Below are 55016 nucleotides of genomic sequence, written 5' to 3'. Positions count from 1 at the left end.
CACCCACCACCACGTTGCCCTGGGCCAGTGCATAGATCTCGCCGTCGGCGCCGCGAAGCGGGGTGACGATGAGCGTGCCACCCTTGAGCGACTTGGCGTTGCCCATGGAGGACACGTTCACATCGATCATCTGCCCGGGCTGGGCAAATGCGGGGAGCTGGGCGGTGACGATCACCGCCGCCACATTCTTGAGCTGCAGCTGGTTCGCCGAGCCCGGCGGCAGGCTGATGCCCATCTGCTGCAGGTAGTTCGACATCGCCTGCGTGGTGTAGGGCATCTGTGTCGTCTGGTCGCCCGTGCCATCCAGGCCCACGATCAGGCCATAGCCTGTCAGCTGGTTGGTGCGCACGCCTTGCACGGCCGCCACTTCCTTGATGCGCAGTGCCTGTGCGGGCCCGGCAAAGCCGACGGCCCCCAGGGCCAGCAGCAGCCACAGCGCGCGCACCATGCGCTGCAGGGGGAGGTGGGACAAGGCTTTCATGGCACCGATTGTGGGCGGCCCCGCCAGAAACTAAAACCCGAAAAGCAGCCGGTTCACCAGCTTATTGCGTGGGTTTCGGAGCGGGGGGAATGCGGTCGGCGGCCTGCAGCGCGCGGGTGGGTGCTCGGGCTGTTCTATTGCGAAAAACATGAAGGAAAATGGCCGTTTCCGCGCTACCAGTAAGATTATTTTGCTATTAATAATGTAGCAATTGGCTATGGGCGGCCAAAGTGTCTCCAGGGTGTGCCTTCGCCCCTGTCGTCGGAAACTGGCGCGTCCCAGGCGCGGGCCGCCCCGCCGCGCTGGCGGCGTCCCCCTCCCGTAGCGCGCAGCGCGTAGAGAGAGGGAGAAGGCGCGCAGCGCCTCAGGGGGTGAAACCCTAAAACGGCGTGATGGTGTTGAAAAATCGGTTCATCCAGCCCATGGCCTGGGCCTCGTTCTGGGCGCCCCGGCCTCGCGATTCGACCCGCACATTGGCCACTTGGGTGGAGTTGACGACACTGCCCGGCTGCATCACGCGCGGGTCGATGGTGCCCGAGAAGCGCAGCACGTCCACGTTCTGATTCACGCCGATCTGCTTCTCGCCGGTCACGACCAGGTGGCCATTGGGCAGCACGTCCACCACCGTGGTGGTGATCGAGCCAGTGAATGTGTTGGCGCTTTCAGTGCCGCCTTTGCCCGAGAAGGTGTTTTCGGAGCTGGCGCCGAGCTTGGTTTTGTCTGCCAGTGAAGAATTGACGAATGGCAGGTTGGTGATACCTGCCGATGCCTTGGAGCCACGGTCCACCGTCGAGGACGACTTCTGGCTGGCCGTGACGTTCTCGACAATCATCACCGTCACGTTGTCGCCCACCATGCGCGCGCGGCGGTCTTCGAACGCGGGGCGGTAGCTGGCGTTCTGAAACAGGCTGCCGGTGACTGGCGGCTGTGTGCGCGGCGTTGCGGCGGCAATGGGGGGGGGCGTGGTGGGCAGGATGTCCACCGGCGGTGGTGGCGACAGGGTGGCGCAGCCCGTGGCCAGCACGGCCAGGGCGGTGGAGGCGATCAGGTGCTTCATGGCGGTGTCCTTCCCATCACAGCTGCGACAGCTTGGCCAGCATCTGGTCCGAGGTCTGGATGGCCTTGGAGTTCATCTCGTAGGCGCGCTGGGTCTGGATCATGGTGACCAGCTCTTCCACCACGTTCACGTTCGAGGCTTCCAGAAAACCCTGCTTGAGGATGCCCAGGCCGTTGGTGCCGGGCGTGCCCTGCTGAGGCTGGCCCGAGGCGGCGGATTCCTTGAACAGGTTCTGGCCGACGGGCTCCAGGCCCGCCGGGTTGATGAATGAGGCCATCGCCAGATTGCCCAGAGGTTGTGGCTGCGTGTTGCCAGGCACGGTGGCCGACACCACGCCATCTGCGCTGATGCTCACACTGGTGGCGTTGGCGGGCACGGTGATGCCGTTGGCAACGGGCAGGCCGCTGGAGTTGACCAGGCGGCCCTGGGCATCGACCTGGAACGAGCCGTCGCGCGTGTAGCCGATGGTGCCGTCGGGCATGGTCACTTCCAGAAAACCATTGCCGTTGATGGCCACGTCCAGGTTGTTCTTGGACTCCTGCAGGCTGCCCTGCACGAAGTTGCGGCTGGTGGCCACGGTGCGCACGCCCAGGCCCAGGTGCAGGCCGGTGGGAAGCTGGTTCTGCTCGGTGGTGTTGGCGCCCACCTGACGCAGGTTCTGGTAGATCAGGTCTTCGAACACCGCGTTGTTGCGCTTGTAACCGGTGGTGGAGACGTTGGCCAGGTTGTGCGAGATGACGTCGAGCTGGGTCTGCTGGGCAGACATGCCGGTCTTGGCGATCCAGAGGGAGTTGATCATGGTGCTTCCTTTTGGCGTGGCAGCGTGGGGCGCGGCCTCAGCCGTTCATGCTCAGCAACTGGCTGGCGGTCTTGTCATTGGTCTCGGCGGTCTGCAGCAGGCGCATTTGCTGCTCGAACTGGCGTGCTGCGGCAATCATTCCCACCATGCTTTCCACGGGGTTCACGTTGGAACCCTCCAGCGCGCCCGACAGCATGCGGGCGTTGGCGTCGTTGGGCATGGGGTCGCCCGATGCGGTGCGAAACAGGCCGTCGTCGCCGCGCTTGAGCGGGTCTTCGGCCGTGGGGGTTGCGAGTTTCAGGCGGCCAATCGCCTGCGCGGGCTGGCCTGCAGTCTTGGCGGTGATGGTGCCGTCGGAGCCCAGCGAGACCTCGGCGCCGGGGGGCACGTCGATGGGGGCCCCGCCATCGGACAACACCGGCAGCCCGGTGGGCGTGAGCAGCTGGCCGCCCGCCGACACCTCGAAGCTGCCCGCGCGGGTGTAGGCCTCGATACCGTCCAGGCCCTGCACGGCAAACCAGGCGTTGCCGGCGGCCATGGCATCGAGGTTGCGGCCGGTGCGCTGCACGGGCCCGGGGGTGTTGACGTAGCCCGAAGTGGCCTCCAGCGCAAACACGCGGGTTTTGGCGCCGTCGCCCTGCAGCGGCACGGACCGGAAGGTGGACATCTCGGCCCGGAACCCGCCCGTGGACGCGTTGGCCAGGTTGTTGGACAGCACGGCCTGCCGGTGGGCGGCAGCGTTTGCGCCCGTCATCGCGGTGTAGATGATGCGGTCCATGGGGGCTCTCCGGGGTCCTGGGTGGGGTCAGTGCAAGGTCAGCGGATGATCAGCGCAGGTTCACCAGGGTGGACATCACCTGGTCTTGCGTCTTGATGGTCTGGGCGTTGGCCTGGTATGCGCGCTGGGCGGTCATCATGTTGACCAGCTCGGCGGTGAGGTCCACGTTTGAGTCTTCCAGCGCCCCCGAGCGCAGCGAGCCGAAGTTGCCGTCGGTGGCGGTGCCCGCCACGGGCTGGCCGGATTCGAACGTGGCCACCCAGTTGTTGCTGCCCACCGAGGCCAGGCCCTGCGTGTTGCGGAAGCTCGACAGCGCCAGCTGGCCTTCGGCGCGGGTCACCCCGTTGGAGTAACGGGTCATGATCATCCCGTTATTCTCGATATTGATGCCGGTGAGTTCGCCCGAGGTGTAGCCGTCCTGGCTCAAGTTGGAAACAGCGAACTTGGTGCCGAACTGAGTCACTTTGTCCAGGCTCACAGCCACCGTGTAGGTAGGAAGGTTGTTGGGGTTGGGGGGCGTCGGATTGACGGTGAGTGGCAGCGAGAAGCCCGTGGCTGGCGGTGCAGCCACCGGGCCGGTAATGGCGCCGTTGTTGTCAAACGTGATCTGGCCGATGGGTGTTGCTACCACGGGTGGCACTGCTGTCGGGTCATCCAGCCTGTCGTATACGTCCCAGGTGTTGGCTGTGGCGGTTTTCTGGAAGTACAGGCTCACCGGCTTGGCCACGCCTTGGCTGTCGAACACATTGATGGACGTGCCATAGGTTGCGCGTGGTGTTGGTGGAATGGGCGGTGTGGCAGTGGGATTGCCGGCCGCATTCGTGGCGCGTGCGTCCAGGTTGAACGCTGCAGTGATTTTCGTGGTCTGCTTGGCAGGGATGGGTTCGGCGGTGGGGAACACCATCGGGATGGGATCTGTGCCTGTGCGCAGGCCTGTCACCGGGTCCACCGGATAGCCCATCACTTTGGCGTTGTCGTTGGTGATCATGTTGCCTTCCTTGTCCAGCTTGAAGTTGCCGGAGCGGGTGTAGGCAGGCGTGCCATCGGGCAGCGTGAGCGTGAAGAAACCGTTGCCGTTGATGGCCACGTCCAGGCTGTTGCCCGTGATCGTGAGGTTGCCCTGGGTGAACTGCTGCGCTACCGCAGCCACTTCCACGCCGATACCGGCATTGGAGCCGCCAGCCGATCCAATGGCCGAGGCCACCATCTCTGCAAACTCGGCCCGCGAGGCCTTGAACCCCACGGTGTTGGAGTTGGCAATGTTGTGCCCGATGACGTCGAGGTTCTTGCTGGCGGCGTTCAAGCCCGACAGGCCTTGCTGAAAACTCATGGTGTTCTCCTGATGGGGGCGGGAAAAGGGTTCGGGCCGGGTTAGACCAGGGCCTTGATCTGGCTGTAGCTGATGGTTTTGCCATTGGCCAGCGTCAGCTTGAGCTGGCCGTCTTCGGCACCTGCGGCGGTGACCTTGGACAGGGCCAGCGGCGTGCTCGACAGCTTGGTCGAGCCGTTGACGGCTGTGACGCGGAACTGCAGCGCATCGGTGGTGCCGGTGTATTTGCTGGCGTCCCACTCGAAGGTGTGGCGGCCTGCGGCCTTGGCGCCCAGGTCGATGGTGTCCACCACCTGGCCGCCTGCGGTGGTGACCTCGATCTTCACGTTGGTGGCGGCCGATGGAATCTCGAAGCCGCCCTTGCCCGCCTTGTCGGCCACGGCCAGGCTGGAGCCTTCGGTCATCACGTTGCGCCCGATGAGTGCCGTGCCCTGCATGACCTGCAGCGAGTTGAACTGCTCGGCCATGCTCTGCATGGTCTGGTTGAGCTGCTGGATGCCGGTCACCGTGTTGATCTGCGCAATTTGCGAGGTCATCTGGGCGTTGTCCAGCGGGTTCATCGGGTCCTGGTTGTTGAGCTGCGCGACGAGCAGCTTGAGGAACCGGTCTTGCGCGGCGGCGGGGTCGGTGCCGGCATTGGCTTTGGTGCCGGTCGCGTCCGTGACCGTGGGGGCGCTGGTGGCGGAGTTGAGGATCATGGCGGAGTCCGTCCTGAAGTTATTGGCCCATTTGCAGGGTCTTGAGGAGCAGCGACTTGGCCGTGTTCATGACCTCGACGTTGTTCTGGTACGAACGCGAGGCCGAGATCATGTTGACCATCTCCTCGACCGCGTTCACGTTGGAGTGCGTTACGTAGCCCTGCTCGTCGGCCGACGGGTGAGCGGGGTCGTGCACACGGCGGCCGGGCACGTCGCTCTCGCTCATTCCGCTCACGCGCACACCGGCAGCGCTTTCCGCACCCATCTCGGCCGTCTGGAAGATCACTTGGCGGGCTTTATAGGCCTTGCCATCGGGGCCCGCCACAGCATCGACGTTGGCCAGATTGCTGGCCACCACGTTGAGCCGCTGCGACTGCGCGCTGATGGCGCTGCCGGAGACGTTGAAGATGGAGAACATGGACATGGTGTGGCTCGCTTTCTGTGCTGCGCTGCTGGCTTATTGCCCCTGGATGGCGCTGAGCATGGTCTTGGCGCCGCCGTTGATGAAGCGCAGCGTGGCCTCATACCGCACGGAGTTGTCCACAAAGTTCGCGCGTTCGCGGTTTAGGTCCACCGAGTTGTTGTCCAGGCTGGGTTGCGTCTGCACCGCGTAGCCCAGGGCACCTTGCCGGTCGATGCTGGCGGTGGTGGGCACGGTGGGCAAAGGCATGTGGCGCGGGTCGGTGGTGCCTGCCGTGCCATGCGACCCACTGGTGGCCAGGCGGGTGACACCCGAGCCCGTGCCCGAGGAGCCGATACCGGTGGCTTCCCGCAGCGCGTCGCCAAATTTGAAGTCGCGCGCTACGTAACCGGGGGTGTCGGCATTGGCAATGTTGCTGGCGATGGCGCGCTGACGTTCCGCACGCAGCACCAGGGCGTTGCTGTGAAAATTCAGCTGGTTGGTCATCTTGTCAAGCATGTTTGCCTCACACCGTCGGTTACAAAGTCGCCAGCCCCAGAGGCTTTTTTGGCGTTGCCTGATTATGGAAACCGCCGCTTTTTTCTAAAGCGCGAAGAGCGTGGAAATGGATGGGCAGTTCCGGGTTTTGGGCGGGCGCCGTCTGCCTATAGTTCCTGGTGTGAAATGGCCCCTGCCCCCGGTGGGCTGGCCGCCCGATACCCAGGAGGTTCCATGTCCACTTCCCCCCATTTCCCCGCGCTGCGCCCCGCAGGTACCGCTTGGCGGGCCCTGTGCCTGGTGGTGCTGGGCACGCTGGCTCTGGGCGCCGGTGGCGCTGCCAGCGCCCAGGCGGCGGGAGATCCCTCGGCGGACCTGGGCCCGCTGACGCAGCGCTGGCTGGACGACACCCTGGCGCGCAGCGCTCCCACCGGGCTGCCCTTGCGCATGGAAGTGAGCGTTGGCTCACTGGATTCGCGTCTGCGGCTGGCGCCCTGTGCGCGTGTTGAGCCTTATTTGCCTGTGGGCTCCCGCTTGTGGGGCCGCACCCGCCTCGGGTTGCGCTGTGTCGAGGGGCCCACCGCCTGGAATGTGTTCCTGCCGGTCACCATCAAGGCGTTTGGCCCGGCGTGGGTGTTGACCGGCAATGTGGCGCCCGGCGCTGTGCTGACCGCCAACGATGCCACCGAGGCCGAGGTGGACTGGGCCGCCGAAACCGCGCCGGTGATGGCGAACCCGGACCTCTGGGTGGGGCAGGTGGCCGCGCGCCAGCTGGTGGCGGGCCAAGCCTTGCGCCAGACCATGGTGCGGGCACCCATGCTGTTCCGTGCGGGGGCCCAGGTGAAGGTGGTGGCCCAAGGGCCCGGCTATGCGGTCACATCGGCAGGGCAGGCGCTGACAGCCGGAGCCGTGGGGCAAACTGTGCGCATTCGCATGGAGAATGGGCGCATCGTGAGTGGAATAGTGAACGAAGGCGGAACAGTGGACGTCACTCTTTGATGACGCCCCGGTGATAAATGGCTAAAGTCCGGGCCAAACGGGTCGAAAACATTGCTACTGTGCCCCACATCATGCGGGGTGGTGGAGAGAGCGATGAAGATAGGTCAAAAACCGGAACTCCCGGGCGCATTGCCGCAGACGGGGCTTGCCAAGCAAGCCAAGAGTCCTGCCAGCGCTGCTGAAGGAGCCACCAAAGACGCCCTGGCTGCAGCGTCAACCGCCGGTGTGCCCGTCACCGTCTCCATCGCTGCCCAAAGCCTGAGCCCTGCCTCCCGCGTGGCCGGTGATTTTGATGCTGGCAAGGTCAAGGCTGTCCGCGCCGCCATCGAAAAGGGTGAGTTTTCCGTCGATGCCGAAGCCATCGCCGACAAGATGCTGTCCAACGCCCAGGAGATCCTGACCCGTTCGCGGGGTTGAACCCGCTTTGCAGACTGGCGTGATCCATCGCACAATGCGCCATGTCGCTGGAAGAATCCCTCTCGGCTGTCGAGCAGCTGATCGATAAAGTCACCGCCGCCCTTCTCGCGGCAGACCCCCAATCCCTGGAACAACACAGTGTGGCCCTGCGTGACGCAGCGGCCCTGTTCGCGCGCGCGCTGGAGCAATCCACGGCGCACGGGGCGCTTTTGCCTGCAGCGGTGCAAAAGCGGGTGGAAACCATCAGCGGCATGCTGACGGTGCAGCGCGACAACCTCGCGCGCCTGTCGGCCGTGACAGACCGCCAGGCTGCGGGCCTTTTGCCTCCTTCCAATGCCGCATCGACCTACGGCGACGGGCTGTCAACGCGCGCGGCCAAGCCGGGCGTGGCGCGCATCTACCGTTCTGCAGGCTGATTGAAGGGGGATGGACCTTGGCCCGGCGCGCCCTGTGGGGCGGCGGGAAAACTAGCTCAATGCAGGGTCAATGCGCGCGCATCTTGGCGCGCAGGCGGGCGATGGACTGGCTGTGCAGCTGGCACACCCGTGACTCCGTCACGCCCAGCACGGCCGCAATCTCCTTGAGATTCATGTCGTGCTCGTAGTACATGCCCATGATGTGCTGCTCGCGTTCGGGCAGGCTCTTGATGGCGTTCACCAGCGAGGTCTTGAGGCGCTGGTCGCGCAGCAACTCGACAGGGTCGGCGTCGGCGTCGGCGACATGGCGGTCCAGAAACCCGTCCTCGTCGTCGTTGCCATGGGTCATGTCTTCCAGGTACACCAGCTGGGTGCCCCGGACCTTGCCCAGCAGGTTCTGGTAGTCGGGCAGGCTCATGCCCATTTCGCTGGCGATTTCCGATTCGAGCGGGCTGCGGCCCAGTTTCTGCTCCAGCCGGTGCACGGCGTGCTCGATGTCTTTCTGGCTCTTGCGCGAGCTGCGGCTCATCCAGTCGCCCTCGCGCAGCTCGTCGAGCATGGCGCCCCGGATGCGCTGGGTGGCAAAGGTCTCGAACTGCACGCCCTGGGCGACTTCGTAGCGCGAGAGCGCTTCGGCCAGGCCCATCATGCCGACCTGGATCAAGTCATCCAGCTCCACATTGGGCGGCAGCTTGGCGATCATGTGGTGCGCAATTCTCCTGACCAGCGGGACATGCTGGCGGATCATGGCATCGCGATCAAGCTGGCCTTTGGCTGTGTACATCAGTTCAATGGCTCCGGACAAAATGCGCGGGCATGCCTGTCAAGTTGCTGGGTGGCAGCGCAGTCAGCGATCCGTTCATGGTGCCCGCATTTTCCAGCAGTTGCAAGGCCAGGCGCTGAAGCTCCTGGGGGTTCTGGGTGGCGATGGTGGTGGTCCGTACGGGGCCGCCCAGGTGGCGCTCGGCGCAGGCCTGCAGCGTCATCAGCTGCGACTGGGCCTTGCGGCGCTCGGCGGCCGTGTTGCTGTGCAGCAAAGCGGCCACCATACAGGGCAGTCCGGTGTGCAGGGCAATCTGCTTGAGGTTCTTGTAGCTGGTCATCACGCCCGCTGAACCGCCGCCCATCACCACCAGCGGTACCGTGGCCGTGTGGGTCAGCAAGGGCCCCAGCGTGGAGGCGGGGGCGTGGATCACCATCAGGCCATAGGTCCTGAAGTAAGGCAGCAGGTCCTCCATGGGGGAGCGCGTGGTGTCGCCCGCCTTGCGGCTGAGGTGCTGCAAGCCCTTGGCTGCCGGGATCACGGCCAGCGAGGACGCGGTGGCCCCCAGGTTCAGTTGCGCGCCGTCGTTCCATGAGGCGTGCTGCAGCAGGTGCAGCAGGCCCGGGCTGTTGTCTGTCTCCTGCGCCGTGCCGTCCAGCACCACCACGGGGTAGCCCAGCCGCTGCAGGCTGGCGCAGATCTGCCAGAGCGTTTCCAGCCCGCTGCCGGCGTTGCCCTGGCTGACCACCGCCAGCATGCGCAGCTCGGCCTGCGGCGTGAAACTGTGCAGGCCGGCGGCCTGGTGAAAACCCAGATCAAGCATCGACCAGCCCCCCTTCGGTGATGGTGTCGGGGGAGTGCGAGAAGAAGAAATTCAGGTCGGTGGCCTTCGGGTCGAACGCCGACTTGGCCGGGGCGCGCATCGAGGTGCTGATGAGCTGGTGCGCGTTGGCACGTTCCCAGTCCTCAGGCACGCGCTGGCCATTGGTCACGCCGCGCAGCACCATCTGGTGGCGGATCAGCGCATCGATGGCAGGGCCGAGCTTCACGGCCTCGTCCACCTTGGACAGGATGGCCTGCTGCGAGCCGTCGGTCTTGAACGCGGTGAGCACGTCGTCCAGCGTGTCGCCATGGTAGCCTGCATTGAGCACCAAGAGGCGGTTCACGTGGGGCAGGTCCAGCACGTCCAGCATGTCGCGCTTGCGCGGGTCGCGGGGTGCCACGCCGGTGGTGTCGATCAGGACCATCTTCTTGCCGCTGAGCAGACCCAGCAGGTCCTGCAGCGCGGCGCGGTCGTGCGCCAGGTGGGCCACGATGCCCAGCATGCGGCCGTAGGTGCGCAGCTGTTCGTGCGCGCCCACGCGGTAGGTGTCCAGCGTGATCAGGCCCACGCTGCCGGGGCCGTGGATGCGGGCGCACATGGCGGCCAGCTTGGCCGTGGTGGTGGTCTTGCCGACGCCGGTGGAGCCCACCATGGCAAAGATGCCGCCTTGTTCATACAGCGGGGGCTCGGCCTGGTCGGTCTTGAGGTTGCGCTCCAGCACTTCCATCAACCAGCGCACCGACTCGGCGGCCGACAGCTCCTCGGGCATGCGTTCGAGCACGGCACGGGCCAGCGAGGGCGAGTAGCCTGCGCGGATCATCTTGAGCATCAGGTTGGACTGGATCGGGTTCTGGCGCGCCTGGCCCAGCCAGGCCAGCGTGTTGAAGCGGTCTTCGATCAACTCCTTCATGGAGTGCAGCTCGTTCATCAGGCTTTGCTGGTTGTTCGACTGGACCAGGTGGGCGCTGACCGCTTCCTGCCGGCGGCGGGGGGGCTCGGGCGGGATGTCCATGGGGATGGTGCGCAGCGGGTTGTGGCGCGCCACGGTCACGGCCGGGGCGGGCATGCGTTCGCGCTCGCGCTCAGGTTCCTGGTCGCGGCTGCGCTCCGACAGCGTCGGTGCTTCTGCCGCGCCATGCAGGGCTTCATGGCGGCGGCGCAGCATGCGCTCGCGCACATAGTCCTGGAACGACAGCGTGCTCATTGCCAGCTGTTCGGTGTCCTCCTCCACCGGGTTGCGGCCCAGGCCTGCTGCAGCCGCCTGGCTGGCCAGGCTGGAGCGGGCGGGCTGCGTGCTGTTGCGTGGGGCGCTGGGGGCCAGCAGCGGTGCGCTGGAGGTGTTGCCTGCACCACCGCCGTCAAGCGCCGAGAGCGTGTCTTCGGCCGTCGCCACCACTTCGACGCCGTTGGCCGTCGGGCGGTTGGACAGGATCAGTGTGCCGTCGCCAAAGGCCATGCGCGCCTTGGCCAGAGCCTCCCGGGAGGTGGGGGCGGTAAAGCGTTTGATGTTCATGCTGATGCACCTTTAAGGATCGGCCCAATACGGATGGTGTGGGTCTCTGGGATTTCACTGTGCGCAAGCACCTGCAGGCGGGGGGCGACGCGGCGCACCAGGCGGGAGATGGCGTTGCGGATCTGGTCGGGAACCAGCAGGCAGGCGGGCAGGCCCATTTCTTCCTGCTTGAGGGCCACTTCGGCCGCCTTTTGCGTGAGGATGTCGGCCACGCCGGGGTCAAGCGCAGGGCCTGCCGTGTTGCCCAGCGCCTGCACCAAAAGGCGCTCCAGGCCGGGTTCGATGGCAATGACGTTGAGTTCGCGGGTGGGGCCGTAGATCTGCTGCACGATGGCGGGCGACAGCGCAATGCGCACGCGGCGGGCCAGCTCGACCGGATCGGAGACCGCACCGGCATGTTCGGCCAGCGTCTCGATGATGGTGCGGATATCGCGGATGTGCACAGACTCTTCCAGCAGCAGCTGGAGGACCTTCTGGAACGTTGCGATGGAGACCATTTTCGGGACCACTTCTTCGATGAGCTTGGGAGCCAGTTTGGCCACGTGTTCCACCAGTTGCTGGGTCTCTGTGCGACTCAGAAGCTTGGCGGCTTGCACTTGCATCAAGTGTGACAAATGGGTGGCCATCACGGTTTCGGAATCAACGACCGTAAAACCGGCCATTTGTGCGGCTTCCTTCTGCCGGTCGTCGATCCAGTGTGCTGGCAGGCCAAACGCGGGGTCGGTGGTGGGGGTGCCGATCAGCGGCGTGGTGATGCCGCCGGGGTTGATGGCCAGGAACATGCCGGGGAAGGCCTCGCCTTCGCCCACCACCACGCCACGCAGCGTGATGCGGTAGCCGCTGGGCTTGAGTTCGAGGTTGTCGCGCACGTGCACGGCAGGGGGCAAGAAGCCCACCTCCTGGGCAAACTTGCGGCGCACGCCCTTGATGCGGGTGAGCAGGTCGCCCTGGCGGCTCTTGTCCACCAGGCTGATCAGGCGGTAGCCCAGCTCCAGGCCGAGAAGGTCCACGGGCTGCAGGTCGTCCCAGGTGGCTTCGCCATCGCCGACCGGGGCGGGTGGTGCCTCGACTTCGGGCGGTACTTTCTGGCGCTCGTGCAGCACCCAGGCGGCATAGCACAGCAGGCCCCCCATGATCAGGAACACCAGGTGGGGCATGCCGGGGATCACCCCCAGCAACAGCAGAATGCCGCCGGTCACGCCCAGCACGCGGGGCGACATGAACAGCTGCTGCACGATCTGGCGGCCCATGTCGTGGTCCTTGCCCACGCGCGAGATCACCATCGCTGCTGCCACCGAGATCAGCAGGCCGGGGATCTGCGCCACCAGCGCGTCACCAATGGCCAGAAGGATGTAAGTGTCGGCCGCCTGTTTGGCCGAGAGGTCGTGCTGCAAAACCCCGATGGCAAAGCCGCCGATGATGTTGATGAACAGAATCAGAATGCCCGCGATGGCGTCACCGCGCACGAACTTGGAGGCACCGTCCATCGATCCGAAAAAGTTGGCTTCTTCCGCCACCTCGGCGCGGCGGCGCTTGGCTTCTTTTTCATCGATCAGGCCGGCATTCAGGTCGGCGTCCACCGCCATCTGTTTGCCGGGCATGGCGTCCAGGGTGAAGCGGGCCGACACCTCGGCAATGCGCTCGGCACCCTTGGTGATCACCACAAAGTTGATCACCACCAGGATGGCGAACACGATCAGACCCACAGCAAAGTTGCCGCCGATCAGAAAGTGGCCGAAGGCCTCGATCACCGCACCGGCGGCGCCCGGGCCAGTGTGGCCTTCCATTAGAACCACACGGGTGGATGCCACGTTCAGCGACAGGCGCATCAGCGTTGTCAGCAGCAGCACCGAAGGGAACGCCGCGAAGTCCAGCGGGCGCAGCATGTAGGCCGCGACCATCATCACCATCAGCGCCACCGCGATGTTGAGCGTAAAGAAAGCGTCCAGCATCCAGGGCGGGATGGGCAGCACCATCAGCGCCAGGATGGCCACCACCAGCAACGGGGCCGACAGCCCCTGGAGGGCACCGGCGTTGGAGCCCGCCCATTGCTGCAAAGACTTTACGGAGGTGTTCATACGGCAGCACCTTGCACGGGAGTGCGGTTCAGCGGATCGAGTTCAGGCGGCACGTAGGGCTCCACCAGGCTGTCGGGCATGCGGCCTTCGCCGCGCAGCGCGGCCTTGAGGCGGTAGACATAGGCCAGCACCTGGGCCACGGCGGTGTAGAGCGTGGCGGGGATGGCCTGGTCCAGCTCGGCGTGGGCATAGAGCGCACGGGCCAGCATGGGCGACTGCAGCACTGGAACGCTGTGTTCCTTGGCCACGTCGCGGATCTTCATGGCGACGAGGTCGGTGCCCCGTGCGATCACCTGGGGGGCGCTCATGGTCTTGTCGTCGTACTTGAGTGCCACGGCGTAGTGGGTGGGGTTCATGACCACAAAGTCGGCCTTGGGCACGGCGGCCACACTGGCGCGGTCGGCAATCTCGCGCTGCTTCTGGCGGATGCGGCCCTTGGTGTGGGGGTCTCCATCTGATTCCTTGTGTTCCTGCTTGACCTCTTCGTGCGACATCTTCAGGCGGTCCTTGAAGAAAAACGCCTGCAGAGGCACGTCCACCACCGCGGCCAGGAATACGACCAGCAGCAAGAGGCTCATGCCCGAGGTCAGCCAGTCGGCCACCTGCCGCAGGGCCAGGGGCGAGGGCTGCAGCACCAGCATGGCCACGGCCTCGATGCTGTTGCCGATGAACTTCCAGGCCACCCAGGTGAGGATCGCGCTCATGAGCACCATCTTGGCCACGTTGGCCATCTGCTGCTTGGAGAACAGGTTGGTCAGACCCGAGATGGGGTTCAGGCGGTTGAACTGGGGGGCGATGGGTTTGGTGCTGAGGATCCAGCCGCCCGCGCCGATGGCGCTGAGGAGTGCGGCGGCGCTGGTGAGCAGTGCAAACGCCAGGCTGGCCATCGTGCCCACCACCACCATGCTCTGCAGGCGCTGCAGCATGGTGCCCGGCGCCATGACGGTGGCGGAGTCAAACGCCAGCTGCTGGCTCATGGCCTTTTGCAGGTGGTCCATGAGCTGGGGGGTCAGCAGCAGCAAGCAGGCCGCACCCGCCCCCAGGATGGCCAGGTGCGACAGGTCGCGCGAGCGTGCCCCTTGGCCGTCTTCGCGCGCTTTTTGCAGCTTGCGCTCTGACGCGGGGAGGCTTTTTTCTTGGCTGGATTCCATGGTGGCATGACGGCGCTGGTGTCATGCCATTGTCGTGAGCGACCCGGAAATCTAAAGCTGGATAAGGGGGCTGCGGCCCCCTCTTTTCCCTGCTGCCGCCAGCGTTTTCAGCGGCGCGCTGGCACCCGCAAGGGGGTGCTCAAGCAGAGAGGGATTTTCAAAAATGATAGCTTAAAGCGCTTGATGGGCGCGCGCAGACGGCCATTTTGATCACGAAAACTGACAAAAAGCCAGCAGGCGGTCAGAACCCCAGACTGGCCAGCAGGTCGTCCACCTGGGACTGGTCGGTGACCACATCGGGCGTGTTCTCGGGGTCCACCACGGGGCCTTGCAGGTGGGCGGGCTTGGCTTCTGCTGCAGCCACATGGACGTTGGGAGGTGCAGTCTGGATGAGCAGTTGCACCAGCTGGTCTTCGATGGTGGCCGCCAGGTTCACCACACGCGCAATCACCTGGCCGGTGAGGTCGTGGAAATCCTGCGCCATCATGATCTCGGTGAGGTGCGCGTCGGCCTCCTTGGTCACGCGCTCCACATCGGTCAGGAAGTTGAAGATCTCGCCCTTGGCCACGGCGGCCACCGGGTCGGCCACCAGCGAGCTGACCACCCGGCGCGTCTCGGCCGCGATGTAGTCGTGCTGCGCCTTGGCCTGTTCCACGCGGCCCAGCACCTTTTCGGCCGCTTCGCCGGTCAGGCGGGCGATGTAGGACAGGCGACTCTGGGCGTCGGGCAGCTCGCCCATCGATCCCCGCAGCTTGTCGGCGTAGCCCAGTTCATTCAGCGAGTCGTGCAGTTGGCGGGTTAGTTGGCCGATCTTGTGATGTACATCGGCCGGCTGGCTATTGTCCGGTGTGGCGTCCATGGTCTCATAACCCCATCTTCTTCAGAATCAAGGTCACCTTCTCTTCGAGTGTGGCCTTGGTGAAGGGTTTGACGATGTAGCCTGCAGCGCCCCCCTGGGCGGCGGCAACGATGTCTTCCTTGCGGGCCTCGGCGGTCACCATCAGCACCGGCAGGTGTTTGAGCTTGTCGTCCTTCTTGATCTCGGCCAGCAACTGGAACCCGTTCATGTTGGGCATGTTGATGTCGGTCACCACGAAGTCGAACTTGCTGTTGCGCAGCTTGTTGAGGGCTGCCACGCCATCCTCGGCCTCGTCGGCATCGGAGAACCCGCTTTCTTTGAGCAGGTTGCGCACGATGCGTCGCATGGTGGAGAAGTCGTCAACGATCAGAAAACGAAGGGCTGTGGTCACTTGGGACCCTTTCGGTCGAGAATTACTGTAGGCATTGTCATGGGTGGCGGGTTAGGTGACAAGTCGTAACTGTTACCTGCTTAGGGGGGGATTTCCCCGCTTTTCATTCAGCAGTTCTGTGGAAGTGATTTCGGGGATCCCTTTGCCCATGAGACGTTCTTCGGCTTCGCGGGTCAACACCGTGATGGTGATGCGCCGGTTGGCAGGTGCGCGCGGATTCTTTGGCTCCAGCAGGTCGCTGGCCGCCAGGCCCACCACGCGGCCCAGTTTAGCGTCTGGCATGCCGGCCGAGACCAGCTCGCGCCGCGTGGCGTTGGCGCGGTCGGCCGACAGTTCCCAGTTGCTGTAGCCGCGTTCGCTGTTGCCATAAGGCACGGCATCGGTGTGGCCCGCCAGGCTGATGCGGTTTTCGACGCCGTTCAGTGCGGCACCGATCTCGCGCAGAATGTCACGCATGTAGGGTTTTACCAACGCGCTGCCGCTGTCGAACATGGGGCGGTTCTGGTCGTCAATGATCTGGATCTGCAGACCGTCGGGCGTGATGTCGATGCGGATCTGCGACTTGTACTCATTCAGGCGCGGGTTTTCGGTGATGAGCGCATCGATCTTGGCCTCAAGTGCCTTGATGCGGTCCTGGTCCTGCTTGGCGCGCTCGGCCTTGGCGGCATCGATGCTCATGCGGCGCTGTTTGGCCTCTTCCACGTCTGAGCGCCGCACCTGCCCATGCACTTTGGCCAGGTCGTTGCCGCCGCCGGGTATCACGCTGGAACTGTTTCCCGAGCCATCTCCGCCGGTCATCGCCACCTTGAGCGGCGATGCGAAATACGCCGCAATCCCTTGCAACTCACCCTTGGCCGTGGAGCCCAGTAGCCACATAAGCAGGAAGAACGCCATCATGGCCGTCACGAAGTCGGCATAGGCGATCTTCCAGGCGCCACCGTGAACGGCATGGCCGCCTTTCTTGATGCGCTTGATGATGATGGGTTGGAGTTTTTTTTCTGCCATGGTGTCGGGGGCCAAGCGGCGCTGGCGGCGCTACTTCTTGCCTTTCACATGCCCCTCCAGCTCGGTGAAGCTGGGGCGGACATCGGAGAACAGCACCTTGCGGCCAAATTCGATGGCGGTGGCCGGGTTGTAGCCCTGCATGCTGGCCAGCAGGGTGGACTTGATGCACTGCAGTTCCTTGGCCGCGTCTTCGGTCTTTTGCTCGACCAGGCCCCCCAGGGGCTCCACAACGCCGTAGGCCAGCAGAATCCCGAGGAACGTACCCACCAGCGCCGAGCCGATCATGCCGCCCAGCACCGAGGGTGGCTGGCCGACCGAGCCCATGGTGTTCACCACGCCCAGCACAGCCGCCACAATGCCGAAGGCGGGCAGGGCGCCGGCCAGGCGCGCCAGTGCGGCCACGGGGGCATGGGCCTCCTGGTGGTGGGTGTCGATCTCGCTGTCCATTAGCGCCTCGATCTCGTGGGAGTTGAGGTTGCCTGACACCATCATGCGCAGGTAGTCGGTGGTGAACTCGATCACATGGTGGTCGCTGCCCACCGTGGGGTATTTTTTGAATATCTCGGACTCGTGTGGCGCCTCGACATCCTTTTCGATCGCCATCAGCCCTTCCTTGCGGGCCTTCTGCAGGATGTCGTAGAGCATGGCCATCAGCTCCATGTAGCGGTCCTTGGTGTACTTGGACCCCTTGAGCGCCATAGGCAGCGCGGCCAGGGTGGCCTTGATCACCTTGGGCTGGTTGTTCACCACAAAGGCGCCCAGGGCGCCGCCCAGGATGGTGATGATCTCGAAGGGAAGGGCCTTCAGGATCACTGTGATGTTTCCTCCGTGCACGATGTACACGCCGAAGATGCAGCCTAAACAGACGACGTAACCAATGATGACGAACATGTTTTAGACGTATTGGGCGGCTTCGCAGCGGGGGCGGTCGCGGCAGAGGTGTCAGTGCAGCAGTCGCGGGTTTACCGAAGGTTACTGCAAATGTATCGGATTGCTGAGCGCGAAATGCCACAAGAGAGCTGCCAAACCAGGGCTTCTTGGAGGAATGGTTTTGGCGCTGCACTCGCTGGGGGGAGGGCATGCCAGGTCATCAACTTCGGCATCAAATAGGCCGTCTGCGCCTGATGGAAAAGGATTTGTTGCTATCTAATATGTAGCAATCTGGTGCCTGCACGCATCGCGCACAGCGCCGCGCAGCCGGGGCGATCTCTGCATTTGGCCCGTTTTTCCGCAGCCACAGGGCCTTTTGGCGGCACGGGGCTGGACTATGCTGCGTGCATGAAAGCCGTACTGCTCGCGGGGGGGCTGGGAACCCGCATCTCGGAAGAGTCGCACCTGCGTCCCAAGCCCATGATCGAGATCGGTGGGCGGCCCATCCTTTGGCACATCATGAAGATGTACGCTGCCCATGGCGTCAACGACTTCATCATCTGCCTGGGTTACCGGGGCTACGTGATCAAAGAGTATTTCGCCAACTACTTCCTGCACATGTCGGACGTGACCTTCGACATGGCCAACAACCGCATGGAAGTGCACCACCGCCACGCCGAGCCCTGGCGCGTGACGCTGGTGGACACCGGCGAAAGCACCATGACCGGCGGGCGATTGCGACGGGTGCAGGAATACCTGCCTGCGGGCGAGCCCTTCTGCTTTACCTATGGTGATGGTGTGGCCGACCTCGACATGACCGCCCAGTTTGCCTTCCACCGCGCCCATGGCCGCCAAGCCACGGTGACGGCCGTCCAGCCCCCGGGCCGCTATGGCGCCCTGGTGCGCGATGGCGACATCGTGGCCGGGTTCGAGGAAAAACCGCGTGGCGACGGCGGTTGGATCAACGGCGGCTTTTTTGTGCTGCAGCCCGAGGTGATCGACCACATCGAAGGCGACGCCACCAGCTGGGAGCAAGAGCCCATGGCCCGCCTGGCCACCAGCGGCCAGCTGTGCGCCTTTGAACACACGGGCTTTTGGCAGCCGATGGACACGCTGCGCGAGAAGAACCTTCTCGAAGACCTGTGGCAATCGGGCCGCGCGCCCTGGAAGTGCTGGTAAACCACGATGCGCCCTGATCCCGACTTCTGGCGCGGCAAGCGCGTGTTGCTCACTGGCCACACCGGCTTCAAAGGTGCCTGGCTGGCCCTGTGGCTGCAGCGCCTGGGTGCGCAGGTGACCGGTGTGGCGCTGCCGCCCGCCACCGAGCCCAACCTGTTCACCCTGGCCCAGCTGGGGCAGGGCGGCCCGGGCATGGAGAGCCATTTTTGCGACATCCGCAGCCCCCAGGCCCTGGCCATGCGTGTGCGCGCCGCCCGGCCCGAGGTGGTGCTGCACCTGGCCGCGCAGGCGCTGGTGCGGCCCGGCTACGCGGCGCCGCTCGACACCTTTGCCACCAACGTCATGGGCACGGCACATTTGCTCGATGCCCTGCGCGGCCTGGCTGGCGTGCGCGTGGCCGTGGTGGTCACCACCGACAAGGTCTACCGCAACCGCGAGTGGGCCTACCCCTACCGCGAGGACGACCCGCTGGGCGGGCACGACCCCTACAGCGCCAGCAAGGCCGCCACCGAGCTGGTCACCGCCAGCTACCGCGATTCTTTCCTGGCCGCCCAGGGCATTGCCGTGGCCACCGCGCGAGCGGGCAACGTGATTGGCGGCGGCGACTGGGCGCAGGACCGCCTGCTGCCAGACGCCGTGCGCGCCTGGGAAAAGGGCGCCACCTTGCACATCCGCCGCCCCCAGGCCACGCGCCCCTGGCAGCATGTGCTGGAGCCGCTGGCCGCCTACCTGCGTCTGGCCCAGCGCCTGTGGGAATCGCCCGCGCTGGCCGGTGCCTACAACTTTGGCCCGCTGCCCCACGAGGCGGCCACGGTCAAAAATGTCATTGAATTGGCCTCCACCGCCTATCCAGCAAGCGTTACAAGCTATGAAAACGAGAGCGAAGGCCCGCACGAAGCCGACTGGCTCGCGCTCGAAACCGCCCATGCCCGCCAGGCGCTGGGCGTGGCCCCGCACTGGGCGCTGAACACCGCCGTGGCCCGCACCATGAACTGGTACCGCCAGCAACACGGTGGCACCGATGCCCTTGCGCTGTGCCTGGCCGACATCGACGCCTGGGAGGCGCGCCCATGAGCCGACTGGCCCTGGCGCCACTGCCGCTGGCGGGATTGTTCCGCGTGCAACGCCGGCCGCTGGTGGACGAGCGCGGCTTTTTTGCGCGCCTGTTCTGCGCCGATGAACTGGCGGGCGCAGGCTGGGCTGGCCCGATCGCCCAAGTCAACCAGAGCTATACAGCCCTCCAAGGCACCGTGCGTGGCATGCACTACCAAAAGCCGCCGCACGCCGAGATGAAACTGGTGAGCTGCCTGCGCGGTGAGGTCTGGGACGTGGCCGTGGACCTGCGCCAGGGCTCGCCCACCTTTTTGCAGTGGCATGCCGAGCATTTATCCGCAGACAACGGCAACGCACTGCTGATCCCGCCCGGTTTTGCCCATGGCTTCCAGGCGCTGACCGACCATGCCGAGCTGCTGTATTGCCACTCTGCTGCCTACACGCCCGCTGCCGAGGCGGGGCTGCACCCGCTCGACCCGCGCCTGGCCATTGCCTGGCCGCTGCCGGTGGGCCAGATGTCACCCCGCGACGCAGGCCAGCCCTGGATGACCGAAGAATTCGAAGGAGTGCGCCTGTGAAGTGCCGACACTGCGGCAGCCCGCTGCAACTCACGTTCCTGGACCTGGGCAGCGCGCCCCCGTCCAACGCCTACCTGAGCGAAGCCGCCCTGCGCGCGCCCGAGACCTGGTTCCCCCTGCGCCTGTTGGTGTGCGAGACCTGCTGGCTGGTACAGACCGAAGACCACGCCGGGCGCGAGGCGCTGTTCACCGACGACTACGCGTACTACAGCTCGTTCTCATCGTCTTGGCTGGCCCACGCCAAGGCCTATGTCGAGGCGATGCGCGAGCGCCTGGCGCTCACCGCCGCCAGCCGCGTGGTCGAGGTCGCTTCCAACGACGGCTACCTGCTGCAGTACGTGCAGGCGGCCGGCATCCCCTGCTACGGCGTGGAGCCCACGGCCAGCACCGCAGCCGCAGCACGTGCCAAGGGCATCGAGGTGGTGGATCGGTTCTTCGGCGTGGAGCTGGCCGATGAGCTGGCCGCCGCCGGCCGCCAGGCCGACCTGATCGCCGCCAACAACGTGCTGGCGCATGTGCCCGACATCAACGACTTTGTGGGCGGCTTCACGCGGCTGCTCAAGCCCCATGGCGTGGCCACCTTCGAGTTCCCGCACCTGCTGCGCATGGTGCAGGGGTGCCAGTTCGACACGGCCTACCACGAGCACTATTCCTATCTGTCGCTCACGGCGGTGCAGCGCATTTTTGCGGCCAACGGCCTGGTGGTGATCGATGTGCAGGAGCTGCCCACCCACGGCGGCAGCCTGCGGGTGTTTGCCGCCCGCGCCGATACCGTGGGCCACCCCCAGGTAGCGGCTGAAGGCACCACCCGCGTGCAGCAACTGCTGGCCACCGAGGCAGCGGCGGGCATGCTGGGTGCCGGTTTTTACAGCGATTTCCAGGCCCAGGCCATACGGGTCAAGCGAGAGCTGCTCACATTTTTGCTGCAATGCCAGGCCGACGGCATCACCGTGGGCGCCTACGGCGCGGCCGCCAAGGGCAACACCTTGCTCAACTTTGCGGGGGTGCGGCCCGATCTGCTGCCTTATGCTGTGGACAAGAACCCCGCCAAGCAGGGCCAGTACTTGCCCGGCAGCCACGTCCCGGTGGTGAGCGAGGCGCACCTGCGCGCCCACAAGCCGCAGCGCATCCTGATCCTGCCCTGGAACCTGCGCAGCGAGGTGGCCGACCAGCTGGACTACACGCGCAGCTGGGGCGCGCAGATGGTGGTGGCCGTGCCGCGCCTGGAAATTTTCTAACGGATTCATGTTTCAAGGAGCCTTCGCCATGACCAGCAATGACCCACGCGACCTGGACGGCAAACGCCTGCAGCAAGCCATGCAAACCTTGGGGCGTGACCCCGTGCTGCGCGCTCGCCTGATTGCGCTGTTGCGCGAGAGCGAGGCGCAGATCGCCTGCGAAGGCTCGGTGCGGGACGACGTGACCGGTCCTGTGATCGATGCCCTCCATCTGGACACGGACCAGTACGAAAAGGTGCTGGCCGATGGCACGCGCTTTCAGTTCCTGTACCGCACCAAGATCGCTCGCGACTTCCTGTTGTCGGAGTCGGAGCACCCTACCCATGTGTGGGAGCCGCAAACCACCAAGCTGTTGCTGGAGCTGGGCCGCGATCTGCAAGGGGATGTGCTGGTGGGCGGTGCTTACTTTGGCGATCAGGCGGTGCTGGTGGCCCGCCAGCTGGCAGGGCGGGGCCTGCGGGTGCATTGCTTCGAGCCCAACCCCCAGCAGGCGGCCATGCTGCAGCGCAATATCGATATCAACGCACTGAGCAATGTGGAGGTGAACGTGGCCGGGCTGTGGAGCCGCAGCGGCGAACGCATGCGCCTGGATGGCTTTGACTCCTTTGCCAACATGGTCACGGCTCAGGACGGCAGCGGTTTTGAGACCGTGGCGATGGATGACTATGCCCAGCGCCACGGGCGGCGCATCGGCCTGATCCAGCTGGACATCGAGGGCGCAGAGCTGGCCGCGTTGCAAGGGGCCCAGCAGGTGCTGGCGCGTGACCGGCCCCATGTGGTCTTCGAACTGCACCGCACCTATGTGGACTGGAGCAACGGACTGCGTGCGACACCCCTGTGCCGCCTGTTCCTGGACTTGGGCTACGCCGTGTATGCAGTGCGCGACATCAACTCGCACCGCGAAATGTCTGGCCAGCCGATTGAGCTGGTGCCGCTGGACTCCGTGTACCTGGAAGGCCCGCCACACGGGTTCAACATGTTGGCGGTGTCGGATGCCGCCCGTGTGCAAGGCAGTGCCTTCCGCATTGTTGAAGGGGTCAGCCCCAAGCTGTTGCCGCACAAGGCACCGCACCTGCACCACCCCGTGGGCGGCTTCTGATGGTTTCGGTGCAAGCGCCGTTGGCTGCGCAGGGTCTGCAAGACCTGCAGGGGCTGCGCTTCACGGTGGTCGGTGCCGCCGGGTTTGTGGGCGCCCGCCTGAGTGCGACCCTGCAGGCGCGGGGTGCGCAGGTGTGGGCCCCCGCCCGCCACGAGCCTTGGCCCTGGCTGGTACCACTAGGGCACGTCATTTATTGCGCGGGGCTCACGGCAGACTATTTGGCGCGTCCTTTCGATACCGTGGAGGCCCATGTCAGCCATCTGGCCCAGGTGTTGGGGTACGGGCTGGAACAGGGGGCGTTGGAGTCTCTGGTCTACCTGTCGTCCACCCGGCTGTATGACGGGCAGGGAGAGGGGTTAGCGAACGAGGCCGCCGTGCTACCCCTGGACCCTGCCAGCCCCCGCCACCTGTATGACTTTTCCAAGGGCCTGGGCGAATCCCTGTGCCATGTGGCGGGCCAGGGGCGTGCCCGGGTGGCGCGCCTGGCCTGCGTGTATGAAGGGCCCCTGGATGCCGATGGTTTCCTGCCCGCGCTGCTGCGGCAGGTGCTGGTTGCCCGGAGCGCCGGTGTGGCGCGGGTGGAAGTGTCGTCCTCCCCCCACTTCGCCCGCGACTACGTGCACCTGGATGACGTGGTCGAGGCCCTCATCCGCATTGCCGTATCCGGCCGACAACCTGTCTATAACGTGGCCTCTGGCGTCAATGTGTCCAATGCCAGCCTGTTCGAATACCTGGCGCGCCGCTGGGGCTGTGAGGTGCTGCCCCTTCTGCAGACCGTGCCTGGCCCTGTGCCGCTGGTGGACATCGAGCGTCTGCGCACCGAGCTGCACTGGCGGCCTCGGTCTCTTTTTGATGTACTGGATGATGTCCTTGCAGCTTGCCAAGGAGACCGCACATGTTGAAGCCCCTGCACTTGTCTCGCACCGAGCTGGCCGCTTATGTGGCCCGCCAATTGGCCACCTTCTACCCCGACGGGCTCGATACCGATGCCCCGGCCGTGCTGGCTGCGCATCTGGATGCGGCACTGGTGCGGTTGGGCCGCTGCATCAACGAAGTGCGGTGGTGGACGCCGGACCAGTTCGACCATCTGCATTCCACCCAATACACGCTGTTTCTCTATTACCTGTCCAACACTGTCTGGAAAGCGACGGGCAACCGTACGCTCTGCGCCAAGCTGTTCGGGCTGAACAAGGCGCTCAACGGGATTGACCTGTTCTACGAGATCGACATGCCCGAGGTCATGTTCATTGGCCACTCCGTGGGTATCGTTTTTGCTAAGGCGACTTACGGCAACTACTTGGTGGTCTACCAGAACTCCACGGTGGGGAAGAACCACGGCGCGGCGCCCGTGCTGGGGGAGGGCGTGGTCATGTACACCGGTACCGCCATCATCGGCGGGTGCAAGGTGGGTGATGGCACCGTGCTCTCCCAGGGCACGAGTCTGGTCAATACGGATTCACCAGGCCATTGCACGGTGTTCCCAGGGGCCGGCGGACAAGTGGTTTTCAAGCCGACGCGGCGCGATGCGCTGCAGGACATTTTCCGCCGCTAGACCCGGAGGCCTGCGCGGCGGGCCCGCTACGCCTGGTTCTTCATGGCTTCGGTGGCATAGCGCAGGTAGGTCACGGCAAACTCGGTGTGGCCATGTGCGTGCTCGACCTCAGCCAGGCAGGCGAGTGCGACGGGATCATGGGGAACCGCACTTAGCACGATTTCGGCCAGCTCTGTCACTGCGATCCAGCGTTGGCTTTCCATCTTCGTGGCGGCAGATTCAGGCTCCGCCCGCACCGGAGGAGGTGCTTCCCTGGCTTTGTTCACCAGCGCCTGAAGTCGGTCATGGGCCTCGGACAGGGGGACCCGATGACCAGGGCGCAATCCCACGCCCGGTGCGGGAGGACGGGTCCATTCCTCAGGAAGCCCTGGCAGCCAGGCTTCGATGGCCTGCGCCTGGGCTTCGGCATTGTCTGGGTGGGTGGTCTGTGCCAGCCATTGCAGCCACATCACGCGCAGGCCTTCGCCAAAATGGTGGTTGAAGATATCTTCGCGCATCAGCACCGACGCCTCCACCTCTGGGCGCAGGCTCTGCCGCAATGCATCGAGAGCCTGGGGATCGGAGGCCAGCGCGCATGCGATACGGAGATAGTCTTCAGGGGTTTCAGCAAGCCATTCAGTGCGGCCCAGGTAGCTCAGCAGGCCCATGCCCATGCGGCCCTTGAAGCTGTCGCCCATCATCGACACGATGGGCACTCCCATCCACAACACGTCGAACGTGGTGGTGCCGCCGGCCAGCGGAAACGGGTCGAGTGCGATGTCTATGCGGTGGTAGGTAAGGTACTGGTTGTCGTAGCGCAGGGGCTCCAGGTCCAGTTGGGCGGGGTCCAGGCCCAGGCCGCCGCAGCGTTCGCGGTAAGCCTCGGCAAAGTCGGGGCGCTCCAGATTTTTGCCCTCGATCAGCAAGCGGGAGCCTGGAACGGACGCGAGGATTTTGCCCCACAAGGTCAGAACCTCGTCGGTGAGTTTGCCCAGGTTGTTGCACGAGCCAAAGGTGATAAACCCGTTTTCCAGCGCGGGTGTCGGGCGGACCCGGTAGCGTGGCTGATAGCGCCACAGCGGATTGCGGCTCATGGGACGGTAGCTTGCAAACAGCGTGGGCAACCTGTAGAGCCGTTCCGTGTACTGCGCCTGGGCGTCCGGAGGGTCCGTGACCTCGTCCGTGAACTTGTAGTCCACCGCCGTGAGTCCGGTGGTCGCTGGAAACCCGAGCCATGACACCTGGATGGGCGCTGCCTTATGGGCCATGGCCAGCAGGCCGTTGTTGCCGGTGTGGCCAGCCAGCTCCACCAGGATATCGATCCCGTGTGCGCGCATGGCCTCGGCCTGCTGCTCGGGGGTGAAACCTGCCAAGTGCACAAAGCGGTCGGCATGGCGCTCGACGCGTTCTGTGACATGGTCGCCACGTGCGAAAAGGAAGAAGGCAAAGACTTCGAACTGCCGCCGGTCAAGCTGGGCGAGCAAGCCTTCCACAAAGTACATCACGGAGTGCACCCGGAAGTCCGGCGAGAGGAAGCCGATCTTCAAGCGCCGCCAGGGCGCACCGCGATGGGATTCAAAGCTGGGCCATTGTGGCTTCAGGGGGGGCTCGAACACCGCGCCGAACTCCCGGGCTGCCGTGGCCAACTGGTCGGCCGTGACGGCCGGGTCTGCCAGCATGAAAAGCAGCTTGTTGGTGTAGTTGCCCGGATCTCTGGGGCTGAGCGCGATGGCCCTCTCGCAGTCCTGCACGGCCTCGCGCACCTGTCCCAGCTCCCGGCGGTGAATGGCGCTTTGCATCAGTGCACCGACTGTCAGGGGCATGGAGTCGGCCAGCTCGATAGCCTTTTGACTGGCCTCGAATCCTTTGCTATGCAGGCCAATCAAATAGCAGCATTCGGCCAGCTTGATCCAGGCCACCGCTTGCTGGGGGCGCAGCTCACAGACCTTTTCGAGATGTGGGAGCGCATCGTAATTGCGTGCCTGCTCAATCAGGGTGTTGGCGTAGTTGATCAGCAGTTCGGCATCGCCCGGCCAGTACGCATAGGCCTGCTTGTAGGCCTTGAGGGCCGCCTCGAATTCGCGCTGTTTCTGGAGCGAGAAGCCCAGCAGGCGGTGGGCAGTCAGGTGGCGACCGTTCTTGCGCAGAATCTGGCGGCACAAGCGGGTTAGCGAGGGCCAGTCGGCAGCTGCGAGCGCCGCGTGGAGGCGGGGATCTTCCTGGGCGGTGTTTTTGGATTGCACGTGGCGGCCAATCTACTGGTGGGGGTGCAGGGGCGTTGTGCAGTGTGCCATGTACTAAGGGGCCCAATGGGCCCCTTTTGTTTGTTGCACTGCACAGCGTGGCTGGGCTCCATTACTTGAGCAGCGACAGCACGCCTTGCGGGATCTGGTTGGCTTGGGCCACCATCGCCGTGCCGGCCTGCTGCAGGATCTGGGCGCGTGAAAGGTTGGCGGTCTCTGCCGCGAAGTCAGCGTCCTGGATGCGCGAGCGCGATGCAGACAGGTTCTCCGACGTAATCTGCAGGCTGGAAATGCTGGTCTCAAACCGCGACTGCATGGCGCCCAGTTTGGCACGCTCGCCGCTGATGAAGGCCAGTGCCGAGTCCACGGTCTTCAGGGCGTCGGTGGCATTGGTGAACGTGGTCACGTCCAGGTTGGCCACGGTGTGCAGCGTTGATCCGCCGTTATCCAGTTGGTTGCTGGCGGAGGTCACTGCGAAGGACTTTTCGGAGTCCAGCGTGATGTAGCCGCCTGTGGCGATGTTTTCTGCCGTGGAGTCCGCTGCCAGTGTCTGCGCAGTGCCATTGCTGGCACCTGCGGCGTCGTAGCCCGTCACGGTCACGGCGGCTGCGTTGGCGTTCACGGTGTCGCCGATCACGATGTTGTTGCCGGTGGCGTTGGTCAGGATGATCTGTGTGCCGTCGGAGCTGAGTGAGGCATTGATTCCGGTCTTGGCCGACTGCTCATTGATGGCCGAGACGGCAGGGGAGAGTCGGTCTGTACCGGTAGCAGAGGTCAGTGTGAACGAAATGGTGCGGGGCGAGCCCACGTTGTCGCCTTCCAGCGTCAGCGAATAGGAACCCGCCGAGGCCAAGCCGCCCAGGCGCACCTCGGTGCGGGCCGTGGCAGTCACGCCGGTGGTTGACTGCAGGGCGTTGACTTGGTCGGCGGTGGCCTTGGCGGTGGCGTTGGCGGCCACCGTCATGGTGCCGGTGCCCAGGTAGCCGCTGATCGAGACTGCGCCCGAGGTCACGCCGTTGGTCGCGGCCGTGGTACCCGTAACCGCAGCGGCTGCGCCGATGCCCGAGCCGTTGGACGCAATGTTCTGGTTGTTGCCATAGACATTGGTGCGCAGGTTGGCGGTGGCCGCCACGATGGTCTGGTTGGCGTTGGCACCCACCTGGAACTGTTGCGTACCAAACGTGCCGTCCAGCAGTTTTTGGCCGTTGAACTCGGTGGTTTGCGAAATCCGGTCAAGTTCTGCCACCAACTGGCCGACTTCCTGCTGCAGGGCCTGGCGGTCGCCAGCGCTGTTGGAGGCGTTGGCCGACTGCACTGCCAGTTCACGCACCCGTTGCAGGATGTTCCCCGCCGACCCCATTGCACCTTCCGCCACCTGTGCCAGGGAAATCCCGTCGTTCGCATTGCGAACAGCCTGGTTCAGGCCCCGGATCTGGCTGGTAAAGCGCTCGGAGATTGCCAGGCCCGCAGCATCATCCTTGGCGCTGTTGATGCGCAGGCCCGATGACAGTCGCTGGATGGCTGTGTTGAGCGACATCTGGCTGGTGCCCAGGTTGCGCTGCGCAGTCAGCGAGCTGATGTTGGTGTTGATGGTTGCTGCCATGGCGAAACTCCTTAACGTCGCTAGACGGATCTGTTTGCCGGTTCAAGCGCACCCGTCCGGCTGTCAATGGGGGAACGATGGGTGAATTGTGGAGATGCCGTTTTTTGGCGTTGGGCAGATAAGCGGCCAAAAAGTCGCACAACTTGTGCGTTTGCCCCTCAAGTTTTCCGGCGGCCACCCGAAAACACTTTCAACGGACCATGAGTGGCCCGCCGTTCACCAGACGCCCCAGGCGCTGGGAACCCAGGAGGCCAGCACGGTGCTGGCGCCCCGGCTGGCGGCAACGCCATATTCAGTCAGTTCTTTTCTGGAGATTTGCAATGGCTTCCACCATCAATACCAATGTGGCTTCGCTCACCGCACAGCGTAATCTGGGCATGAGCCAGACCTCGCTGAACACGTCCATCCAGCGCCTGTCGTCCGGCCTGCGCATCAACAGCGCCAAAGACGATGCCGCCGGCTTGGCCATTTCCGAGCGTTTCACCAGCCAGATCCGCGGCCTGAACCAGGCGGTGCGTAATGCCAATGACGGTATCTCCCTGGCGCAGACCGCTGAAGGCGCACTGAAGGCCTCTGGCGACATCCTGCAGCGTGTGCGTGAATTGGCTGTGCAGTCGGCCAACGCGTCCAACAGCGCGGGTGACCGCCAAGCCCTGCAACAGGAAGTGGGCCAACTGGTGTCCGAACTCGACCGCATCTCGCAAACCACGGAATTCAACGGCTCCAAGCTGCTGGACGGCACCTTTGGTACGCAGCAGTTCCAGGTGGGCGCCAACGCCAACCAGACCATTGTGGCGGCCACCGCCAACCTGCGCACCAGTGTGTACGGTAACAACCAGAACGTTGCGTCCAATGGTTCGGGCATCGGCGCAGCCGCTCCGGTGACGGGTACCACGGCCGCGACCAACGGCGTGACCTCGGGCGCAGTCTCGATCAGCGGTTACCTGGGCACTGGCACGCTGTCGGTGACGGCGAACGCCACCGCCAAGGCTACGGCGGACTCCATCAACGCCATCAAGGCCAACACTGGTGTGACCGCCACAGCCCGCACTGAAGTGCGCCTTGGTGGTATGGCTTCGGCGGGCTCCTACTCGCTGACGCTGGAAGGCGACAACGTCGGCGCAGCCCGTACCGTGTCCTTCACACTGACATCGGCGACGGGTACCGATCGCCTGTCGGCTGCGGTGTCTGCTATCAACGACCAGTCTGCGAAAACGGGTATCAATGCTTCGCTCAGCTCCGACGGCACGCAGATCATCCTGACCAATGCCACCGGCAACGACATCTTGGTTGGCGACACGACCAATGCCAACGCCGCTGCCGTGACCGTGACAGGCTACGATGCTGCAGGCGCTAGCAATGGCACGGCCCGTACGCTAGCTGCGGATACCACGGCGGAAAATGTGAGCACTGGCGGCTATATCACGCTGGACTCTGAAAAGTCTTTCGCAGTGACCTCCGCCAGCAACCAGCTGGACAGCGGCGGCTCTGCCCTGCAAACGGTGGCCAACCTGGACGTGACCACGTTCAGCAACGCGACCAACGCGCTCAAGACTGTGGATTCGGCCCTGGCCTTCATCAACGGTGAGCGTGCCAAACTGGGTGCTCTGCAATCGCGTTTTGAAACGTCGATCAGCAACCTGCAAGTGACGTCGGAAAACCTGTCCTCCTCGCGTTCGCGTATCCTGGACGCCGACTTCGCTGCAGAAACCGCCAACCTGTCGCGCTCGCAGATCCTGCAACAGGCCGGCACGGCGATGGTGGCCCAGGCCAACCAGCTGCCACAAGGTGTGTTGGCCCTGCTGCGTTAATCAGCGGCAGGCAAGGCAGTCAGGGCGTTGCAGCGCCCTGAAGTGGCCCAGGCGGCGGCAGATTTCTGTCGCCGCCCTTTGGCCTTTTGGAGCAGCGGGTGCCAGGACCGCTGGATAAGACGGGTTTCCTGGCGTGTTTACGGACGTTTGTTGTCGCCGTTCGGCGCCATAATTTCCGTTGAACCAGTTCAGGAGGTTGGTATGGCCACGATTTCATCCGTAGGTGTCGGCACGAATGGGCTGAATGTCAAAGACATCATTTCCAAGTTGGTCGAACTGGAAAAGAAGCCTCTGGGTACGCTGAAGCTGCAGGCGGCGACAGTCAACACAAAAATTTCTGCCTTTGGTCAGATCAAATCGCTGGTGTCCGCACTGCAGGATTCGGCGAGCAAGCTCACCAGCGTAACGGGGTGGAATGGCGTCGCCACTACCTCTTCGGATCCCAAATACGTTTCTGCCACAGCTGTAGGCGGCACCCTGCCCACCACTTTCAGCGTCGAGGTGCAAAGCCTCGCTAAGGCCCAGGCCACGGCGTCGGCGGCTCTTTTGCCTGTGGGCGGGGCGCTAGGTGCGGGCACGCTGCGTCTGGAGCTGGGCAAGTGGAGCGTGGCGCCTTCGTCTTTCACCCCTGGCGCTGGTCAGCCGGTCGATGTTGCCATCAGCGCAAGCGACAAACTCACGGATGTGGCTAGCAAGATCAATGGCGCCAATGCGGGTGTGACCGCGTCGATTCTGTCAGATGCTTCCGGTGAACGTTTGTTGTTGCGCAGCAAGAGCACAGGTGATGAGTTCGGTTTTCGGCTGAGCGTGATGGAGGGCGGGGATACTGACCCTCGGAGTGCTGGTAATACTGATGCATCAGGCTTGTCGCGCTTGGTCAATGGCGCCACGGTCACGCAGCCGGCGGCCAATGCCAAGGCCACGGTCAACGGGATTGCCGTGTCTTCGGCCACCAACACGTTTGCTTCCACGATCTCGGGTGTGACCTTCAAGGCTGAACAAGTCACCACGGCGCCGATTGAAATCACGGTAGGCAAGGATGACTCTGCCATCAAATCCAATATCGACGGGTTCGTGAAGGCCTACAACACCATCAACGATCTGCTGCAGGAGGCGACCAAGTACGATGCGAAGACCAATTCGGCCGGTCTTCTGCAGGGGGATTCGACCACTGTGGCTCTGCAGAACTCGCTGCGCAACGCGATCCAGTCGATCTCGACCGGCGGCGGGGGCTTTCAGCGCCTGGCAGATGTCGGCATCACGCAGCAGCTGGGTGGAAATCTGGCCGTGGATAGCGCCAAGCTGAACAAGGCCCTTTCGGAGAAACCCGAGGATGTGAAAAATCTGTTCCGCAACACTGGTGGTGGATCGGCCGATGGCATTGCTGTGCAGCTGAAGGCGTTGACCACCAATTTGCTGGCCAACGATGGTTTCTTCAAGTCTAAGGATGACTCCCTGAAGCTGAACCTTAAGCGCAACGCTCAGGACCAAACCCGCGTGAACGAGAAGGTCGATGCCTTTGAAAAAAGGATCACGCAGCGCTATAACTCGCTAGACACTCAGTTGAGTAGCCTGAACGGCCTGAACGCCTATATCTCGCAGCAGGTGACGAACTGGAACAAGTCGAGCCGCTAACTCGGGACTTCAGTTTTTCTGGCGCTCGCCGATAACTTAAGTAATACATCGGAAGGATTGTCAGCATGTTCAGCGCCTACAGCCCCCGTGCAGCCAACGCTTACCAGCGCATCAATGTAGAGACCAGCATGCACACGATCGACCAGCATCAGCTGGTCAGCCTGTTGTATGAAGGCGTTCTGAATTCCATCGCCACGGCGCGTGGCGCCATGGCGCGGGGTGACGTGCTGGGCAAGGTCAACGCCATCGCTAAGGCGGTGCGCATTCTCGAAGAAGGCCTGAGCACGTCGCTCGACAAGGTGGACGGCGGTGAGCTGGCCGAAAACCTGGGTGCGCTGTATGACTACTGCATGCACCGCCTGATCCTGGCCAACGCCCGCAACGACGACGCGATGATGCAGGAGGTCATGCGCCTGATCGAGCCCGTGGCCCAGGGCTGGAACGACATCAAGAAATCCGGCGCTGCAGCGGCTTCTGTCGACGCGCCCGCCGCCACTGGCCAGCCCGTGCTGGTGGAGGCATAAACCATGTCCCACATGCTGATTGACTATTACAAGGCGATTGAAGACAGCAGCGCCAAGATGCTGGAGGCTGCCCGGCTCAAGGACTGGGACGGCGTGGTGCGCTACGAGGGTGCCTGTGCCGTGCTGATCGAGCAGCTGCGTTTCAAGTCGCAGGAGCACGAGCTGCTGCCCGAGCACCGCCGCGAAAAGACCCGCATCATGCAGCGCATCCTGCGCAACGATGCCCAGATCCGCTGCCTGGCCGAACCCTGGCTGGCGCAGTTCGAACACCTGTTCGAAGGGCAGCCGCAGATGATGCACTGAGGCGCGCAACAAGCCTCAAGACAAAGCCGACCCTGTAAGGTCGGCTTTTTTGTGGAAAAAATGTGCTTCTCCGCGCTCCTAATAAGCGCTTTTTGCTATCAAATCGGGAGTATTGCGCAGACGCAGGCGCAGGCGCTAGATGCGGGCGCTTACCAGTGCCAGGGCAGCCGAGTAAGGGCCGCCCCGCAGCGAGGGCTGCGTCCCCCTGCCCGCAGCGCGCAGCGTTGCGAGAGCGGGGGGAAGGCGCGCAGCGCCTCAGGGGGGTGACACTGCCTATACCTGCATGTTCATGATGTCGGTATAGGCCTGCACCATGCGATTGCGCACGTGCAGCGTGGCCTGAAAGCCGATCTGGGCCTTCTGGATCGCCACCATGGTTTCTTCCAGGCTGACCGAGGGGTTTTCCAGCTGAACCTCTCTTTGCAGTTCGGACGACCGGTTCTGCGCCGCACTCACCGACTGCAGGGCGCCTTTGAGGGCGCCCGAAAATCCTACTTCGTTACCGGTTTCCTGGGGCGCTGCGGCACGGCGCGCCACGCCTGCGCCCGTCAGGGGGGCGGTAGAGCTTGAGATGCGAAGGTCCATGGCGGTATCCGTAGGGAATGGCGGTATGCTGCGTATCCTAGCCACCGCCCTGGCGCCCATCCCCCTGAAATGATGGTCAAACGGGCGGCTTATCCAGCGAACATGGTGGAGGCGTGACCGAATAATCGACACCACGCCAGGTCTGTTGCCGGACCTGCTTTACTGGAAAAGCAAGATGTCTGCTGTTGCTGAAGTCCCTCTCAATCCGCTCCCGCCGCCCGCCAGCCCCAGCTGGCTGCAGCGGCTGTCCGCCCTCGACCGGGCGCAGCGCATGCGGCTCGGGGTGGGCGTGGCGCTGCTGGTGGCCGCTGCCGTGGCGGCCATTGTCATGGGGCGCCAGCCAGACTACCGGGTGCTGTTTGCCAATCTGAACGACAAGGACGGCGGCGCCATCGTGGCTCAGTTGTCGCAGATGAACGTGCCCTACAAGCATGCCGAAGGCGGCGGCGCCATCCTGATTCCGGCAGACCGCGTGCACGACGTGCGCCTGCGCCTGGCCACCCAGGGCCTGCCCAAGGGCTCGGTGGCCGGTTTCGAATTGATGGAGTCCAGCAAGTTCGGGATGACGCAGTTCCAGGAGCGGCTCAACTTCCAGCGTGGCCTGGAGGGCGAGCTGACCCGCTCCATCCAGGCGCTGTCGTCGGTGCAGGGTGCGCGCGTGCACCTGGCGCTTCCCAACCAGAACGGGTTCTTCCGCGAGCAGCAAAAGCCCTCGGCCTCGGTGCTGGTGAGTCTGCATCCCGGCCGCATCCTGGACCGCGCCCAGCTGGCGGGCATCGTGCACCTGGTGGCGTCCAGCGTGCCCGAGCTGTCTCCCTCTGCCGTGAGCGTGCTGGACGACACGGGCAAGCTGCTGTCGCAGACGACCGACAGCACCGCCGGTGCCGAGGTGAATGCCCAGCAACTGCTGTATGTGCAGCAGATCGAGCAGCAGTACACCCGCCGCATCATGGACATCCTGGAGCCTGTGGTGGGCCGCGACAACGTCAAGGCCCAGGTCACGGCCGAGGTGGATTTCACGCAGACGGAATCCACGTCCGAGCAGTTCCGCCCCAACCAGACGCCTGACTCCAGCGCGGTGCGCAGCCAGCAGGTGCTCGAAAGCCGGGGTAGCTCCAGCAAAACCGCAACAGGCGTGCCCGGCGCCGTGGCCAACCAGCCGCCTGCGCCGTCGGCCGCCCCCATCAATGGCGCCAACCCCGCACCCAATGCCGGTGGCCAGCAGGGCACCGAGGAGCAGACGAACAAGCGCGAGTCCACCACCAACTACGAAGTGGACAAGACCGTGCGTGTAACGCGGGGCAGCACCGGTGCCGTCAAGCGCCTGAGCGCGGCCGTGGTGGTGAACTACCAGTCTGGCGAAGACAAGGGCAAGCCCATCACCAAGGCGCTCACGCCCGAGCAGATCGAGCAGATGACGGCACTGGTGCGCGAGACCATTGGCTTCAACAAGGACCGCGGTGACTCGGTCAACCTCATGAACACGCCGTTCCAGGTGACGGCAGCGCCATCGACCGACGTTCCGCTGTGGAAGCAGCCCGAAGTGATCGACCTGGCCAAGACCTTTGCTTGGCCGGTGGGGGCGGTGCTGTTTGCTGCGCTGGTGCTGCTGGGCCTGGTGCGGCCCGCCCTCAAGGCACCCGCACCGGCCAAGGCCAGCGCCGCACCGGTGCCCGGTGGCCAGCTCGATGCCCTGGAGGCCGACACGCCCGAGCGCCCCGCGCTGCCTGCGCCGTCCAAGAAGGACGAAGCGTTGCCCGCGACGCCCGAGCAGCTGCGCCTGGAAGACGCCCGCGTGCTCGCCAAGGAGAACCCGGTTGCCGTGGCGAACATTCTCAAGACCTGGCTGAACGGCGACACCGCCGCCTAGCCACCGATTGCACGGACCCCCACCATGGACGACCAAGGCCTTCACGATGCCGCCATCATGCTGATGTCCCTCGGCGAAGAGGAGGCGGCCGAAGTTTTCAAGCATTTCTCGCCCAAGGAGGTGCAGAAGCTGGGCGAAACCATCGCACGCATGCGCTCGGTGTCGCGCGAGAAGGTGGACGAGGTCATCAACAAGTTCTCGAACGCGGCAGCGGCCCAAAGCCTGCTGGTGTCCGACACGGGCAACTATGTGCGTGCCGTGCTCAAGCGCGCGCTGGGCGATGACAAGGCCGGGCTGCTGATCGACCGTATTTTGCAGGGCGGCGATGTCTCCGGCATCGAAAGCCTCAAGTGGATGGACCCGCTGTCGGTGGCCGAACTGCTGCGCAACGAACACCCGCAGATCGTGGCGGCGATCCTGGTGCACCTGGACAGCGACCAGGCCTCGGGCATCCTGATGCACCTGACGGACCGCCAGCGCAGCGAAATCCTGCTGCGGGTGGCCACACTCGAAGGCATTCAGCCCACGGCGCTCAAGGACCTCAACGAGGTGCTCTTCAAGGTGCTGGCGGGCGGCGACAAGATCCGCAAGAGTTCACTCGGAGGCGTCAAGGCCGCTGCAGAAATCATCAACCTGCTGGGCGGCAACATGGACGCTGTGGTGCTCGAATCCATCCGGGGCTACGACCCGGACCTGGCCCAGAAGATCATGGACAAGATGTTCGTGTTCGAGGACGTGCTCAAGCTCGACAACGCCGCCATCCAGTCCGTGCTCAAGGAAGTGGCGTCCGAGACCCTCATCGTGGCGCTCAAGGGCGCTGTGCCCGAGTTGCGTGAGAAATTCCTGTCCAACATGTCCTCGCGCGCTGCCGAGGCGCTGCGCGAAGACCTCGAATCCCGTGGCCCGATGCGGCTGTCCGAAGTGGAAGCGCAGCAGAAGGAAATTCTCAAGACGATCCGGCGCCTGTCCGATGAAGGCCAGATCGTGATCGGAGGCGGTGGTGATGATGCCTTCGTCTAACAACCAGCGGTCGTACTCGCGCTTCATCCCCAGCGAGGAAGTGGGCGACTTCAAGCAGTGGAAGTTCAGTGCGGTAGATGGCTCGGACCTGGTCGAGCCCACGCCGGAGCCGGTGGCGGAGATCCCTGTCGAGGTCGATGAAGCCGAGCTGCAGGCGCAACAGGCGCTGCTGCAGCAGCAGGCCTGCGACGACGCCTATGCCGAGGGCTTTGCCCAAGGGCAGGCGCAGACCGCCCTGGAGTGGCAGCGCCGCATGGACGACTACATTGCCCAGCAGGGGCAAGACGCTGCGCAGCGCCTGCAAGCGGTGCTACAGACGCTGGACGCAAGCCTGATCGACATGCAGCAGCAGATGGCCCAGCAGCTGCTGGAGCTGGCGTGTGACATCGCCCGCCAGGTGGTGCGCCATGAGCTGTCGGTCAACCCCAATGCTTTGCAGCCCGTAGTGCGTGAGGCCGTGGGCATGCTGGTGAGTGAGGGGCGGCCCGCCACGGTGCGCCTGAATCCGATCGACATGGAAGCGATGGCGCAGCCCCTGCGCGAGGAACTGGATGGACCCGGCGTGCAGTGGATGGCGGACGCCGCTGTACCTGCGGGCGGTTGCCTGGTGGAGTCTGCTGGAACGGTGGTGGACGGCAGCCTGGACAAACGCTGGCAGCGCGCCATTGCGGCCCTGGGCCTGCAGTCGCCCTTGAGCGAAGGAGAGGGCGATGAGCGTTGAGGCGCCCTCTGCCTGGACGCGCTTCATGGACGACGCGCGTGAGCGCGTGGCCGAAGGGGTGCCGCTGGAAACCAGAGGCACGCTGACCCGGCTGACGGGCCTGGTGCTGGAGGCCGTGGGCATCAAGGTGCCGGTGGGCTCGCAGTGCATGGTGCAGATGCCAGGCCGTGAACCCGTGTTGGCCGAGGTGGTGGGCTTTTCTGCCGACCGTGCGTTTTTGATGCCTGCGGGCGACATCCATGGCTTGTCGAGTGGCGCCCGGGTGTTCCCTGCCGCGCCTTACATCCCTATCCCCCGCCTGGGTGAGCCGCCAAGGCCCGTGCAGCGTGCGGGCTTACTGCGCCTGCCCATGGGCGACGGGCTGCTGGGGCGTGTGGTGGATGCCCAGGGCCTGCCGCTGGACCATGGTGGCCCGGTGCAAGACGTGGTGGCCGAGCCCATGGGCCGTCGGCAGATCAATGCCATGGACCGGGATCCGGTTCGCGAGCCGCTCGACACGGGGGTACGTGCCATCAACGCCCTGTTGACTGTGGGGCGTGGCCAGCGCCTGGGCCTGTTTGCGGGCTCGGGGGTGGGCAAAAGCGTGCTGCTGGGCATGATGGCCCGCTACACCCAGGCCGACGTGATCGTGGTCGGCCTCATTGGCGAGCGGGGCCGCGAGGTCAAGGAGTTTGTGGAAGACATCCTGGGCGCAGAGGGCCGAGCGCGCTCCGTGGTGGTGGCGGCACCGGCCGATGCGCCGCCGCTGTTGCGCATGCAAGGCGCTGCGTACGCCACGGCGGTGGCTGAGCATTTCCGCGACAAGGGGCAGCATGTGCTGCTGCTCATGGATTCGCTCACCCGCTATGCCATGGCCCAGCGCGAGATCGCCCTGGCCATTGGCGAGCCGCCCGCCACCAAGGGCTATCCGCCCTCGTGTTTTGCCAAGCTGCCCGCCTTGGTGGAGCGCAGCGGCAATGGCCTGCATGGCGTGGGCTCCATTACCGCGTTCTACACGGTGCTGTCCGAGGGGGATGACCAGCAGGACCCGATTGCCGACGCCGCGCGTGCCATTCTGGACGGGCATATCGTGCTGTCGCGGGCGCTGGCCGAAACGGGGCATTTCCCGGCCATCGACATCGAACAGTCGGCCTCGCGGGTGATGCACAACGTGGTGTCGCGCGGGCATTTTGATCTGGCGCGCAACTTCCGTGCCGTGTACTCGCGCTACCAGAAGAGCCGCGACCTGGTGCAGGTGGGCGCGTACATGAGCGGCTCGGACCCCGCGCTCGACGAGGCGATCCGCCTGCAGCCGCAGATGGCGGGTTTTCTGCAGCAGGACATGTTCGAGGCCGCCTCCATGGACCAGAGCGTGGCCGCCATGGCCTCGGTGCTGGACCGTTGATACCTGCCGGTAGTCCACCATGTCCAGCCTGAACTCCCTCACCGTTGCCGTGGATGTGGCCTCCCGCAAGCGGGACGCCGCACGCAAGGTGCTGCAGGACGCGCTGGCCGCACAGCAGGCGGCGCGTGCGCAGCTTGAGCAGCTGGAGGACTACGCCCGCGAAACCGAGTCGCGCTGGGGGATGAAGGCTAACACCGCGATGCAGCCCGAGGTGATGTACCACCACTACCAGTTCATGAACCGCCTGGGGCATGCGGCCAGCATCCAGAAGGGTGTGGTGGGTGACCAGGCGGGGCGTGTGGAGAGCGCGCAGCGCGCGTTGCTGGAGACCGAATTGCGCCTCACCAGCCTGCGCAAGGTGGTGGACAAGCGGCGCCATGACCTGGAGCTGCAGCAAATGCGCAGAGACCAGAAACAGACCGATGAACGGGCCGCGCTGCAGTACCGCACCGCGAGCCAAGGGCCCCAGGGCCAGGAGTATTGACCATGGAACAGGGAAAAATTTCCTCCTCGCAAGGCGGCACTCATGCGGCCCACGCCACACGGGCCAAAGCGCCTGCGCAGCAAGGGGCGGATGCCAGTGACGCAGCAGCGGCAGGGGGGTTTCTGGCTCTGCTGGCTGCGCTGGATGAGGTGTCTGTGGACACCGGTCCGCTGGAGCTGACAGGGACTGATGCAGGCCCTGTCGACATCGCTGCGGATGCTGTGAAGGGCGAAGCGGATGCGGCGGCCCTGGCGGCCTGGCAGGGGTTGTTTGCTTCCGCCCAGAGCGATGCCTCCGCCACCGGGCTCGTGCGGCAGGCCGATGGAATGCTGCGCCCGGACTCCATGGCGAACGGGACGCTGGGCGGCATGGTGCTGAATGGCCCGATGGCCAGCGGGGGGCTGCACCAGGGGCTGGTGGCGGAAACCGCAAAACTCGATACCGCAGCAGATTTCAAGGACCTCAAGGACGGCACCGTCCAGAGCACGGTAGCCGGGTTTGGCCGCAGCTTCTCGCGCCTGCAGAACACCCAGGCCCAGCGGGCAGGGGGATCGGGGGGCTCGGAGCTGTCCATGGTGGCGAGCACCGCCGGTGATGCAACGCAGCGCCTGTCGGTGGCCCAGGGGGCGGCAGCAGCACTCGCGCAGGCCGCCAGCAATGAGCGTTCGGCCCTGGGGGTGATGGCTCTTGGCGCCACGGTGGAGCGTGGCGTTGGTGCGCCAGCTGCGACAGAGGGCGGCTTCGCCGCGCTGGCCGACGGGTTGTTTGCGGGCGTGGCGGCAGCGCGGGGTGGCGAGCCCTCGGCGGGCGGCCGCCCCGGCGAGGGGCCTGCTGGGGGGGGCGCCTGGTCGGATGGCAGTGCGGGCGTGTCCCCTCTGGAGCCAGGAAACACCGACAGCCCTGCCACGTTTGTGGACCCCGGTGCTGCAGGATCAGAAGAACAGGTGGCCGACCAGGTGGCGTACTGGGTGAACCAGAAAACGCAGAACGCGGAGCTGACACTCAATCGCGATGGTCAGCCCGTGGAGGTTTCCGTGTCCCTGTCGGGCAATGAAGCGCATGTCACTTTCCGCAGTGACCAGGCGCAGACCCGCGAACTGCTCGATCAGAGCATGGCTCAGCTCAGGGATCTGCTGCGCAGCGAAGGCTTGGTGCTGTCCGGCATGTCGGTGGGGACTTCGGCGCGGGATGGCGCGGGTGCGCAGGGCGGTGATGGGGGGCAGCCGCGTGGCCGCGATGGCGCCCGCCAGGCGCAGGTGCTGTCCAGCGCGCCGGTGGGCACCGCATCGCTGGCGCGGGACGGCAGCGGGCCTGACCGCACCGTGGATATCTTCGTGTGACCCGCTCGCTCCCGGTGGACTGGGCGCTGACGCAGGCGGGCATCACCTGTGCGCCCTCTGAAGGGGTTGCGGCCTCGGGTGGCCTGCGCGCGCAATAAACCCACCCTGATCCGCAGCGCCCACCTGCCGCTCGATGCGTGCAGAGGATCCCAATGGCAAGAGGGAGAGGGCGGTGAATGCCATGGTTTTGGGCTTTTATTCTGGCTATTATTGGTTACACCCCCGTCCAATAATGGGCCATCCGGCTTTGCTTGCACTTTGATAGCGCACGCACGGCTTGCTCCCTACCGCAAGGAACATCCATCGTGTCAGCCCCTCCACCACCCGCAGCTGCTCCGGCGAAAAGCAAGAAGATGCTCATCATCATCATTGGCGTCGTTGTGGCGGTGCTGGTGATTGGAGGGGGGGCTGCGGCCTGGTTCCTGACCCGTTCGCACGGAGATGAAGAGGAAGGTGGCGGTGCACCGGCTGCCCGCAAAGAGGCGCCCAAGGTCGCTCCCACCTTCCTGCCCATGGAAAACATGGTGGTCAACCTGGCCGACCCCGGCGGGGACCGCTTTGCCCAGATCGGCATCACCCTGGAGCTGGAAGACGCCAAAACCGCCGAGCAGGTCAAGCTGTACCTGCCCACCATCCGCAGCGGCATCCTGATGCTGGTGTCCCAGCGCACGTCTGCTGAGTTGCTGGTGCGCGAAGGCAAGGAGAAGCTGGCCGCCGATATCCGCCGCGAAGTTTCGCGCCCGCTGGGATATTCGGTGCCCACTGAACGTGAGCGAGAGCGTGCACGTGCTGCAGAGGCCGAGCAGGACGGAGACGCAGAAGACCGCCCGGCGCGCAAGCGCACCGAGCGCAACCCCGTGCTGCGTGTGCTTTTCTCCAATTTCATCATTCAGTGAACCGGGGCAAGGACCAGCCATGAGTGATTCATTTCTTTCGCAGGAAGAGGTTGATGCCCTTCTGGAAGGGGTCACTGGCGAGAGCCAGAAGTCGGTCGAGGAAGTGGCCGAGGCGGGGTCCGTACGCAACTACGACATCTCCAGCCAGGAACGCATCGTCCGTGGCCGCATGCCGACGATGGAAATCGTCAACGAGCGGTTTGCGCGCAACTTTCGCATCGGGCTTTTCAATTTCATCCGGCGCAGTCCCGAAATTTCGGTCGGCACGGTGTCCGTGCAGCGCTACAGCGCTTTTCTGCGCGAGCTGGCGGTGCCCACCAACTTCAACATCGTGGCGATCCGCCCCCTGCGTGGCAGCGGGCTGATCGTGTGCGAGCCCTCGCTGGTGTTCGGCATCATCGACACGCTGTATGGCGGTGTCGGCAAGTTCCAGACCCGGATCGAAGGGCGTGATTTTTCGCCCACCGAGCAGCGCGTCATCAACCGCCTGGTCGATGTGATCTGCACCGAGTACAAGAAGGCCTGGCAGGGCATCTACCCGCTGGAGCTGGAGTACCAGCGCTCGGAAATGCAGCCCCAGTTCGCCAACATCGCCACGCCCAGCGAAATTGTGGTGTCCACGGCCTTCCAGCTGGAAATCGGCGACCTCTCCGGTGCCATCCATGTCTGCATGCCGTATGCCACGCTGGAGCCGATCCGCGACGTGCTGTATTCGTCCACGCAGGGCGACTCCATCGAGGTGGACCGCCGCTGGGTGAATGTGCTCAAGCGCGAAATCCAGTCGGCAGAAGTCACGCTGGTGGCGGAGCTGGCCAAGGCCGACGCCACGGTGGAGCAGTTGCTGGCCATGAAGCCGGGCGACTTCATCGAGCTGGACCGAGAGCCCCGTATCCGGGCATCGATCGGAGGGGTTCCTATTTTTGAATGCCAGTATGGAACCCACAACTCCAAGTACGCCATCCGCATTGAGGAATGCTTGCGTAATTCGGACATGAGCTGGCTGGGAGAGAAAGATGGCAACTGAAGAAGACAACAAGGACGCTGGCGCAGAAGACCCGTTTGCGGGCTGGGCCGAGGCGCTGGAAGAGCAAAAGCGCACCGACGACAAGCCTGCGGACGCAGAGCAGGGCGGCCCGCTGTCCGGCGAGCCCGTGCGGCCGTTTTCCGGCTCTGCAGGTTCGGATGGAACCGTCAACGACATCAACATGGTGCTGGACATTCCGGTCCAGTTGTCGGTGGAGCTGGGGCGCACCAAGGTGCCCATCAAGTACATCCTCCAGCTGGCGCAAGGCTCGGTGGTGGAGCTGGATGCGCTGGCGGGCGAGCCCATGGACGTGCTGGTCAACGGCTACCTCATCGCCCAGGGCGAGGTGGTGGTGGTGAACGACAAGTTCGGTATCCGTCTCACTGACGTGGTGACGCCTTCCGAACGCCTGCGCCGGGTCAGCCGTGGATAGTGGGAGCATGACCCAGACCCTCCTCGTCGTGGTGCTCTTTGTGGGCGCCATGGCGGCGCTGCCCTGGCTGGTGCGGCGCCTGCAGCAGCGGCATGCCGGCGGCGCCTTGGCTGCGGGGGCCGCATCGCGTGTGGTGTCTGCGGTGGCGGTCGGGCCGCAGCAGCGGGTGGTGACGGTCGAGGTCGGCCCCGAGCACGCGCGCACCTGGCTGGTGCTGGGCGTGACGGCCCAGCAGGTGAGTTGCCTGCATGTGCTGCCGGTGTCGCCTGTGCCAGTGCCGACCACGGTCGGTGCGGGCGCCGTGGTGGCTGAGGTGCCCTCTTTTGCGCAGCAGATGGCTGCAGTGGCCGGTGCGCCGGAAAAGGCAAGCCATGGCTGACCGACTGCCCATGCCCGCCCCGGTCAAGGGACCGCGGGTCGGTCACCACTGGCTGCTGGCTGCCTTTGTGGGACTGCTGGCGCTGGCCGTGCAAGGCCCCGCCTTCGCGCAGGCGGCGGGAGGCCTGCCCCTGGTGGTGGGCAGTGGCCCATCGGGCAACAGCTACTCGGTGCCGATCCAGACACTGCTGTTCTTCACGGCGCTGTCCTTTTTGCCCGCCGTGCTGCTGATGATGACGGGCTTCACCCGCATCGTGATTGTGTTGTCCCTGCTGCGCCAGGCGCTGGGCACGCAGTCTGCGCCGCCCAACCAGGTCATCATCGGCCTGTCGCTGTTCCTGACCTTCTTCGTGATGGGCCCCACCCTGGACCGTGTGTACCAGGAAGCGTATGTGCCCTACACCAACAACACCATCACGTTCGAGCAGGCGCTGGACAAGGCCGAGGCGCCCATGCGCGGTTTCATGCTCAAGCAGACCCGGCAGTCCGACTTTGCGCTGTTCTCGCGGCTCGCCCGCCTGGACCCGAACGTGACGGCAGAGACTGCCCCGATGCGGGTGCTGGTGCCAGCGTTTGTGACCAGCGAGCTGAAGTCGGCGTTCCAGATCGGCTTCATGATCTTCATCCCCTTCCTGGTGATCGACATGGTGGTGTCGAGCATCCTGATGTCCCTGGGCATGATGATGTTGTCGCCGGTGCTGGTGGCCTTGCCGTTCAAGCTCATGCTGTTTGTGCTGGCCGATGGCTGGAACCTGCTGATCGGCTCCCTGGCCGCCAGCTTTGTAACCTGAGGGAGGAGCACGCGATGACTCCACAAGTGGTATTGACCATCGGGCGCGACGCCCTGACCCTGCTGCTGATGATCTCCATGCCCGTGCTCGGGGTGGTGATGGCGGTAGGGCTGATCGTGAGCATCTTCCAGGCGGTCACGCAGATCCACGAAGCCACCCTGGCCTTTGTGCCCAAGCTGATTGCCGCGATGGTGGTGTTTGCCATCGCCGGGCCGTGGATGCTCAGCACGCTGGTGGACTTCATCCGCCGAACCATCGAGTCGATCCCATCGATGATTGGCTAGTTTTTTGATAAAAACAGGCCTTTTGCGCGCGACCATCAAGCGTTTTGTGCTATGTTTTGTATAGCAAACTGATGCCATGATCACCTTCAGCGAAGCGCAGATCATGGCTTGGCTCTCGCCCATCCTGTGGCCCTTTCTGCGGGTCCTGGCCCTGTTCTCGGTGGCCCCGGTGTTCTCCATGCGCGTGATCCCCATGCGCGTGAAGATCGGGCTGGCCTTCCTGGTGGCGCTGTGTGCCCAGGGGGTGCTGGGAGAGCAGCCGGTCATCAGCGTCAATGGCCGCGAGGCCCTGGGCGCCGTGGCACAGCAGGTGGCGGTGGGGCTGGCCATCGGATTCTCGGTGCGGCTGGTGTTCGCGGCGGTGGAACTGGCGGGGGAAATCATTGGACTGCAGATGGGGTTGAATTTCGCCTCCTTCTTCGATCCCTCGTCCAACGCGCAGATCAGTGCCGTGGCCCGCTTTTTTGGCCACATGGCCATGCTGCTGTTTGTGGTCATCAACGGCCACCTGCTGATCCTGATGGCGGTGGTCAAGAGCTTTGACCGCTTTCCGGCCAACGGCAACTTCCTGCAGTCGCTGGCGCAGATGCGGCTGCACGAGCTGGGCGCGTCGCTTTTCTCCAGCGCGCTCTGGATTGCCCTGCCCATGATCGCGCTGCTGCTGTTCGTCAACCTGACGATGGGCATCATCTCCCGCGTGGCGCCGCAGATGAACATCTATGCGGTGGGTTTCCCCGTCACGCTCACGGTCGGCATGCTGGGCATTGCCGCCACCCTGCCCATGCTGGAGCAGCCCGTGCTGGCGCTGATGCAGCAGGCGGTGGATCTGTTTGCCGCGCAGCGGTAGGGCGGTGCAGCGGCGGCACCAGCAGGCTCAGACCAGCTGGTTGCGGATGGCGTAGACGGTGAGTTCGGCGTTGTTGGACAGCTTGAGCTTCTCCAGCACGCGCGAGCGGTACACGCTCACGGTCTTGGGGCTCAGCATCAGTTCCTCGGCAATGTCCGACAGCCGCCGCCCGGAGGCGATCTTGATCAGCGTCTGCAGCTCCCGCTCCGACAATGTGGTGTGCAGGGCTTCGGGGGTCGGCTGGGCCAGGCTGTCCGCCAGCATCTGCGCCACTTCTGCGGTGAGGTACTTGCGGCCGTGCATCACCGTGCGCACTGCGGCGATCAGCTCGACCGGGTCTCCCGCCTTGTTGGCATAGCCCTGTGCACCCGCCTTGAGGCAGCGCAGCGCGTATTGGTCCTCGGGGTACATGGACACCACCAGCACCTTGATGGCCGAATGGGTCTCCCGCAGGCTGGTGAGCACTTCGAGCCCACTGCGGCCAGGCATGTTCAGGTCCAGCAGCAGCACATCGCAGGCGGCGGAGCGCAAAACCTCGCGCAGCTCGGAGTAGCCCCCTGCTTCGCCGGTGACCTGGATATCGGTCGCCTCGGTCAGGGTGTCGCGTATCCCGCGCCGCAAAACGGCGTGGTCGTCGCACAGGACCACATGAATCACGTCGCATCTCCTGGGGCTGTTGGTGGAGCTGATGGTAGCGGGATGGACAGGATGACCGATGTGCCCTGGCCCGGTCGGCTGCTGATGTCCAGCCAGCCCCCCACGGTGCGCGCCCTTTCCTGCAGGCCCTTGAGGCCGAAGGCTTTGGGCTTGTCCCGCATCTCCGGCGCAATGCCCCGGCCGTTGTCTGCCACTTCGAGGGTCAGTACCCCTTCCTTGTCAGAGAGTTCGATGTCCACCTTGCCAGGCTGGGCGTGTTTGGAGATGTTGGTCAGGGCTTCCTGCGCGGTGCGGTAGGCCACGAGCTGGATGTCTGCAGGCGTGTCGATGCTGTCGCTGCTGCTCCGAACACGGGTGGGAACCCCCGTGCGGCGTTCAAAACCCGCCGCCAGCCATTGCACGGCCGCCACCAGGCCTTGTTCCAGGATGGGGGGGCGCAGGTTCATCATGATGCGCTGGCTGGCGCCGATGGCGTGCTGCAGCATGTCGGCGGCGGAGTTGGCGTGCTCCTGCATGGCCGGGTCGGTGCTGTGGCGGCCGATCCAGGCCACATCAAAACGCACTGCCGTGAGTGCGCCGCCAATGTCGTCGTGGATCTCGCGCGCAATCGAGGCACGCTCCTGCTCGATGGAGGTTTGCAGGTGTTCCGCCAGCTCCGCGAGCCTGCGCTCTGATCTGGCCAGCTCGGCCATGGCGTGTTCGCGCATGCGCCGGGCCTCGTGCACCTCCAGCGCGCGCGCGATCACGTGGGGCAGGCGCTGGATATTGTCCTTGAGCAGGTAGTCGGCCACGCCCAGACGCATGGCGTCTACCGCCGCCGCCTCGCCAATGGCGCCTGAGAGCAGGACAAACGGCGGATGCTGATGCTTTTGCGCCACATGTGCCCACGCATCGAGTGCCGTGAAGCCGGGCAGGCGGTAATCTGCCAGGATGATGTCGAACGCCCCGGAGTCGGTGAGGCGCTGGAATTCAGAGAGAGTGTCTACCAGGCGCAACTGGCACTGGAGCCCTGACCGCCGCAGCGTTCTGGCTGCAAGTTCATGGTCAGCCAGTGAATCTTCAAGATGCAGGATTTCAAGGGTCTGGTCTGGTGTTGCAGTGACCATAGGAGCGCTATCATAGGATACAAATTGGAACAAACAAGGGTGTTTGTCCCGTTGGGTTGGTTTCGGCGTCGGCGTCCAATGGGCGCGGATGTTACGGTGTGCGCAAAGCCAGCAAGTCTTTGAGGCATGTATCGTAGTCCCGTGTTTTTGCGTGCTTTGCTGCTACGTGCTGCGATGGAGAAACGATGCAATCTACGCTAACAACGCCTGGAGGGCCTGCAGTCCAGGTACCCGTCATGGTGGCGGCGGAACTGCAGGACTCATTGCTGGTGGTGATGCACGACCTGCACCGCCTGGAAGGGCTGTTGAACCACGCGACGGACAATCTGCTGGAGCGTTTTGGCGAGGCCAATGCGATGCTGACAGACGCAGTGGTATCGGACTCTCCCGAACTGGTGGCCGCACGTGCTGCGCTGCGCAGTGCCGTGACCGAGTTGCAGTTCCAGGACATGGCCTCCCAACTGATCTGGCACACCACCAAGGTGCTGCAGGGGTGTGCCTTTCGCCTGGCCTCGGAGGCCATGGGTCATGAAGATGGCGAGGATGCCGCGCCCTTTGCAGAGATGGCGCCCGACAGGCCGAATCCTGTTACGCAGAGCGAGATGGATGCAGGTTCTGTGGACCTTTTTTGATCTTCACATCATTGGTTAGCCTATATATTCAAGTCAGTTGGAGCCATACATGCAATCGATCCTTGCCGTAGATGATTCACCTTCCATGCGGAAAATGGTGTCGTTCACCCTCACGGGCGCCGGCTATCACGTCGTGGAGGCAGTGGATGGGCAAGACGCCCTTGAAAAAGCCGAGACGCACAACATCGATCTGGTGCTGGCAGACCAGAACATGCCCCGGCTCGATGGCATTGGCCTGACCCGCAAGCTGCGAGAGCACCCCAAGTTCAAGACCATCCCCATCCTGATCCTGACGACGGAGTCGAGTGACCAGATGAAGCAGGCCGGGCGCACAGCCGGTGCGACGGGCTGGCTGGTGAAGCCTTTCGATCCCAATCGTTTGATCGAAGTCATCCAGAAGGTGATCCGCTGAGCCGGGTTGACTGAGACCATCAAGTACACAGGAGCCCACCATGGCGGAAAGCTACCAAGAAGGATCGGGTGCAGGCGCTGACTTCGACCTGAGCCAGTTCTATCAGATATTTTTCGAGGAAGCGGGCGAGAACCTCGACCAGATGGAGCAGATGCTCCTAGATCTAGATCTGAGCAGTGCCGATGATGAAGAACTCAATGGCATCTTCCGCTGCGCGCATTCGATCAAGGGCGGCTCTGCCACCTTCGGCTTTTCTGACGTCGCCGAGCTGACCCACCAGATGGAGTCGCTGCTGGACCGCCTGCGCCGCCATGAGCTGCAGCCGATCCCGCAGATGGTGGACGTGCTGCTGGAGTCCGCCGATGCATCGCGCAGCCTCCTGGCCCGGCACCAGGCGGGTGGCCAGGGCGAGGCGGTGTCCACCACATCCCTGGTTCGCCGCATCAGCGATCTGGCTGCGGGCCTGGTGCCCAGTGATGCCCCTGCTGCCGCAGCACCACCGCCACCGCCGCCCCCACCTGCAGCCGCGGCGCCCGCACCCGCTCCCAAGGCTGCCGCCCCTGCTGTGGCCGGACAGGCGCGCCAGCTCGAAATCCAGATCGGCCCCCTTGAGCGGCCGGAACAGGCAGACGCCATCAAGGAGCTGTTCCGCGACATTCCTGGCCTCGGTGCCATCCGCGATCTGACAGCCACCGAGCCCAATACGCGCCTCTTTGGGGTGGAGACCAATTCCACCAACGACGATCTGCTGGATCTGTTTGCCTTCCATGTGTCTAAGGAGCAGGTGCTCATTCGGGACGCTGGTGCAGCAGCGGCCGAGCCTGGCGCAGAACCGGTGGACGACGAAGCCACGATGGCAGTGGATACGTCCGGTGGCGAAACGCCTTACGGCTTCTTTAGTGGTGCTCCCGGGGCTCCCAACGAGGCTTCGCAGGCCGCCACACAAGCCCCTGCCCTGGCTGCCAAGGCGACCGCTGCCAAGGCGGAGCCCAAGGCTGCGGCGCAGGCGCAGATGGAGTCCACGACCATTCGGGTGGACGTCAAGAAGGTCGATCAACTCATCAACCTGGTGGGCGAGCTGGTGATCACGCAGGCGATGCTGGCGCAGAACAGCCGTGGGCTGGATGCCGGTGCCTACCAGCAGCTGCTGGCGGGTCTGGCCGATCTGGACCGCAACACCCGGGACCTGCAAGAGTCGGTGATGTCGATCCGCATGATCCCGATGTCCATCGTCTTCAGCCGCTTCCCGCGCATGCTGCGTGATCTGGCCAACAAGCTGGGCAAGAAGGTGGAGCTGGTCACCCTGGGTGAAGCCACCGAACTGGACAAGGGTCTGGTCGAGAAGATCACCGACCCGCTGACCCATCTTGTGCGCAACAGCTGCGACCACGGCATCGAGATGCCCGCTGACCGCTTGGCCAAGGGAAAGTCCGAGCACGGCACCATCACGCTGTCGGCCTCGCACCAAGGCGGCTCGATCGTGATTGAGGTGCGTGACGATGGCAGGGGCCTTTCGCGCGACAAGATTCTGAGCAAGGCCCAGGAGCGGGGCATCGAAGTGTCCGAGCAGATGAGCGATGCCGAGGTGTGGCAACTGATCTTTGCCCCGGGCTTCTCCACGGCGGATGAGGTCACGGACGTGTCCGGGCGCGGTGTGGGCATGGACGTGGTCAAGCGCAACATCGCTGCGCTCAACGGGTCGGTCGAGATCGATTCGGCCGAAGGCTACGGCATGAAGGTGTCTGTGCGCCTGCCGCTGACGCTGGCCATCATGGACGGCATGTCGGTGGGGGTGGGCGAAGAGGTGTACATCCTGCCGCTGTCTTCTGTGGTCGAGTCGTTCCAGGTCAATGCCGACGACGTGAGCACGGTGGCGCAGGGCTCGCAGCTGGTGAAGGTGCGCGACGAATACATGCCCGTGATCGCGCTGGAGAAAATTTTCCAGGTGCCGCGTTTCGACCTCAACAAGTCCAGCAACATCATGGTGGTGGTGGAGGCGGACGGCAGCCGTGTGGCGCTGCTGGTCGATGAACTGCTGGGGCAGCACCAGGTGGTGGTCAAGAACCTGGAGTCGAACTACCGCAAGGTGCCCAACGTGTCGGGCGCCACCATCCTGGGCGATGGTACGGTGGCCTTGATTCTGGACACGGGTGGCCTGGTGCGCCGGGCGCGCCACTGAGGATTCAAGCTCCCCGGTCCGTCAGGGCTTGGGCGCTGTCATGAAAGGAGAATGCACCATGAGTGTGATTGGTAAGACGGCAGACGCTGCGCCGACGGGTGCACGTGAATATCTGACATTCCGCCTGGATCAGGAAGAGTACGGCATCGACATCCTGAAGGTGCAGGAAATCCGGGGCTACGAGCCTCCGACGCGCATTGCCAATGCGCCCGAGTTCATCAAGGGCGTGACCAACCTGCGCGGCACGATTGTTCCCATTGTGGACATGCGCCTGAAGTTCAACTGCGCGCAGGCTGACTACAACAGCTTTACCGTGGTCATCATCCTCAACCTACGCAACCGGGTGGTCGGGATCGTGGTGGACTCGGTCAGCGATGTGATGGAGCTGACGCCCGAGAGCATCCGCTCGGCGCCCGACATCGAGAGTGCCATCGACAACAGCTGCATCCTGGGGCTGGGCTCGGTGGGTGAGCGCATGCTGATCCTGCTCGACATCGAGAAACTCATGTCGAGCGTGGATATGGGTTTGGTTACTGCCAACGAATAGGGCGCAACGACGGTCAACAACCATTGGTGGCCCAGGCACATGTCAGGCCGCAAGCAGGGCTTGCGGGCCTCTTGGAGCGAACAGGATTTCCCTTCGGACGATCAATATGGCCCACACCACCAGTGCCTCCGTTTCAGCCCGGTCTGCCCCACCACGGGGAGATGCGGCCTATGCTGCGGCAGAGGCTCCCTCGGGGCCCTTGGCCCAGGGGCGTGAATTCGTCTGGACCAACGCAGACTTTGCCCGAGTCCAGGCGCTGATCTACCAGCGCGCCGGCATCAGCCTGCATGACGGCAAACATGCGATGGTGTACAGCCGACTGTCGCGGCGGCTGCGCGATACCGGACACACCAGTTTTCACGACTACCTCAGTTGGCTCGAAAACCACGACGGGCCAGAGTGGCAGGAGTTCGTCAATGCGCTCACCACCAACCTGACGGCCTTTTTCCGCGAGCAGCACCACTTCGAGATTTTTGCGTCGCACCTGCGCTCCAAACCCTCGGCCAACTGGAAGGTCTGGTGCAATGCCGCGTCCACAGGCGAGGAGCCGTACTCGATTGTCATGACGGCGTTCGAAGCGCTGGGGGCCAATGCCTCGTTCAAGCTCACCGCCAGCGACATCGATTCGCGCGTGCTGGCCACGGCCGCGCAGGGCGTGTACCGGCTCGACGGGCTGAAAGGGGTGAGCCCCGAGCGCATGCAAAAGTTCTTCTTGCGCGGCAAAGGCGGCAATGCGGGAATGGTGCGTGCCAAGCCCGAGTTGCGACGTGTCATTGACTTCATGAGCGTGAACCTCATCCGTGATGACTGGCCGTTCAAGGAGCCCTTTGATGTGGTCTTCTGCCGCAACGTGATGATCTACTTCGATGCGCCCACGCAGCGGAAGGTGCTGGAGCGGATCCATCGCGTGCTCAAGCCAGGGGGAATGTTGTTTGTCGGCCATGCCGAAAACTTCAGCGAATCCCGCGATCTGTTTACCCTGCGTGGCAAGACGGTGTACGAGCGCCGTTGACCTGTCCATGTTGTCTTGCAAAAAGCACCCATGACCAACATCCAAGCAGGCACCTCTTCCACCATGACCACCCAGACTCCAGGCTCATCCGAACGGCGCCGCGCACCGCGCATAGCGCCCTTGAGTGCTGATATCTATGCAGCGGGTGCGGCGCCTGCGCGCGTGTCTTCTTTGCAGGAACTCAAGGCGCAAAGCCGCAAGCCGGGCGAGGCGTCTTTCTTCTATCTGGACCACCATTTCCAGCACAACGCCGTGAAAGTGCTGCCCGGGGAGTATTTCGTGGCGGACGAGAGCATGGTCATCATGACCGTGCTGGGCTCGTGCATTGCGGCTTGCTTGTGGGACAGCCGTGCACGTGTGGGGGGCATGAACCACTTCATGCTGCCCGATGGTGACCTGGCCGATGCGTCTGGGCGGTACGGCTCCTACGCCATGGAGTTGCTCATCAACGAGATGCTGAAGATGGGGGCGCGCCGCGAAACCATGCAGGCCAAGATTTTTGGTGGTGCCCAGGTGATGCACAACTTCACCACGATGAATGTGGGCGAGAGGAACACCAATTTTGTGCTCAACTACCTGCACACCGAGCGCATTCCCATCGTCTCCGAGGATGTGCTCGATATCTACCCGCGCAAGGTGGTCTTCTTTCCTGTGACGGGAAAGGCCATGGTCAAGCGCTTGGCGCATGCCCATCCCGAGGCCTTGGCTCAGGAGGCACGTGGCAACGCTGTCACGGTGGTCAAGTCCACTGCCGGTGGTTCCGTTGATCTGTTTTGAGGAAGGTTCGCGTTAATGAGCAGTAAAATCCGGGTGATCGTGGTGGACGATTCGGCGTTGGTCCGCAGTCTGCTGTCCGAGATCATCAACCGGCAGCGCGATATGGAGTGCATTGGTACAGCCAATGACCCGTTAGTTGCGCGCGAGATGATCCGTGAGCTGAATCCGGATGTCATCACGCTGGACGTCGAGATGCCCCGCATGGATGGCATCGATTTTCTCGGCCGCCTCATGCGGCTGCGCCCCATGCCAGTGGTCATGATCTCTACGCTTACGGAGCGCGGGGCCGAAGTCACGATGAAAGCACTGGAGCTTGGCGCCATCGATTTTGTCGCCAAGCCGCGTGTGGGTCTGGCCAGCGGGCTCAACGACCTGGCAGCCCAGATCGTGGACAAGATCCGCGTGGCGGCGGTGGCGCAGGTTCGCCGTGCTCCGGTGCGTGATGCGGCGCCTGCCGGGGGCGGGGGCGCACATGCGCCTGCGCCAGCCTCTGCGCTGTTGGGCCGCCTGTCAACGGAAAAGCTGATCTGCATTGGCGCCTCTACCGGTGGGACCGAGGCCATCAAGGAAGTGCTGGTGCAGATGCCGGCCGACTCACCCGCCATCGTGATCACCCAGCACATGCCGCCGGGTTTCACCACCAGCTTTGCAGCCCGCTTGAATGGGCTGTGCCAGATCACGGTGAAAGAAGCCGTCAATGGCGAGCGCATCTTGCCGGGCCATGCCTACATTGCGCCGGGTGGCACCCAGTTCCATGTGGCACGCAGTGGCGCCAACTATGTGGCCGTGGTTGATGACGGCCCCCCGGTCAACCGCCACAAACCATCGGTCGAGGTGCTGTTCAAATCAGCGGCTGCGGTGGTGGGGCGCAATGCCTTCGGCATCATGCTCACCGGCATGGGTAACGATGGCGCTGCGGCGATGCGCGAGATGAAGGATGCGGGCAGCTACAACTACGTGCAGGACGAAGCCACCTGCATCGTGTTCGGCATGCCGCGCGAAGCCATTGCCCATGGCGCGGCCGACGAGGTTTTGCCCCTCGGCCAGATCGCTCCGGCGCTGATCACGCGCTTGCGTGGCGCAACAGACCGGCTGCACCACCGCATCTGACAGATTTGCGGCCCCGGCGTCGGCCGTCACTGGGGGCTGCTATCAGCTTGCATGTGGCCCCGGTGCGTCGTCCGGGGCGCGCCACCCTCACGCAGACAGTTCTGTCCAGCGCTCCAAAGCGACCATGAGTTCGTCGTCGATGGTGGCTGCACGGGTCGCCATCTCGGCGGCACGCGCCGGGTCTTTGCTGTACAGGCTTCCGTCGGCCAGCGCCTCCTGCAGTACCTGTTGCTCCGTCTCCAGGGCGGTGATCTGGGCAGGGAGCTGTTCCAGCTCACGTTGCTCTTTGTACGAAAGCTTCTTTTTTGATAGCTGCTCAGGCTTATCTGGCGCGCGCAAGGGGCTATTTTTGCTTGAATTTTCAGCAGCCGATGGCTTGGCCGCAGCAGCGGCTGTCGAGGCCTGAATGGCCTTGCTGCGCTTGGATTGCTCCAGCCAGTCTTGCACGCCCCCTTCATACTCGCGCCACAGGCCGTCACCTTCAAAAGCGATGGTGCTGGTCACCACGTTGTCGAGGAAGGTCCGGTCGTGGCTGACCAGGAACACGGTGCCGTCGTAGTTTTCCAGCAGCTCTTCCAGCAAGTCCAGGGTGTCGATGTCCAGGTCGTTGGTCGGTTCGTCCAGCACCAGCACATTGGCGGGGCGCGCAAACAAGCGCGCAAGCAAAAGCCGGTTGCGCTCGCCGCCCGACAAGGAGCGCACGGGCGAGTGTGCGCGGGCTGGTGAGAAAAGGAAGTCGCTCAGGTAGCTCTTGACGTGTTTGCGCTGGTTGCCGATTTCAATCCACTCGCTGCCGGGGCTGATGAAGTCCTCCAGCGTGGCATCAAGGTTCACGGCATGGCGCATCTGGTCGAAATAGGCCACCTGCAGGTTCGCTCCCTGGCGGATGGTGCCCTTGTCGGCAGGCAGCTCCCCCAGGATCATCTTGAGCAGAGTGGTTTTGCCTGCGCCGTTGGGGCCAATCAAGCCTACCTTGTCGCCCCGCAGGATGGTGCCCGTGAAGTTGCGAACAATCGTCTTTTCGCCGAAGGCTTTGCTCACTCCCGTCAATTCCGCCACGATCTTGCCCTGGTAGCCATTCGAGCCGCCGGTGGCCACATCCATGCGCACACTCCCCACCACATCGCGGCGGGCCTCGCGGCGCGCGCGCAGCTGTTCCAGCCGGCTGATGCGGCTCTGGCTGCGGGTGCGGCGCGCCTCCACCCCCTTGCGTATCCAGACCTCTTCCTGGGCCAGCAGCTTGTCGGCCTTGGCGGCGATCACAGCTTCCTGGGCCAGCTGCTCTTCCTTCTGAATCTGGTACTGCGCAAAGTTGCCTGGGTACGAACGTAATTGCCCCCGGTCCAGTTCAACGATCCGGGTGGCGACACGGTCCAGAAACGAGCGGTCATGGGTGATCGTGACAACGCTGCCCGGAAAGTCGAGCAGCAGGTCCTCCAGCCATTCGATGGAATCGAGATCCAGGTGGTTGGTGGGCTCGTCCAGCAGCAGAACATCAGGTCGGGCAACCAGCGCCTGGGCCAGGGCAACCCGCTTCTTGGTCCCCCCCGACAAGGTGCCGATCACTGCCTCCGGGTCCAGATGCAAACGTTGCAGCGTTTCCTCAACGCGCTGTTCCCAGTTCCATGCGTCATAGGCCTCGATCTCGGACTGCAAGGCGTCCAGATCCAGGCCCTCGGCTCCAGACAGGTACTGATCGCGGATGCCGATCACCCGTTGCAGACCTTCGGATGCTGCCTTGAAGATCGTGGCGACTGGGTCCAGGGTGGGCTCTTGGGCGACAAAGGCAATTCGCACCCCTTGCTGTACTTGCAGTGCGCCATCGTCAGGCTTGGCCAGGCCTCCCAGTATCTTGAGAAGCGAAGACTTGCCCGCGCCATTGCGGCCAATCAGGCCAACACGCTCCGCAGTCTCCAAAGAAAAGCCGGCGTGGTCCAGCAGTGCAACATGCCCAAATGCGAGTTGGGCGTCCAGTAGGGTGATAAGTGCCATAGGGGCAGGATTATCGGTGGCGAGCACAAAGAGGGGCATGCAGCCCCTTTGTCGCCACCGGCTTGACCTCAATGAGAGGGGGCCGTTTGACCGTGGATCGCTTGAGGCCGGCTGGGGCGTTGGCATGACGCCAGATGGCATAGACGGGGAAGGTGGCTGGCTTCTTTCCACACCCCCTTCAACCCGTGCTATAGTCGAGGGCTTCGCTTCTGAAGCACTTTCCCCGGATGATCTGATCGTTTAGGGGTGTGTTCGGTGGCTGGTGGTGGTGCTCTTTGGGGCTGCGCTGCTGGCGATCGAGGGGGTTGAAGAAAAGTTTTGTTTTGTTGTCTGGGTGCTTAAAAACTCGGTATAGAATACAAGGCTTCGCTGAGTAAAGCGGGTTGTTGGCAGGTGCTGATGGCTTCGAAAG

At 64.1% G+C, this 55016-nt stretch carries 58 protein-coding genes (1 of these 58 running past the window's edge); 34 read left to right on the top strand and 24 right to left on the bottom strand.

All coding sequences use genetic code 11. The features are described 5' to 3' along the window. The 8 genes from ACYZGB_RS18455 to flgB form a co-directional block, all read right to left on the bottom strand. On the bottom strand, positions 1–481 hold the beginning of the coding sequence (locus ACYZGB_RS18455) for a flagellar basal body P-ring protein FlgI (RefSeq protein WP_462390332.1). 662 nt of this gene lie to the left of the window's left edge; 481 of the gene's 1143 nt are visible here — the first part of the coding sequence; it begins with the start codon at positions 479–481; its stop codon lies beyond the left edge, outside the window. Between the two features lie 379 nt (positions 482–860). After that, positions 861–1538 (bottom strand): flagellar basal body L-ring protein FlgH, encoded by a 678-nt coding sequence (locus ACYZGB_RS18450; protein ID WP_462390331.1) that lies wholly within the window; start codon positions 1536–1538, stop codon positions 861–863. 16 nt (positions 1539–1554) lie between these two features. Continuing rightward, positions 1555–2337 (bottom strand): flagellar basal-body rod protein FlgG, encoded by a 783-nt coding sequence (gene flgG, locus ACYZGB_RS18445; protein WP_462390330.1) that lies wholly within the window; start codon positions 2335–2337, stop codon positions 1555–1557. Between the two features lie 37 nt (positions 2338–2374). Beyond that, positions 2375–3115, bottom strand: a complete 741-nt coding sequence (flgF, locus tag ACYZGB_RS18440; protein ID WP_462390329.1) for a flagellar basal-body rod protein FlgF — start codon at positions 3113–3115, stop codon at positions 2375–2377. Between the two features lie 49 nt (positions 3116–3164). Beyond that, complete coding sequence (gene flgE, locus ACYZGB_RS18435; protein ID WP_462390328.1) at positions 3165–4445, bottom strand: flagellar hook protein FlgE; 1281 nt, start codon at positions 4443–4445, stop codon at positions 3165–3167. A 41-nt stretch (positions 4446–4486) separates the two neighbouring features. Further along, complete coding sequence (locus ACYZGB_RS18430) at positions 4487–5143, bottom strand: flagellar hook assembly protein FlgD (RefSeq protein ID WP_462390327.1); 657 nt, start codon at positions 5141–5143, stop codon at positions 4487–4489. A gap of 19 nt (positions 5144–5162) precedes the next feature. Then, complete coding sequence (flgC, locus tag ACYZGB_RS18425; protein ID WP_462390326.1) at positions 5163–5567, bottom strand: flagellar basal body rod protein FlgC; 405 nt, start codon at positions 5565–5567, stop codon at positions 5163–5165. A 33-nt stretch (positions 5568–5600) separates the two neighbouring features. Then, the gene (flgB, locus tag ACYZGB_RS18420; RefSeq protein ID WP_462390325.1) at positions 5601–6062 is read right to left on the bottom strand and encodes a flagellar basal body rod protein FlgB; all 462 of its coding nucleotides are present in this window, start codon (positions 6060–6062) and stop codon (positions 5601–5603) included. Between the two features lie 213 nt (positions 6063–6275). Between flgB and flgA the strand changes: the two genes are divergently transcribed. The 3 genes from flgA (at position 6276) to ACYZGB_RS18405 (ending at position 7873) form a co-directional block, all read left to right on the top strand. After that, positions 6276–7040, top strand: a complete 765-nt coding sequence (flgA, locus tag ACYZGB_RS18415) for a flagellar basal body P-ring formation chaperone FlgA (protein WP_462390324.1) — start codon at positions 6276–6278, stop codon at positions 7038–7040. Positions 7041–7133: 93 nt separating this feature from the next. After that, the gene (flgM, locus tag ACYZGB_RS18410) at positions 7134–7457 is read left to right on the top strand and encodes a flagellar biosynthesis anti-sigma factor FlgM (protein ID WP_462390323.1); all 324 of its coding nucleotides are present in this window, start codon (positions 7134–7136) and stop codon (positions 7455–7457) included. A gap of 41 nt (positions 7458–7498) precedes the next feature. After that, positions 7499–7873 (top strand): hypothetical protein, encoded by a 375-nt coding sequence (locus ACYZGB_RS18405; protein ID WP_462390322.1) that lies wholly within the window; start codon positions 7499–7501, stop codon positions 7871–7873. Between the two features lie 67 nt (positions 7874–7940). Here ACYZGB_RS18405 and ACYZGB_RS18400 read toward each other — a convergent pair whose 3' ends face one another. The 9 genes from ACYZGB_RS18400 to motA form a co-directional block, all read right to left on the bottom strand. After that, positions 7941–8657 (bottom strand): RNA polymerase sigma factor FliA, encoded by a 717-nt coding sequence (locus ACYZGB_RS18400; protein ID WP_063461640.1) that lies wholly within the window; start codon positions 8655–8657, stop codon positions 7941–7943. A 4-nt stretch (positions 8658–8661) separates the two neighbouring features. Continuing rightward, positions 8662–9459: a hypothetical protein gene (locus ACYZGB_RS18395; protein WP_462390321.1), complete on the bottom strand. Its 798-nt coding sequence runs from the start codon at positions 9457–9459 to the stop codon at positions 8662–8664. Next, complete coding sequence (gene flhF / locus ACYZGB_RS18390) at positions 9452–10972, bottom strand: flagellar biosynthesis protein FlhF (RefSeq protein ID WP_462390320.1); 1521 nt, start codon at positions 10970–10972, stop codon at positions 9452–9454. Before flhF ends, ACYZGB_RS18395 begins: the two co-directional genes overlap by 8 nt. Then, a complete protein-coding gene (flhA, locus tag ACYZGB_RS18385; protein ID WP_462390319.1) occupies positions 10969–13050 on the bottom strand; it encodes a flagellar biosynthesis protein FlhA in 2082 nt (693 codons plus the stop codon). The genes flhF and flhA overlap by 4 nt, the downstream gene beginning before the upstream one ends. Further along, positions 13047–14201: an EscU/YscU/HrcU family type III secretion system export apparatus switch protein gene (locus ACYZGB_RS18380; protein ID WP_462390318.1), complete on the bottom strand. Its 1155-nt coding sequence runs from the start codon at positions 14199–14201 to the stop codon at positions 13047–13049. The genes flhA and ACYZGB_RS18380 overlap by 4 nt, the downstream gene beginning before the upstream one ends. 241 nt (positions 14202–14442) lie before the next feature. Further along, complete coding sequence (locus tag ACYZGB_RS18375; protein ID WP_462390317.1) at positions 14443–15060, bottom strand: protein phosphatase CheZ; 618 nt, start codon at positions 15058–15060, stop codon at positions 14443–14445. A 4-nt stretch (positions 15061–15064) separates the two neighbouring features. Further along, a complete protein-coding gene (gene cheY / locus ACYZGB_RS18370; RefSeq protein ID WP_015015821.1) occupies positions 15065–15451 on the bottom strand; it encodes a chemotaxis response regulator CheY in 387 nt (128 codons plus the stop codon). Positions 15452–15523: 72 nt separating this feature from the next. After that, the gene (gene motB, locus ACYZGB_RS18365; protein WP_462390316.1) at positions 15524–16456 is read right to left on the bottom strand and encodes a flagellar motor protein MotB; all 933 of its coding nucleotides are present in this window, start codon (positions 16454–16456) and stop codon (positions 15524–15526) included. 30 nt (positions 16457–16486) lie between these two features. Beyond that, positions 16487–17347, bottom strand: coding sequence for a flagellar motor stator protein MotA (motA, locus tag ACYZGB_RS18360; protein ID WP_462390315.1), 861 nt, complete (start codon positions 17345–17347; stop codon positions 16487–16489). Positions 17348–17734: 387 nt separating this feature from the next. On the opposite strand from motA, the gene rfbF reads away from it, so the two are divergent. The 7 genes from rfbF to ACYZGB_RS18325 are packed head-to-tail and all read left to right on the top strand — an operon-like array spanning position 17735 to position 24025. After that, complete coding sequence (rfbF, locus tag ACYZGB_RS18355) at positions 17735–18505, top strand: glucose-1-phosphate cytidylyltransferase (protein WP_462390314.1); 771 nt, start codon at positions 17735–17737, stop codon at positions 18503–18505. A 6-nt stretch (positions 18506–18511) separates the two neighbouring features. Beyond that, entirely contained in the window at positions 18512–19579 is a 1068-nt protein-coding gene (gene rfbG / locus ACYZGB_RS18350) for a CDP-glucose 4,6-dehydratase (RefSeq protein WP_462390313.1), read from the top strand. Beyond that, the gene (locus ACYZGB_RS18345; RefSeq protein ID WP_462390312.1) at positions 19576–20136 is read left to right on the top strand and encodes a dTDP-4-dehydrorhamnose 3,5-epimerase family protein; all 561 of its coding nucleotides are present in this window, start codon (positions 19576–19578) and stop codon (positions 20134–20136) included. The genes rfbG and ACYZGB_RS18345 overlap by 4 nt, the downstream gene beginning before the upstream one ends. Further along, on the top strand, positions 20133–21374 hold the full coding sequence (locus tag ACYZGB_RS18340) for a class I SAM-dependent methyltransferase (protein WP_462390311.1): 1242 nt from the start codon (positions 20133–20135) through the stop codon (positions 21372–21374). The genes ACYZGB_RS18345 and ACYZGB_RS18340 overlap by 4 nt, the downstream gene beginning before the upstream one ends. A 28-nt stretch (positions 21375–21402) precedes the next feature. Then, entirely contained in the window at positions 21403–22473 is a 1071-nt protein-coding gene (locus ACYZGB_RS18335) for an FkbM family methyltransferase (protein ID WP_462390310.1), read from the top strand. Further along, positions 22473–23375, top strand: a complete 903-nt coding sequence (locus ACYZGB_RS18330) for an NAD-dependent epimerase/dehydratase family protein (RefSeq protein WP_462390309.1) — start codon at positions 22473–22475, stop codon at positions 23373–23375. Before ACYZGB_RS18335 ends, ACYZGB_RS18330 begins: the two co-directional genes overlap by 1 nt. Then, positions 23369–24025: an LbetaH domain-containing protein gene (locus tag ACYZGB_RS18325; protein ID WP_462390308.1), complete on the top strand. Its 657-nt coding sequence runs from the start codon at positions 23369–23371 to the stop codon at positions 24023–24025. The genes ACYZGB_RS18330 and ACYZGB_RS18325 overlap by 7 nt, the downstream gene beginning before the upstream one ends. A 26-nt stretch (positions 24026–24051) precedes the next feature. Here ACYZGB_RS18325 and ACYZGB_RS18320 read toward each other — a convergent pair whose 3' ends face one another. Both ACYZGB_RS18320 and ACYZGB_RS18315 read right to left on the bottom strand, forming a co-directional pair. Next, on the bottom strand, positions 24052–26247 hold the full coding sequence (locus ACYZGB_RS18320) for an O-linked N-acetylglucosamine transferase, SPINDLY family protein (RefSeq protein WP_462390307.1): 2196 nt from the start codon (positions 26245–26247) through the stop codon (positions 24052–24054). Between the two features lie 112 nt (positions 26248–26359). Next, the gene (locus ACYZGB_RS18315) at positions 26360–27850 is read right to left on the bottom strand and encodes a flagellin N-terminal helical domain-containing protein (protein ID WP_462390306.1); all 1491 of its coding nucleotides are present in this window, start codon (positions 27848–27850) and stop codon (positions 26360–26362) included. 320 nt (positions 27851–28170) lie between these two features. Here ACYZGB_RS18315 and ACYZGB_RS18310 point away from each other — a divergent pair, with 320 nt between their 5' ends. From ACYZGB_RS18310 to ACYZGB_RS18295, 4 genes are all read left to right on the top strand, one after another. Continuing rightward, the gene (locus ACYZGB_RS18310; protein ID WP_462390305.1) at positions 28171–29661 is read left to right on the top strand and encodes a flagellin N-terminal helical domain-containing protein; all 1491 of its coding nucleotides are present in this window, start codon (positions 28171–28173) and stop codon (positions 29659–29661) included. Positions 29662–29862: 201 nt separating this feature from the next. After that, on the top strand, positions 29863–31296 hold the full coding sequence (fliD, locus tag ACYZGB_RS18305; RefSeq protein ID WP_462390304.1) for a flagellar filament capping protein FliD: 1434 nt from the start codon (positions 29863–29865) through the stop codon (positions 31294–31296). A gap of 65 nt (positions 31297–31361) precedes the next feature. Then, on the top strand, positions 31362–31820 hold the full coding sequence (fliS, locus tag ACYZGB_RS18300; protein ID WP_462390303.1) for a flagellar export chaperone FliS: 459 nt from the start codon (positions 31362–31364) through the stop codon (positions 31818–31820). Between the two features lie 3 nt (positions 31821–31823). Further along, the gene (locus tag ACYZGB_RS18295) at positions 31824–32123 is read left to right on the top strand and encodes a flagellar protein FliT (RefSeq protein WP_063461658.1); all 300 of its coding nucleotides are present in this window, start codon (positions 31824–31826) and stop codon (positions 32121–32123) included. Positions 32124–32396: 273 nt separating this feature from the next. Here the strand turns inward: ACYZGB_RS18295 and fliE are convergent, their stop codons facing one another. After that, positions 32397–32708: a flagellar hook-basal body complex protein FliE gene (gene fliE, locus ACYZGB_RS18290; RefSeq protein ID WP_137747670.1), complete on the bottom strand. Its 312-nt coding sequence runs from the start codon at positions 32706–32708 to the stop codon at positions 32397–32399. A gap of 175 nt (positions 32709–32883) precedes the next feature. Between fliE and fliF the strand changes: the two genes are divergently transcribed. The 13 genes from fliF (at position 32884) to fliR (ending at position 44180) form a co-directional block, all read left to right on the top strand. Further along, on the top strand, positions 32884–34578 hold the full coding sequence (fliF, locus tag ACYZGB_RS18285; protein WP_462390302.1) for a flagellar basal-body MS-ring/collar protein FliF: 1695 nt from the start codon (positions 32884–32886) through the stop codon (positions 34576–34578). 24 nt (positions 34579–34602) lie between these two features. Beyond that, on the top strand, positions 34603–35598 hold the full coding sequence (fliG, locus tag ACYZGB_RS18280; RefSeq protein ID WP_094290251.1) for a flagellar motor switch protein FliG: 996 nt from the start codon (positions 34603–34605) through the stop codon (positions 35596–35598). Next, the gene (locus ACYZGB_RS18275) at positions 35582–36319 is read left to right on the top strand and encodes a FliH/SctL family protein (RefSeq protein ID WP_462390301.1); all 738 of its coding nucleotides are present in this window, start codon (positions 35582–35584) and stop codon (positions 36317–36319) included. Before fliG ends, ACYZGB_RS18275 begins: the two co-directional genes overlap by 17 nt. Further along, the gene (gene fliI, locus ACYZGB_RS18270; RefSeq protein ID WP_462390300.1) at positions 36309–37703 is read left to right on the top strand and encodes a flagellar protein export ATPase FliI; all 1395 of its coding nucleotides are present in this window, start codon (positions 36309–36311) and stop codon (positions 37701–37703) included. Before ACYZGB_RS18275 ends, fliI begins: the two co-directional genes overlap by 11 nt. 19 nt (positions 37704–37722) lie before the next feature. Then, positions 37723–38187 (top strand): flagellar export protein FliJ, encoded by a 465-nt coding sequence (locus ACYZGB_RS18265; RefSeq protein WP_462390299.1) that lies wholly within the window; start codon positions 37723–37725, stop codon positions 38185–38187. Positions 38188–38189: 2 nt separating this feature from the next. Next, positions 38190–39527 carry a flagellar hook-length control protein FliK gene (locus tag ACYZGB_RS18260; protein WP_462390298.1) on the top strand — a complete coding sequence of 446 codons (1338 nt, stop codon included), beginning with the start codon at positions 38190–38192 and terminating at the stop codon, positions 39525–39527. 353 nt (positions 39528–39880) lie between these two features. Next, the gene (locus tag ACYZGB_RS18255; protein WP_462390337.1) at positions 39881–40423 is read left to right on the top strand and encodes a flagellar basal body-associated FliL family protein; all 543 of its coding nucleotides are present in this window, start codon (positions 39881–39883) and stop codon (positions 40421–40423) included. 19 nt (positions 40424–40442) lie between these two features. Continuing rightward, positions 40443–41447 carry a flagellar motor switch protein FliM gene (fliM, locus tag ACYZGB_RS18250; protein WP_063461665.1) on the top strand — a complete coding sequence of 335 codons (1005 nt, stop codon included), beginning with the start codon at positions 40443–40445 and terminating at the stop codon, positions 41445–41447. Continuing rightward, on the top strand, positions 41437–41880 hold the full coding sequence (gene fliN / locus ACYZGB_RS18245; protein ID WP_137747676.1) for a flagellar motor switch protein FliN: 444 nt from the start codon (positions 41437–41439) through the stop codon (positions 41878–41880). The genes fliM and fliN overlap by 11 nt, the downstream gene beginning before the upstream one ends. A 7-nt stretch (positions 41881–41887) precedes the next feature. Next, on the top strand, positions 41888–42259 hold the full coding sequence (locus ACYZGB_RS18240; RefSeq protein ID WP_462390297.1) for a FliO/MopB family protein: 372 nt from the start codon (positions 41888–41890) through the stop codon (positions 42257–42259). After that, the gene (gene fliP, locus ACYZGB_RS18235) at positions 42252–43049 is read left to right on the top strand and encodes a flagellar type III secretion system pore protein FliP (protein WP_462390296.1); all 798 of its coding nucleotides are present in this window, start codon (positions 42252–42254) and stop codon (positions 43047–43049) included. Before ACYZGB_RS18240 ends, fliP begins: the two co-directional genes overlap by 8 nt. Before the next feature lie 14 nt (positions 43050–43063). Beyond that, positions 43064–43333 (top strand): flagellar biosynthesis protein FliQ, encoded by a 270-nt coding sequence (gene fliQ / locus ACYZGB_RS18230; RefSeq protein WP_063461668.1) that lies wholly within the window; start codon positions 43064–43066, stop codon positions 43331–43333. A gap of 76 nt (positions 43334–43409) precedes the next feature. Next, positions 43410–44180 carry a flagellar biosynthetic protein FliR gene (fliR, locus tag ACYZGB_RS18225; RefSeq protein ID WP_462390295.1) on the top strand — a complete coding sequence of 257 codons (771 nt, stop codon included), beginning with the start codon at positions 43410–43412 and terminating at the stop codon, positions 44178–44180. 27 nt (positions 44181–44207) lie between these two features. On the opposite strand, the gene ACYZGB_RS18220 is transcribed toward fliR, so the two are convergent. Next, positions 44208–44837, bottom strand: a complete 630-nt coding sequence (locus tag ACYZGB_RS18220) for a response regulator (protein ID WP_462390294.1) — start codon at positions 44835–44837, stop codon at positions 44208–44210. Next, positions 44834–45943, bottom strand: coding sequence for a hybrid sensor histidine kinase/response regulator (locus tag ACYZGB_RS18215; protein ID WP_462390293.1), 1110 nt, complete (start codon positions 45941–45943; stop codon positions 44834–44836). The genes ACYZGB_RS18220 and ACYZGB_RS18215 overlap by 4 nt, the downstream gene beginning before the upstream one ends. A 185-nt stretch (positions 45944–46128) precedes the next feature. Between ACYZGB_RS18215 and ACYZGB_RS18210 the strand changes: the two genes are divergently transcribed. The 7 genes from ACYZGB_RS18210 (at position 46129) to ACYZGB_RS18180 (ending at position 52612) form a co-directional block, all read left to right on the top strand. Continuing rightward, positions 46129–46575, top strand: coding sequence for a hypothetical protein (locus ACYZGB_RS18210; RefSeq protein ID WP_063461672.1), 447 nt, complete (start codon positions 46129–46131; stop codon positions 46573–46575). Positions 46576–46624: 49 nt separating this feature from the next. Beyond that, complete coding sequence (locus ACYZGB_RS18205; protein ID WP_015015796.1) at positions 46625–46987, top strand: response regulator; 363 nt, start codon at positions 46625–46627, stop codon at positions 46985–46987. A gap of 40 nt (positions 46988–47027) precedes the next feature. Beyond that, on the top strand, positions 47028–49166 hold the full coding sequence (locus ACYZGB_RS18200) for a chemotaxis protein CheA (RefSeq protein WP_462390292.1): 2139 nt from the start codon (positions 47028–47030) through the stop codon (positions 49164–49166). Positions 49167–49224: 58 nt separating this feature from the next. Then, positions 49225–49713, top strand: coding sequence for a chemotaxis protein CheW (locus ACYZGB_RS18195; protein WP_063461688.1), 489 nt, complete (start codon positions 49225–49227; stop codon positions 49711–49713). Between the two features lie 106 nt (positions 49714–49819). Then, positions 49820–50725 (top strand): CheR family methyltransferase, encoded by a 906-nt coding sequence (locus ACYZGB_RS18190; protein WP_462390291.1) that lies wholly within the window; start codon positions 49820–49822, stop codon positions 50723–50725. A gap of 30 nt (positions 50726–50755) precedes the next feature. After that, positions 50756–51502 carry a chemoreceptor glutamine deamidase CheD gene (cheD, locus tag ACYZGB_RS18185; protein ID WP_462390290.1) on the top strand — a complete coding sequence of 249 codons (747 nt, stop codon included), beginning with the start codon at positions 50756–50758 and terminating at the stop codon, positions 51500–51502. A 15-nt stretch (positions 51503–51517) separates the two neighbouring features. Next, positions 51518–52612, top strand: coding sequence for a protein-glutamate methylesterase/protein-glutamine glutaminase (locus tag ACYZGB_RS18180; protein ID WP_462390289.1), 1095 nt, complete (start codon positions 51518–51520; stop codon positions 52610–52612). 87 nt (positions 52613–52699) lie between these two features. Here the strand turns inward: ACYZGB_RS18180 and ACYZGB_RS18175 are convergent, their stop codons facing one another. After that, on the bottom strand, positions 52700–54604 hold the full coding sequence (locus ACYZGB_RS18175; protein ID WP_462390288.1) for an ATP-binding cassette domain-containing protein: 1905 nt from the start codon (positions 54602–54604) through the stop codon (positions 52700–52702). Positions 54605–54782: 178 nt separating this feature from the next. After that, on the bottom strand, positions 54783–55016 hold a 234-nt coding region (locus ACYZGB_RS18170), incomplete at its 5' end, for a hypothetical protein (protein WP_462390287.1).

The sequence above is a fragment of the Acidovorax sp. Q11 genome (assembly GCF_054950075.1).
This window is presented reverse-complemented; position numbering and strand designations above follow the sequence as displayed.

Coding starts and splice junctions, on each gene's coding strand:
- ACYZGB_RS18450 (WP_462390331.1), bottom strand. CDS start 1,538: ATGAAGCACCTGATCGCCTCCACCGCCCTGGCCGTGCTGGCCACGGGC.
- flgG (WP_462390330.1), bottom strand. CDS start 2,337: ATGATCAACTCCCTCTGGATCGCCAAGACCGGCATGTCTGCCCAGCAG.
- flgF (WP_462390329.1), bottom strand. CDS start 3,115: ATGGACCGCATCATCTACACCGCGATGACGGGCGCAAACGCTGCCGCC.
- flgE (WP_462390328.1), bottom strand. CDS start 4,445: ATGAGTTTTCAGCAAGGCCTGTCGGGCTTGAACGCCGCCAGCAAGAAC.
- ACYZGB_RS18430 (WP_462390327.1), bottom strand. CDS start 5,143: ATGATCCTCAACTCCGCCACCAGCGCCCCCACGGTCACGGACGCGACC.
- flgC (WP_462390326.1), bottom strand. CDS start 5,567: ATGTCCATGTTCTCCATCTTCAACGTCTCCGGCAGCGCCATCAGCGCG.
- flgB (WP_462390325.1), bottom strand. CDS start 6,062: ATGCTTGACAAGATGACCAACCAGCTGAATTTTCACAGCAACGCCCTG.
- flgA (WP_462390324.1), top strand. CDS start 6,276: ATGTCCACTTCCCCCCATTTCCCCGCGCTGCGCCCCGCAGGTACCGCT.
- flgM (WP_462390323.1), top strand. CDS start 7,134: ATGAAGATAGGTCAAAAACCGGAACTCCCGGGCGCATTGCCGCAGACG.
- ACYZGB_RS18405 (WP_462390322.1), top strand. CDS start 7,499: ATGTCGCTGGAAGAATCCCTCTCGGCTGTCGAGCAGCTGATCGATAAA.
- ACYZGB_RS18400 (WP_063461640.1), bottom strand. CDS start 8,657: ATGTACACAGCCAAAGGCCAGCTTGATCGCGATGCCATGATCCGCCAG.
- ACYZGB_RS18395 (WP_462390321.1), bottom strand. CDS start 9,459: ATGCTTGATCTGGGTTTTCACCAGGCCGCCGGCCTGCACAGTTTCACG.
- flhF (WP_462390320.1), bottom strand. CDS start 10,972: ATGAACATCAAACGCTTTACCGCCCCCACCTCCCGGGAGGCTCTGGCC.
- flhA (WP_462390319.1), bottom strand. CDS start 13,050: ATGAACACCTCCGTAAAGTCTTTGCAGCAATGGGCGGGCTCCAACGCC.
- ACYZGB_RS18380 (WP_462390318.1), bottom strand. CDS start 14,201: ATGGAATCCAGCCAAGAAAAAAGCCTCCCCGCGTCAGAGCGCAAGCTG.
- ACYZGB_RS18375 (WP_462390317.1), bottom strand. CDS start 15,060: ATGGACGCCACACCGGACAATAGCCAGCCGGCCGATGTACATCACAAG.
- motB (WP_462390316.1), bottom strand. CDS start 16,456: ATGGCAGAAAAAAAACTCCAACCCATCATCATCAAGCGCATCAAGAAA.
- motA (WP_462390315.1), bottom strand. CDS start 17,347: ATGTTCGTCATCATTGGTTACGTCGTCTGTTTAGGCTGCATCTTCGGC.
- rfbF (WP_462390314.1), top strand. CDS start 17,735: ATGAAAGCCGTACTGCTCGCGGGGGGGCTGGGAACCCGCATCTCGGAA.
- rfbG (WP_462390313.1), top strand. CDS start 18,512: ATGCGCCCTGATCCCGACTTCTGGCGCGGCAAGCGCGTGTTGCTCACT.
- ACYZGB_RS18345 (WP_462390312.1), top strand. CDS start 19,576: ATGAGCCGACTGGCCCTGGCGCCACTGCCGCTGGCGGGATTGTTCCGC.
- ACYZGB_RS18335 (WP_462390310.1), top strand. CDS start 21,403: ATGACCAGCAATGACCCACGCGACCTGGACGGCAAACGCCTGCAGCAA.
- ACYZGB_RS18330 (WP_462390309.1), top strand. CDS start 22,473: ATGGTTTCGGTGCAAGCGCCGTTGGCTGCGCAGGGTCTGCAAGACCTG.
- ACYZGB_RS18325 (WP_462390308.1), top strand. CDS start 23,369: ATGTTGAAGCCCCTGCACTTGTCTCGCACCGAGCTGGCCGCTTATGTG.
- ACYZGB_RS18315 (WP_462390306.1), bottom strand. CDS start 27,850: ATGGCAGCAACCATCAACACCAACATCAGCTCGCTGACTGCGCAGCGC.
- ACYZGB_RS18310 (WP_462390305.1), top strand. CDS start 28,171: ATGGCTTCCACCATCAATACCAATGTGGCTTCGCTCACCGCACAGCGT.
- fliD (WP_462390304.1), top strand. CDS start 29,863: ATGGCCACGATTTCATCCGTAGGTGTCGGCACGAATGGGCTGAATGTC.
- fliS (WP_462390303.1), top strand. CDS start 31,362: ATGTTCAGCGCCTACAGCCCCCGTGCAGCCAACGCTTACCAGCGCATC.
- ACYZGB_RS18295 (WP_063461658.1), top strand. CDS start 31,824: ATGTCCCACATGCTGATTGACTATTACAAGGCGATTGAAGACAGCAGC.
- fliE (WP_137747670.1), bottom strand. CDS start 32,708: ATGGACCTTCGCATCTCAAGCTCTACCGCCCCCCTGACGGGCGCAGGC.
- fliF (WP_462390302.1), top strand. CDS start 32,884: ATGTCTGCTGTTGCTGAAGTCCCTCTCAATCCGCTCCCGCCGCCCGCC.
- fliG (WP_094290251.1), top strand. CDS start 34,603: ATGGACGACCAAGGCCTTCACGATGCCGCCATCATGCTGATGTCCCTC.
- ACYZGB_RS18275 (WP_462390301.1), top strand. CDS start 35,582: ATGATGCCTTCGTCTAACAACCAGCGGTCGTACTCGCGCTTCATCCCC.
- fliI (WP_462390300.1), top strand. CDS start 36,309: ATGAGCGTTGAGGCGCCCTCTGCCTGGACGCGCTTCATGGACGACGCG.
- ACYZGB_RS18265 (WP_462390299.1), top strand. CDS start 37,723: ATGTCCAGCCTGAACTCCCTCACCGTTGCCGTGGATGTGGCCTCCCGC.
- ACYZGB_RS18260 (WP_462390298.1), top strand. CDS start 38,190: ATGGAACAGGGAAAAATTTCCTCCTCGCAAGGCGGCACTCATGCGGCC.
- ACYZGB_RS18255 (WP_462390337.1), top strand. CDS start 39,881: ATGCTCATCATCATCATTGGCGTCGTTGTGGCGGTGCTGGTGATTGGA.
- fliM (WP_063461665.1), top strand. CDS start 40,443: ATGAGTGATTCATTTCTTTCGCAGGAAGAGGTTGATGCCCTTCTGGAA.
- fliN (WP_137747676.1), top strand. CDS start 41,437: ATGGCAACTGAAGAAGACAACAAGGACGCTGGCGCAGAAGACCCGTTT.
- ACYZGB_RS18240 (WP_462390297.1), top strand. CDS start 41,888: ATGACCCAGACCCTCCTCGTCGTGGTGCTCTTTGTGGGCGCCATGGCG.
- fliP (WP_462390296.1), top strand. CDS start 42,252: ATGGCTGACCGACTGCCCATGCCCGCCCCGGTCAAGGGACCGCGGGTC.
- fliQ (WP_063461668.1), top strand. CDS start 43,064: ATGACTCCACAAGTGGTATTGACCATCGGGCGCGACGCCCTGACCCTG.
- fliR (WP_462390295.1), top strand. CDS start 43,410: ATGATCACCTTCAGCGAAGCGCAGATCATGGCTTGGCTCTCGCCCATC.
- ACYZGB_RS18215 (WP_462390293.1), bottom strand. CDS start 45,943: ATGGTCACTGCAACACCAGACCAGACCCTTGAAATCCTGCATCTTGAA.
- ACYZGB_RS18210 (WP_063461672.1), top strand. CDS start 46,129: ATGCAATCTACGCTAACAACGCCTGGAGGGCCTGCAGTCCAGGTACCC.
- ACYZGB_RS18205 (WP_015015796.1), top strand. CDS start 46,625: ATGCAATCGATCCTTGCCGTAGATGATTCACCTTCCATGCGGAAAATG.
- ACYZGB_RS18200 (WP_462390292.1), top strand. CDS start 47,028: ATGGCGGAAAGCTACCAAGAAGGATCGGGTGCAGGCGCTGACTTCGAC.
- ACYZGB_RS18195 (WP_063461688.1), top strand. CDS start 49,225: ATGAGTGTGATTGGTAAGACGGCAGACGCTGCGCCGACGGGTGCACGT.
- ACYZGB_RS18190 (WP_462390291.1), top strand. CDS start 49,820: ATGGCCCACACCACCAGTGCCTCCGTTTCAGCCCGGTCTGCCCCACCA.
- cheD (WP_462390290.1), top strand. CDS start 50,756: ATGACCAACATCCAAGCAGGCACCTCTTCCACCATGACCACCCAGACT.
- ACYZGB_RS18180 (WP_462390289.1), top strand. CDS start 51,518: ATGAGCAGTAAAATCCGGGTGATCGTGGTGGACGATTCGGCGTTGGTC.
- ACYZGB_RS18175 (WP_462390288.1), bottom strand. CDS start 54,604: ATGGCACTTATCACCCTACTGGACGCCCAACTCGCATTTGGGCATGTT.